Source organism: Rhodoferax sp., assembly GCF_011391645.1.
Classification (GTDB): domain Bacteria; phylum Pseudomonadota; class Gammaproteobacteria; order Burkholderiales; family Burkholderiaceae_C; genus Rhodoferax.
On the sequence record NZ_JAABQC010000006.1, the window covers coordinates 1 to 47,634 of the forward strand.

Here is a 47,634-nt window from a genome sequence, read left to right on the forward strand (position 1 = left end):
ACAACCACAAAGCTGTGTTCAATACGAACCACTTCGGCAGTGATTACTTCGCCCGTGCGCATCTCAGTGCGTTGCAGGGACTCTTCAAACAGGTCGGCAAAAGATTCAGACATTTTCGGTGCGGTAATGAAAACCGCGGGGTTAAGTTTTTTGAACCTCATTCGCAGTGCGCCAATGCAGCGCGAGGGGGCAAATGAGGACCTGTGCATTGGCCTGAGCCTTTGCGTTTTCGCCCTTGAGAAAGATCAGAAGGGCTGCTTGCCTTGCCACCAGTTCAACACCAGAAGAACCGATTCTTCAATCGATAAACCTGAGTTGTCGAGCAGCTTGGCATTCGTTGCCGGCTTGAGTGGCGCGACGCTTCGGGACGAATCCCGCGCGTCACGCGCATCCAGGTCAGCGCGAAGAGCGTCGAGTGTAGTTGATTTCTCTTTTGAAATCAACTGTTTAAACCGCCGTTGCGCGCGTTGTTCGGCGCTGGCGGTTAAAAATACCTTGAGCGGCGCCTCGGGAAAGATCACGGTGCCCATGTCGCGGCCATCGGCCACCAGGCCTGGCAGGCGGCGAAAACCGTGCTGCAAATCGACCAGCGCGGCGCGCACCTTGGGCAGGGCGGAGACTTTGGATGCACTCATGCCGGCGGCTTCGGTGCGAATGGCCTCACAAACGTCCTCGCCATTGAGCAGTACCTGGTCACCCTTGAATTCAATGCACAGACCTTGGGCCAACTCGGCAATGGCTGCTTCGCCGGAGGCATCCAGCGGCAGACCGGCCCGCGTGGCAGCCAGCGCGGAGATGCGGTAGAGCGCGCCCGAATCCAGCAGGTGGTAACCCAACTGGCCGGCCAGATGTGCTGCCAGTGTGCCTTTGCCCGACGCGGTGGGGCCATCGACGCAAATGACGGGAATTTTGGCCGGGTCGGCCTGCACCAGCGAGAAAAGCGCCTCAAAAAAGTCGGGGAAGGTCTTGGCAACACACTTTGGGTCTTCAATGCGCACTGGCAGGCCTGCCGGGTTGAAAGCGGCCAGCGCAAAACACATGGCCACGCGATGGTCGTCGTAAGTGTGGATGCTGGCGGCCTTCCAGTCGGCCGGGCTGGCAGGTGGCGTGACCTGGATAAAGTCAGCCCCCTCAACCACGGTGGCGCCGAGCTTGCGCAGTTCACACGCCATGGCGGCAATGCGGTCGGTTTCCTTGACGCGCCAACTGGCAATATTGCGCAGTGTGGTGGTGCCCTGCGCATACAAGGCCATCACGGCCAGGGTCATGGCGGCGTCGGGAATATGGTTGCAGTCGAGCTCAATGGCGGTGAGCGGCCAGGCGCCGCGCGACACTTCCAGCCAGTTGGGGCCGCTCAGCACCCGGGCGCCCATCATTTGGGCGGCCTCGATGAAGCGGATGTCGCCCTGAATCGAATCGGCGCCCAACCCTTCGATGCGGATGCCGCTGTGACCCTTGTCTGCGGGCGCGATGGCACCCAGGGCGATGAAATAACTGGCAGACGACGCATCGGCTTCGACAAACAGGGTGCCTGGCGACTGGTACCGGCTACCTGCCGGAATGGTGAAACGCTGCCAGCCGTCGCGGCGCACCTGAATGCCAAAGCGCGCCAGCAGGTTCAGCGTGATCTCGATGTAAGGCCGGGAGATCAGTTCACCCACGACGTCGATCACGATGTCTTGTCGGGCCACCAGCGGCAACGCCATCAGCAGGGCAGTCAGGAACTGGCTGGAGACGTCGCCGCGCACCCGGATTGGAGCGCCGAGCTTTAAATCAGGCTGGCCAATGTGCAGCGGCGGGAAGCCGTCGTGGCCGGTGTAGTCGATCTGGCAACCGAGTAGGCGCAGCGCATCCACCAGGTCGCCAATCGGGCGCTCGTGCATGCGTGGCACACCGCTCAGGTGGTAGCTGCCACCCATCAGGGCCAGCGCCGCGGTAAGCGGCCGGATGGCGGTGCCGGCGTTGCCCATGAACAGCTTGGCTTGACTGAGTTTGGGTGTTCCGGCCAGTCCGTCAATGACCACGGTGTTGCCGCTCTGCTCGATGTCGCAGCCCAGCGCGCGCAGGGCTGCCAGCATGATCCGGGTGTCGTCGGAATCCAGCACGTCATGCAAGGTGGTGCGACCCTGGGTCAGGGCGGCCAGCAGCAACACCCGGTTCGAAATACTCTTGGAACCTGGCAAGGTGATGGTGCCGCCAGCGGATTGCAGGGGCGGCAGGTCGATGAAGGCGGTGTTCAGCATGCTTGCCTGGGGTTGTGATGTTGCTTGAGATGCCATTGGCTGCGCGCCGCGCTGGCCTGTTCGATCAGGGCCTGCAGCGCCGCACCATCACCTTCCTGCATCAGGCGCTCGAAAGCCTGCAATTGCGCCTGAAAGTATTGGCTTTGGGCCAGCAACTGCTGCCGGTTGGTCAGCAGGATGTCGCGCCAGACCTTGGGGTCGCTGGCGGCAATGCGGGTGAAGTCGCGAAAGCCGGGACCGGCCAGCGACAAAAATTCTTCCCCCTGCGGCTGACCGGTGACGGCGTTCATCATCGCAAATGCCAGCAGGTGCGGCAAGTGGCTGACTGCTGCAAAAGCGGCGTCATGGGCCTCTGGCGCCATGTTCACGACCTTGCAATCCAGCGCTTGCCAAAGATCCTGCGCTTGCTGGCGCTGCTTGTCCAAGGTCTCGGTCGTGGGCGTCAGAATCACCTGACAGCCCTGGTACAGCCTGGCGTCGGCGTGCTCCACACCCGCCTTTTCTTTCCCGGCAATCGGGTGGGTCGGCACAAATGAGCCGATCTGTCCACCCAGCGCGCGCCGGGCAGCCGCCAGCACATCACTTTTGGTGGAGCCCACATCCATGATCAGCATCTGCGGCGTGACCGCGGGCTGAATCGCCTGCAGGGTGGCCTCGGTGGCGGAAACCGGCACGGCCACCAGCACGATGTCGGCACCGGTGGCTGCCTGCCCGGGCGAGGCGGCCGCCTCGTCGATGACGCCGAGTTGCAGGGCTTTCTGCAGGGTCGTGGTCGACGGACTGAACCCGACCACGCGTTGCACCAGCCCGGCATCTTTAAGCGCCAGCGCAAATGAGCCGCCCATCAGGCCGCAGCCGATCAAGCCGAGTCGTTCAAACATGCTCAGTCTGCCACCGGGTAAGTGCCCAGCACTTTGTAGAACGCGCACAGTCCGCGCAATTCTTCCAGCGCGGCGGCCACATGGGGCTGGCTGGGGTGGCCTTGCAGGTCGATGTAAAAGTAGTATTCCCACTGGCCCGAGCGCGCTGGCCGTGACTCGAACCGGGTCATGGACACGCCGTGTTTCTTCAGCGGCACCAGCAGGTCATGCACGGCCCCGGGCCGGTTGGTGACCGAGACGATCAGGCTGACGCAGTCATTGCCGGTGGCCTGCGGCGCGGCCAGCGTCTGCGGCAGGCAGATGATGGCAAATCGGGTGCGGTTGAAGGCGTCGTCCTGGATCGCATAAGAGGCAATGTGCAGGCCAAATTCACTGCCGGCGCGTTCGCTGGCAATGGCCGCCCAGGCCGGGTTGGTGGCGGCGATGCGGGCACCCTCGGCGTTGCTGGCGGCAGCGCGCCGCTCGGCGTGGGGCAGGTGGGTGGTGAGCCAGTCCTGGCACTGCGCCAGCGCCTGCGGGTGGGCATAAACGGCCTCGATGTCGTGCAGCGAGGGCTCCAGGCGCAGCAGATTGTGGCGCACCAGAAAGCTGGTTTCTCCAATGATGTGCAAGGGCGAGTTGAGCAGCAAATCGAGTGAACGCGAGATCACGCCCTCCGATGAGTTTTCAATCGGCACCACGCCAAATTCGGCGCTGCCGGCGGCTGTGGCGCGAAACACCTCGTCGATGCTGACGCACAACACGCGTGACATGCTGCCGCCAAAGAACTGGATCGCCGCCTGCTCGCTGAAGGTGCCCGCCGGCCCCAGGTAGGCCACCCGCTGCGGCGCTTCCAAGGCGCGGCAAGCCGACATGATTTCCCGCCAGATCAGGCTCAGGCTGTGGTCCTTGAGCGGTCCGCCGTTGTGCGCCTGCAAATTGGCGATGACCTGGGCCTCGCGGTCCGGGCGGAACACCGCCGAGCCGTCCAGGCGCTTGATTTCGCCCACCTCATGGGCCAGGCCAGCGCGCTGGTTGAGCAGGCGTAGCAACTCCTGGTCAAGGGCATCAATCTGGGTGCGCAGTTCTGGAAGGGTTTTTGCCATGGACCGGTTCAAGTAAAAGAGTAAGTGTCTTTGCGCGTGCAATGTGGCAAGCGGGGGTTTTAGCCGCGCCGGGCTTCAAAGTCCCGCATATAAGCCACCAGTGCCTGCACGCCTGCGAGCGGCATGGCGTTGTAAATGCTGGCACGCATGCCGCCCACCGATTTGTGGCCCTTGAGTTGCAGCAGGCCACACTCGCGAGCGCCGCTGAGAAAGGCGTCGTTGAGGCTTTCATCGCGCAGGTAAAACGGCACGTTCATGCGTGAGCGGCAGTCACGGGCCACCCGGTTTTGATACAGCCCGGAGCTGTCAATGGCGTGGTAAAGCAGTTCGGCCTTGGCAATATTGCGGGCTTCAACGGCCGCAATGCCGCCCTGGCGCTTGAGCCACTGGAACACCAACCCGGCCATGTAGATCGAATAGGTTGGCGGGGTGTTGTACATCGAATCGTTGTCGGCCACGGTGCGGTAGTTGAAGGCGCTGGGGCAAATCGGCAGGGCGCGGTCAAGCAGGTCTTCGCGCACCACCACCAGTGTCAGGCCGGCGGGCCCCAGGTTTTTCTGGGCACCGCCAAAGGCCAGCCCGACGCGCGACCAGTCCACCGTGCGCGAGGCCACGTGCGACGAGAAGTCCAGCACCAGCGGCGCCTCGCAGCCCAGGGCCTTCAGATCGGGCAGGGCGTGGTATTCGACACCGTTGATGGTCTCGTTGCTGCAGATGTGCACATAAGCCGGTTTGTCGCTGAGCTGCCAACTGGCAGGATCGGCCAGCGAGGTGTGGCCATTGCCCCGGGTGTGGGCCGCCTCATGGGCAGTGCAGTATTTGGCGGCTTCAGCAAGTGACTTCTGGCTCCAGCTGCCGGTCACCACAAAGTCGGCCGTCTGGCCTTTTGACAGGTTGAGCGGCACGATGGCGTTTTCAGCCAGACCACCGCCCTGCATGAAAAGCAGTTTGAAATGCGCGGGCACCGCCAGCAATTCACGCAGATCAGCCAGGGCCTGTTCATGGATGGCGCCAAATTCCTTGCCCCGGTGGCTCATTTCCATCACGCCCATGCCGCTGCCGTGCCAGTCGAGCATCTCGGCGGCAGCCTGACTCAGCACCTCATCGGGCATGACGGCCGGGCCGGCAGAAAAGTTATACGGGCGCATCGGTGTCGTCATCGGTGGCCTCGTCTGCTGGTGGGATGGCATCGTTTTCCACAATGCGCTGCAGGCCGCTCAACTGCGAGCCGTCATCCAGCCCAATCAGCGTCACGCCCTGGGTGGCGCGACCCAGTTCGCGGATTTCAGAGACGCGGGTGCGCACCAGCACGCCCCGGTCGGTGATCAGCATGATTTCGTCGTCAGCATGCACCAGCGTGGCAGCCACCACCTTGCCGTTGCGTTCACTCTGTTGGATGGCAATCATGCCCTTGGTGCCGCGCCCGTGGCGGGTGTATTCTGCAATGCTGGTGCGCTTGCCATAGCCGTTCTGGGTGGCGGTCAGCACGCTTTGCGTTTCGTCTTCGGCCACCAGCATGGCGATCACGCTCTGGCCTTCTTCGAGCATCATGCCGCGCACACCGCGCGCCTGGCGGCCCATCGGGCGCACATCGTTTTCATCAAAGCGCACGGCTTTGCCGCCATCACTGAACAGCATCACGTCGTGCTGGCCGTCGGTCAGCGCGGCCCCAATCAGATAGTCGCCCTCGTCCAGATCGACGGCAATGATGCCGGCCTTGCGCGGGTTGGAAAACTCAACCAGTGCAGTCTTCTTGACCGTGCCCATGCTGGTGGCCATGAAAACATAATGGTCGGCTGGGAATGTGCGTTTTTCGCCGGTCAGCGGCAGTACCACGGTGACTTTTTCGCCGTCCTGCAGCGGGAACATGTTGACAATCGGGCGACCGCGTGAGCCGCGCGAGCCCTGCGGCACTTCCCACACCTTGAGCCAGTACATGCGGCCGCGGTTGCTGAAGCACAGGATGTAGTCGTGCGTGTTGGCAATAAAAAGCTGGTCCACCCAGTCGTCTTCTTTTGTGGCGGTGGCCTGCTTGCCACGGCCGCCCCGCTTCTGTGCCCGGTACTCGCTTAACGGCTGGCTCTTGATGTAGCCGCTGTGGCTCAGCGTGACCACCATGTCGGTTGGCGTGATCAGGTCTTCGGTCGACAGGTCAAACGAGCTATGCTCCACCAGGCTGCGACGCGCCCCCAACTTGGTCTGGCCAAATTCGGTTTTGATGGCGGTGAGTTCGTCGCTGATGATGATCGACACGCGCTCGGGACGGGCCAGAATGTCGAGCAGGTCATCAATCTCGGCCATCACTTCTTTGTACTCGGCCACGATCTTGTCCTGCTCCAGGCCGGTCAGGCGTTGCAGGCGCATCTGCAGGATTTCCTGCGCCTGCGTTTCTGACAGGCGGTACAGGCCATCGTTGCCCATGCCGTATTGCGGCTCCAGCCCGTCCGGACGGTAGCTATCGGCATTGATGACGCCACCGTCGGCGCGCGTGCGGGTGAGCATCTCGCGCACCAATTTGCTGTCCCAGGGGCGGCTCATCAACTCAAGCTTGGCCACAGGAGGCGTGGGCGACTCGCGGATGATCCGGATGAAGTCGTCAATATTGGCCAAAGCCACGGCCAGGCCTTCCAGCACATGACCGCGTTCGCGCGCCTTGCGCAGCGTGAACACGGTGCGGCGCGTCACCACTTCGCGGCGGTGCTGCAAAAAGACCTCGATCAGGTCCTTCAGGTTGCACAACTTGGGTTGACCGTTGATCAGCGCCACCATGTTCATGCCAAAGGTGTCCTGCAACTGGGTTTGTTTGTACAGGTTGTTCAGCACCACCTCAGGCACTTCACCGCGCTTGAGTTCAATCACCAGGCGCATGCCCGACTTGTCGGACTCGTCCTGAATGTGGCTGATACCCTCGATTTTTTTCTCATGCACCAGTTCGGCCATGCGCTCCTGTAGCGTCTTTTTATTGACCTGGTAGGGCAGCTCGTCGACGATGATGGACTGGCGCTGGCCTTTGTCGATGTCTTCAAAGTGGCACTTGGCGCGCATCACCACACGGCCACGGCCGGTGCGGTAACCGTCCTTGACCCCGTTGATGCCATAAATAATGCCGGCGGTGGGGAAGTCGGGCGCCGGGATGATTTCCATCAGCTCGTCAATCGAGGCTTGCGGGTTGCGCAGCAGGTGCAGGCAGGCGTCCACCACTTCGTTCAGGTTGTGTGGCGGAATATTGGTGGCCATGCCCACGGCAATACCGCCCGAGCCATTCACCAGCAAATTGGGCAGGCGCGTGGGTAGCACCAGCGGCTCTTTTTCAGAGCCATCGTAGTTGGGACCGAAGTCAACGGTTTCCTTGTCCAGATCTGCCAACAGTTCATGAGCGATTTTGGCCAGACGGATTTCGGTGTAACGCATGGCAGCCGCGTTGTCGCCGTCGACCGAACCGAAATTGCCCTGCCCGTCGACCAGCATATGGCGCATGGAGAAGTCTTGCGCCATGCGAACAATGGTGTCGTACACCGACTGGTCACCATGCGGGTGGTACTTACCAATGACATCACCAACGATACGAGCAGACTTCTTATAGGCCTTGTTCCAGTCGTTGTTGAGCTCGTGCATGGCAAACAACACGCGCCGGTGTACCGGCTTGAGACCGTCACGCGCATCAGGCAGGGCCCGCCCGACGATCACGCTCATGGCGTAATCCAGGTAGCTGCGACGCATCTCGTCGGCAAGACTGGTGGGCAGGGTTTCTTTGGCGAACTGGGTCATGGGAAAGGCTTGAGGCGAAGCAAGATCTGAGTTAGCTCGCGATTTTAAGCTGCGAAAATGTGGCTCCGGCGCAACGAACCATTTGAAAAATTTAGTTCAACAGCCTTTGTCATGCGCTCTGTGCGCCAGCACACCAACGCCCCAATTCGTTGTGGCACAATTGATTCAACGTTTGAAGTGATAGGCATTTTGAGCGTCTTATTTACTTAACGCAGCGCGGCTGTGATCTTTCCCTTAGGAGAACCATGATGAAATTTAACAATATTGCAGTGCTGTTCGCAGCAGTAGCTTTTGCCCTGCCCATGGCTTCGAGTGCTCAAAACACGCAGCCGTTTCCGGCCAAGCCTATCGCCAGCCCCACCGCTGATGACTTCAAGTACGCAACCGGCGAAAACCAGTGGCGCTCAGCTGACGGCAAACCCGTCATGAACGGTACCAACGAACTCTGCTGGCGCAATGCGTTCTGGACACCAGCCACCGCCTACCCAGGCTGCGACGGTTCCATCCTCAAACCCCTGCCTGTCGTTGCTCCGGCACCCGCTCGAGCACCGGTTGCTGTCGCACCCGCTCCAGCACCTGCGCCAGCACCCGCGCCAGCTCCAATGGCACCCGCCAAGGTGACTTACGCCGCTGACGCGTTCTTTGACTTCGACAAGTCTGTGCTCAAGCCCGAAGGCAAAGCCAAGCTGGACGAACTGGTTGCCAAAACCAAGGACATCAACCTTGAAGTCGTGATTGCAGTTGGTCACACTGATGCTGTCGGTTCCGACGGTTACAACCAAAAGCTGTCAGTGCGCCGTTCAGAAGCCGTCAAGGCATACCTTGAGTCCAAGGGCATCGAAAAGAACCGCATTTACACCGAAGGCAAAGGCGAAGCGCAGCCAGTGGCTGACAACAAGACCAGCGATGGTCGCGCCAAGAACCGCCGCGTTGAAATTGAAGTCGTGGGTACTCGTGCCAAGTAATTGGTTCATGTCCTAGCGTTTCAATCGCAATAAAAAGACCCGCTTCGGCGGGTTTTTTTATTGCTGCTCGCAACAGGCAGCCCCATGCCAGTGCGTGAAGTCGGTGAAGCTGTCCAAAATATTCACGCAAGCCATCCTGCTCTGTGCGTCGCCCACAACGGCTCAACCGCATCGGGGCTCGTCGGTCTCCTGTTTCATACTGGGTAACCGCCTCCCTGCCGCATTACGGCAACAGCGCAATGAAGTTTTAAGCCTGCCATCCAAGTTTGAGCTATAGGGTTTACCCTAAAATACAGGGTTGGCATCGACCTAATTTTTTTCTTGAACCTGGATCACTATGAATTTGTCTCTGGATAACGAGTTGATTGAAAACTACACCTTCTCCGAGATCAAACTCGGGCAAAGTGCCCGCCTGCTGCGCACTTTGACTCTAGAAGATATCCACGCATTCGCCGCCGTGTCAGGTGACACCAATCCGGCTCACATGGACTCCGTCTATGCCAGCGAAAGCCTGTTTCACGGTGTGATTGCCCACGGCATGTGGAGTGGGGCGCTGATTTCAGCCTTGTTGGGAACCCAGTTTCCTGGTCCTGGCACCATTTACCAGGACCAGGCGCTGCACTTTGTCAAGCCGGTCCGAGTGGGTGACACGCTGACCGTGACCGTGACCGTGACCGCGTTAAATTCAGAAAACAAGAGTGTGGAGCTTGATTGCCGGGTTTTCAACCAGCGCGGTGAAATGGTGCTGAATGGTCTTGCCAAAGTGTTGGCACCCACCACCAAAGTGCGACTGCCACGCGTGATGGCGCCACAGATTCAATTGTTTGATCCACAGTCGCGCTTCAACCAGTTGCTGGCGCTCGGCGAAAAGCTCGAAGCGGTGCGTTGCGCTGTGGTGCACCCGTGCGACGCAGGGTCTCTCAGCGGGGCGATGGATTCAGCCCGCTATGGCTTGATCGTGCCAGTGCTGATCGGCCCCGAGGTGCGTATCCGCCACGTGGCCGAAGAGGCGGGCATCGATTTGACCGGCGTTGAAATCCTGTCTGTGCCGCACAGCCATGCGGCAGCCGAAAAAGCGGCTGAAATGGCAGCCGCCTGGGATGTGGAGATGCTTATGAAGGGCAGTCTGCACACCGACGAGCTGATTCACGCGGTGCTGGCCAGGCCGCAACTGCGGACCGGTCGGCGCATGTCGCATGTGTTCCGCTTCGATGTGCCGCTCTACCACAAGCCTTTGCTCATCACCGATGCTGCGCTCAACATTCACCCCACCCTGAAAGAGAAGGTGGACATCATTCAGAACGCCATCGACTTCGCCCGTGTTTTGGGGGTGGCAGAACCCAAGGTTGCCATTTTGTCCGCGGTGGAAATGGTCAACTCCAATATTCCCTCCACGCTGGATGCCGCAGCCCTTTGCAAAATGGCCGAGCGCGGGCAGATCACCGGCGGCGTGCTCGACGGGCCGCTGGCCTTTGACAATGCCATCTCGATGCAGGCAGCGCAAATCAAGAACATTGAATCGGTGGTTGCCGGCCATGCCGACATCCTTGCCGTGCCTGATCTGGAAAGTGGCAACATGCTGGCCAAGCAGCTGGAATACCTGGCGGGCGCCAGCGGTTCCGGCATCGTGCTGGGCGCCCGGGTGCCCATTGCCCTGACCAGCCGCGCCGATGGTCCCTCGAACCGGGTGGCTTCGGCACTGCTCGCCCTGCTGGTCGCGCACAATTCGCGCCGCGACCACCCGCGTCCGGTCTGGTAAGGAACGCAGCCATGGCAATCTTGTCAGTCAACGCGGGCTCGTCAACCCTTAAATTCTCCCTCTACCCACTGGCGCAGCAGCAGGTTCAGCCGCAGATGCTCAACGGCAGCATCGACGGCCTTGAGCCCGGCGGTTTGCCTGAAATGCGCTGGACTTTCCAGGGTCAGAGTCACAGCCGCAAGCTCGACCTGGGAGACGACCAGATCTTTGCCCGAGCCCTGTTGAGCCTGCACGAACTGCTTGCTGCAACGCCGGGCATGCCCGTCATGCAGGCTGTGGTGCACCGGGTGGTGCATGGCGGCGCGCGCTACCGCGCCAGCGTGGTGGTCACCGACGCCGTGCTGGCGGACCTGACGCAACTCATTTCGCTGGCGCCCTTGCACCAACCCGCCAATCTGGAAGGCATACGCGCCTTTTCGCAGGCTTTTGCCGGCTTGCCGCAAGTGGCATGTTTTGACACTGCTTTCCATGCCACTTTGCCCGAGGTTGATTACCGCTTTGCCTTGCCGGAAGCGCTGCACCAGCAGGGCCTGCGCCGTTACGGTTTTCATGGGTTGTCATACCAGTATGTGATGGGTGTGCTGCAGCAAGGCAGTGCCAACGGCAACGGCCGGGTACTGATGGCGCACCTTGGCAATGGTGCCAGTCTCTGCGCGGCCCAGGCCGGCCAGAGTTGCGCGACCAGCATGGGTTTCTCGGCGCTTGACGGCCTGATGATGGGTACCCGTCCGGGGTCGCTGGACTCAGGCGTCCTGCTGTATCTGGTTGAGCAGGGCTGGGACCACGACCGTCTGGTAAAGCTGCTGTACAAGCAAAGCGGTCTGCTCGGTGTGTCGGGGGTGTCGGCTGACATGCGGCGCCTGAGGGCAGACACTTCGCCTGCTGCCAAATTGGCGGTGGACATGTTTACCTACCGGGTGGCGCGTGAAAGCGGGGCGCTTGTCGCCTGCCTGCAAGGGCTTGATGTGCTTGCCTTCAGCGGCGGCATTGGCGAGCATGACGTGGCCCTGCGTGCCGAACTTGGGCAGCGCATGGCGTGGCTTGGGGTGCAGATCGACCCGCTGCGCAATGCCCACGCCACCGCCGACCAGGTGATGTCGATCCACGCGCCAGGCAGTGCCGTCGAAGTCTGGGTGGTTCCCACCGATGAAGGTGTTGTGGCGGCGCGTGAAGCGGCGCGACTACTGCGCGCTTGAGGCCTGGCCTGCGCTGCCGAACACCGGGCGCAGCGGCGCGCCGTACTTTGCGATACTCGGCGCATGCAGCTTCAAGATATTCTTTATTCCCAGGGCTTTGGCACCCGGCGCGTCTGCGCAGGGCTGATCCAGCAGGGGCTCGTCCAGGTTTATGAACCGGGTGAGCCGCCGACTTTAGCCAGATGTGTTCAGTCGACGGCTGAATTCGAGGCAAAAGGTCTGCGCTTTCAGGTGCAGGGGGCAGACTGGCCCTACGCCGAAAGGGCTTACATCATGCTCCACAAACCGGCTGCCACCGAATGCTCGCAAAAGCCGTCCACTTACCCCAGTATCTACACCCTGCTGCCATCGCCCTTGCGTTTGCGGCCGCAAAAAGGCGCTGTGCAGGGCGTGCAGGCGGTGGGCCGGCTTGACCAGGACACCACCGGCTTGCTGCTGCTCACCGACGACGGCAAGTTCATCCACCGCATGAGTTCGCCGCGCCACCATGTGCCCAAGGTCTATGAGGTCACAGTCAAACACCCGCTCGATACGCGCCAGGTCAGCCAGTTGCTGGCCGGTGTGGTGCTCGACGACGACCCCAAGCCGGTGCGCGCCGCAGCCTGCGAGGCCGTATCTGAATTCCATCTGCGCCTGACGCTCACCGAGGGCAAATACCACCAGGTCAAACGCATGGTGGCCGCGGTGAGTAATCGTGTCGAGGCCCTGCATCGCTCCCAGATCGGCGGGCTGCGTTTGCCTGACGACCTGGCGCCCGGCCAATGGCGCTGGCTCGGTCAGGCGGACCTCGCCAGCATCGCGGGCGAGCCCGCTGAGGTATGCTCAGACCAATGAGGCTCCTGTTTGATTCCTTCTGGCGTGCAGTGGCTTACGGCCTGAAGCCCCGGGTCGTGGCGCTGTCGTTTTTACCGCTGCTTCTCATCACCGGCCTTGCCATGGGCCTGGGTTACTTTTACTGGGACGGGGTGCTGACGTCGGTGCGGCTGTGGCTGGAAACGTCGACGCTGGTGACCAGCATTTCTGGCTGGTTGCAAAGCTTTGGCATGGGTAACCTGAAAGTGGTGCTGGCACCCCTGATCGTGATTGTTGTGGTGACACCGGTGATTGTGGTGTTTTCGCTGCTGGTGGTCGCGCTCATGATGACCCCGGCACTCACCGCTCTGGTGGCCAAAAACCGGTTTCCTGCACTCGAACGCAAACGCGGCGGCTCGCTGCTCGCCAGCCTTGGCTGGTCGCTGGTGTCCACCCTGCTGGCGCTGCTGGCGCTGGTGGTGTCGGTGCCGCTGTGGCTGATTCCACCCCTGATCCTGATCTTGCCGCCACTCATCTGGGGCTGGCTCACCTACCGGGTCATGGCTTTCGACGCGCTGGCCGAACATGCCAGCAGTGAGGAGCGGCGTGAGATTTTTCGCCGCCACCGGCTCAGCCTGCTCGGTATCGGCCTGTTTTGCGGCTACCTGGGTGCAGCCCCGAGCCTGATCTGGGCATCGGGCGTGCTGTTTGTTGCCGCCTTTGTGGTGCTGGTACCGGTTGCCATCTGGCTTTACACGATGGTGTTTGCACTGGCCTCGTTGTGGTTTGCGCACTATTGCCTGGCTGCCTTGCAGGCGCTACGAAACGAACGCGCAGTTGCCGCTGCTGCGCCAGTGCCACCCGACGCCATGACGTTTGATCCTTTAACCCCTATCCTGAGTCATGAACCCGACCCCATCGATCCATCCCAACCTGTCCGGAAGTGACCCGGCGCCAGACTTTGGCCTGATCATCATCGGCGACGAAATTCTGTCGGGCAAGCGTGTCGACAAGCATTTGCCCAAGGTGATCGAGTTGCTCAAGGCGCGCAGCCTGCCCCTGGCCTGGGCGGAGTATGTGGGTGACGACCCGGAGCGCATCACCGCCGCCTTACAGCGCGCTTTTGCGTCGGGTGACGTGGTCTTTTCCACCGGCGGAATTGGTGCCACGCCAGACGACCATACCCGCCAGTGCGCCGCGCGCGCGTTGGGCGTGGAACTGGCGCTGCACACGCAGGCCAAGGCACTGATCGAACAACGCATGCAAGACACGGCGCTGGAGCAAGGCAAACCGTATGACCCCAGCCAGGCTGACAATTTGCACCGCCTCAACATGGGTGTTTTTCCGCAGGGCGCGCAGATCATTCCCAACCCGTACAACAAGATTCCCGGTTTCAGTTGTGGCAACGTTCACTTCGTCCCGGGGTTTCCCGTCATGGCCTGGCCCATGATTGCGTGGGTGCTTGACACCCATTACGCGGCGTTTTTGGGCAAAAATGGCTGGCTGGAGCGTTCGGTGATCGTTTTTGGTGCCATGGAAGCAACCTTGACGCCACTGATGGAATCCATTGAGCGCGACTTTGCCGGTATCAAGGTGTTCAGCCTTCCCAGTGTCGACCATCCGGACTATGGCCGCCACATTGAGCTTGGCGTCAAAGGAGTGCCCGATGACGTGACCCCTGCCTTTGCGGCATTGGTGGACGGGTTGGCACCCTTTGGGGTCAAGCTTGGCCCTGAAATGGTGCGCCGCTGACTTTTTGATCCTGATTGTTGTTTTTTGCACCCATTCAGTGCATTTGTGTTGAGTCGATGTGACATGTAAGGGTCTCAATTCGCATACCCTGGCGTCTGTCCCATTTGAAAGTGTCAAAACTCAAGGCAAAATATGCCTCATGACGGATCTGCTCGAAAAGCGACGGGTCTGGCACAGAACCTGCATTCCCAAGCTCAAACCCCTTTTTAACAACTATTCTTTTGGAGTAATCAATGGCAAAGACTGTCGCAGACGTGATGAAGATGGTGAAGGACAACGAAGTCAAGTTTGTTGACTTCCGTTTCACCGATACCCGTGGCAAAGAGCAGCACGTGACCGTGCCTGTGTCCCACTTTGACGAAGACAAGTTCAGCTCGGGTCACGCATTTGACGGTTCTTCCGTTGCCGGCTGGAAAGGCATTGAAGCGTCTGACATGCAACTCATGCCCGACCCCAACACAGCCAACATCGACCCGTTCTTCGAAGAAACCACGCTCTTTATGAGCTGTGACGTGATTGAACCCACTGACGGTAAAGGCTACGAACGTGATCCTCGCTCGGTGGCGCATCGCGCCGAGGCCTACCTCAAGGCATCCGGCATGGGTGACACCGCCTACTTCGGTCCCGAGCCAGAATTCTTCTTGTTTGACGACGTGCGCTGGAACACTGACATGTCCGGCACCTTTTTCAAGATTGACGACTACGAAGCACCCTGGAATTCCGGCAAAAAAATGGAAGGCGGCAACCGTGGCCACCGTCCCAGCACCAAAGGCGGCTACTTCCCGGTGCCCCCCGTGGACAGCACCCAGGACATGCGGTCTGAGATGTCCTTGATTCTTGAATCCTTGGGCATCCCGGTTGAAGTGCACCACCACGAAGTGGCAGCCCCTGGCCAATGCGAATTGGGCACCAAGTTCAGCACGCTGGTACAGCGCGCCGACTGGACCCAGGTCTTGAAGTACGTGGTGCAAAACGTGGCCAACGCCTACGGCAAAACCGCCACCTTCATGCCCAAGCCCATCGTTGGCGACAACGGCAGCGGCATGCATGTGCACCAGTCGATCTGGAAAGACGGCAAAAACCTGTTTGCTGGCGACGGTTATGCAGGTTTGAGCGACTTCGCCCTGTACTACATCGGCGGCATCATCAAGCACGCTCGCGCCCTGAACGCCATCACCAACCCCGGCACCAACAGCTACAAGCGCCTGGTGCCTGGTTTTGAGGCACCCGTCAAGTTGGCTTACTCCGCCAAGAACCGCTCGGCTTCGATCCGCATTCCCTATGTGGCCAACCCCAAGGGCCGTCGCATTGAGGCGCGTTTCCCTGATCCGCTGATGAACCCCTACCTGGGCTTCTCGGCCCTGATGATGGCGGGTCTGGATGGCATTGAAAACAAAATCCACCCGGGCGAAGCGGCCACCAAGGACCTGTACCACCTGCCTCCGGAAGAAAACGCACTGATTCCGACCGTCTGCCACAGCCTGGACCAGGCGCTGGAATGCCTGGATGCAGACCGTGGCTTCCTGACCAAGGGCGGTGTCTTTACCGACGGTTTGCTCGATGCCTACATCGAACTCAAAATGGGCGAAGTCACGCGCTTGCGCATGGCCACCCACCCAATTGAATTTGACATGTACTATTCGCTGTAGTCGGCTGCCAAGGTCAAAGAAAAGGACGGCCTCGGCCGTCCTTTTCTTATTGTGGGAAACTCAACACCCGCCAAGCCTGCATTTGCGATCAAAGGATGCCGTGCTTCTGACAGTTAGAAAAGGGTTTGAATTTTTATGACAAGAATCACCTCGACAGGTTTGTTGCTTTTGGTGCTGTCAACGAGCGCGCAGGCGCAGGCGACAGATCGCATCTACCGTTGCGGAAACGCCTACACCAATACGGTCACACAAGAGGAGGCCAAAAAATGCAAGCTGATTGAAGGCGGCAACCTCACCGTGGTGCAGGGCACCCTCCCGGCCAAAGCGTCCTCGCAACCCAGTGCTGGCAGCACCGCCAGTACTCCCAGTTCCGGGCCACGCGTGAATAGCGTTGAACAAAAATCGCGCGACTCCGATGCGCGTCTGATCTTGCAGGCAGAGCTTAAAAATGCCGAGGAGCGCCATGCGGAACTGCTCAAGGAATACAACAACGGCACGCCCGACCGGCGCAACGACGAGGGCCCCGATTCCCAGCGCTACCGAGATCGTGTGGCCGATCTCAAAGCCAAGCTGCTGCGCAACGAGAGCGATATCGCCGGCATTCGCCGCGAGTTGGAGCGCCTGCCCGCCAGCACAGCAGCGCGCTAGGTCATTTCAGCACCGATGAACTTGAAGCTGCCTTTCCCCAAATTTCGGCCAGTCGCGGCCAGCATGCCAAGTCAGCGCTTTGGGGCATTTGACTTGCTGGCCACGCTGGTGGCGGTGGTGCAAAGCGACGGCACGGTGGTGTTCGCCAACGCGGCGCTGGAGGACGCGCTGGGCCTGTCGCGGCGCACCATCGTGGGTTCATATTTGCCAGACTCCTTTACCGAGCCCGCCCATTTGCAAACCGCCCTTCAGGCTGCTGGCAGCAATGAATTTGCCGCCCTGCGCTACGATGCCAAGCTGCTGCGCCTGGGGCGCGAATTGTTGCCGGTGCACGTGATCGTGACACAAACCGAAAGCGCCGACATCATCGTGGAACTGCTGCCGCTGGAGCAGCAGGCACGTCAGGACCGGGAGGAGCGGCTGGCCGAACAGGCACAAGCCAACAAGGAGCTGATTCGCAACCTGGCCCATGAAATCAAAAACCCGCTGGGCGGTATTCGTGGCGCGGCGCAGTTGTTGGAGCTGGAGCTGGCCCAGCCCGAGCTCTCGGAATACACCCAGGTCATCATCCACGAAGCGGATCGGCTGCAGTCGCTGGTGGACCGCCTGCTGGCACCGCACCGCCGGCCGCATGTGGTGGGCGATGTGAACATTCACGAAGTCTGCGAACGGGTGCGCTCGCTGATTCTGGCAGAGTTCCCCAGGGGGCTCAAGGTGGTGCAGGACTACGACACCTCGATCCCGGAGTTCCGTGGCGACCGTGAGCAGCTCATTCAGGCCCTCATCAACATCGCCCACAACGCGGCTCAAGCGTTGAGTGAGCGCATCAGTCAAGGCGATGGACAGATTATTTTTCGTACCCGGGTGGCGCGACAAACCACTTTCGGCAAACAACGCTACCGGTTGGCATTGGAATTGCATGTGATTGACAACGGGCCTGGCGTGCCAGACTCGATCAAAGGCCGAATTTTCTACCCGCTGGTGTCGGGGCGCGAGGGTGGCTCGGGGCTGGGTTTGACATTGGCGCAAACCTTCGTCCAGCAGCACCATGGACTGATCGAGTGTGACAGTGTGCCGGGCGCCACGGATTTCAAAATTCTGATTCCTCTGCCCTGATCGCGAGGGGGTTGCAGCGCATCGCAAGGTGACTGCAAGTGATTGCGGTGAGGGTACAACCTAAGGTAAGACAAAACAATGAAGCCCATTTGGATCGTAGATGATGACCAGTCCATTCGCTTCGTTTTGGAAAAGGCGCTTTTGCGCGAGCAACTGCCAAGCCGCAGTTTTACCAATGCGCGCGATGTCCTCGCCGCCCTCGACGAAGACAAGGCGCCGCAGGTGCTGGTCAGCGACATTCGCATGCCGGGCGGGTCGGGGCTGGACTTGCTTGACAAGGTAAAAGCCAAGTTTCCGGGCCTACCGGTCATCATCATGACCGCCTACTCTGACCTCGACAGCGCGGTGTCATCCTTTCAGGGCGGTGCCTTCGAGTACCTGCCCAAGCCTTTTGACCTGACCAAGGCTGTCGAGCTGATCCGCCGCGCCGTCGAGGAAAGCCAGCGCGAGGAGGTGGTCGACGAAGGCATGGCCGACACGCCCGAAATGCTGGGCCAGGCGCCTGCCATGCAGGACGTTTTTCGGGCCATCGGCCGCCTGAGCCAAAGCAACGTCACGGTCATGATCACGGGTGAGTCGGGCTCGGGCAAAGAGCTGGTGGCGCGCGCGCTGCACAAGCATTCGCCGCGGGCCAATGGCCCGTTTGTGGCCATCAACACTGCTGCCATTCCCAAAGACCTGCTTGAGTCGGAGCTTTTCGGTCACGAGCGCGGCGCATTTACCGGCGCGCAAACCATGCGCCGGGGTCGCTTTGAGCAGGCCGATGGCGGCACACTGTTTCTGGATGAGATCGGCGACATGCCGTTTGACCTGCAGACCCGGTTGTTGAGGGTGTTGTCAGACGGCCATTTTTACCGCGTGGGCGGCCACAGTGCGGTCAAAACCAACGTGCGCGTGATTGCCGCCACCCACCAGAACCTGGAGCAACGCGTCAAGGAAGGCGTGTTTCGCGAAGACCTGTTTCACCGCCTGAACGTCATCCGCCTGCGGTTGCCGGCACTGCGTGAGCGGCTTGAAGACATCCCCATGCTGACGCGTCATTTTTTACAGCAAAGTGCGCGCCAGCTGGGTGTTGAACCCAAGCGTATTTCAGAAGCCGCGCTGGCCTGGATCGGGAACTTTGCTTTTCCGGGCAATGTGCGCCAGCTGGAAAACATGTGCCACTGGCTCACCGTCATGGCACCCGCGCAGGTGATCGAGCCCAAAGACCTGCCACCTGAAGTCGCGGTCATGCAGGCGCCACCTGTGCCGCCCGTCGTGATTGGAGCCACCGCTGCGGCGGAACCACCGGCGGTGGTGCAAGTACAAACCGACAAGCCTGATTTGCATAAATCGCCTGATGTGCCAGCGGCGCCCGCAGCCTCGGAGAGTGGCTGGGAGCAGGGCCTGGATGCCGAGGCCAGTGCCCTGCTTGCGACCGATCGCACCGACGTGTGGGACACCCTGACCGCCCGCTTCGAGTCGCGCCTGATTCAGGCGGCCCTGGCCGCCACCCGCGGCCGGCGCATCGATGCCGCGCAAAAGCTCGGCATTGGGCGCAACACCATCACCCGCAAAATACAGGAACTTGGTCTGGAATAAGCCCTTGGCTCAGGCAAGTTCGACCACCACGGGAGCGTGGTCGCTGGGGCGCTCGTTCTTGCGCGGGGTCTTGTCGATCCGGCAGGCCGTCACCCTGGGCCTGAGCGCGCCGCTCACCAGAATGTGGTCAATGCGCATGCCGTGATTGCGCCTGAAGCCAAAGTCCCGGTAGTCCCACCATGAATAACTCTTGGCGGGTTGTGGAAACAGCCGGTGCGCATCATGCAGGCCTAGCGCGATCAGGGCGTTCAACTCATAGCGCTCTTCGTCAGTGCAATGGATCTGGTCACGCATGCCCTCGGGATCCCACACATCGGCATCGTCAAAGGTGATGTTGAAGTCGCCCATCAGGACCAGCTTTGGGTGCACCAGCAGTTCGGTGCGAAGCCAACTGCGCAGACCCTTGAGCCAGGCCAGTTTGTACTCGAACTTGTCGCTGCCGGGCTCCTGGCCATTGGGAAAGTAGGCGCCCACCACGCGAATGCCGTTTGGCAGGTTGTCGGCTGCATCGGGCGCAGCGCCAAAGGCGAATGTGGCGCTGATCACGCGCGCCATATCGTCACCAAAGCCGGGAATATTACGCACCACATTGTCGGCGGGCGTCTTGCTGAGCAGCGCCACACCGTTGTAGGTCTTCTGGCCAAAACAGCTGGCGTGGTAGCCCGCTGCCGCAAAGGCGGCATGCGGGAACTTGTCGTCGCTCATCTTGAGCTCCTGCAGCGCCAGCACATCAACCGGGTTGGCGCCAAGCCAGTCCAGCACCTGGGGCAGGCGCACCGTGAGCGAGTTGATGTTCCAGGTGGCAAGTTTCATGGCCTCACTCCTTTTGGTAGGTGACAAAGCTGAACGCCAGACCGCTGCTGCCAAGGTGCGATTCCCGGGCCACCTCGCGCCACTCGGGCCCCAGGGGGGGGGCAAAGGCGTCGCCGGCAAAGTCGGCGTCGATCTCGGTCACAACGGCGGTGCTGGCCAGTGCCAATGCATGGGCGTAAAGCTCGGCGCCGCCAATGATCCAGGCCGTGCTGTCGGGGGGGCAGGCGGCACAGGCGGCTGGGAGTGAACTTGCCACCACGGCACCGTCAGCCGTCCAGTCGGTTTGCCGCGTGACCACCACATTGAGGCGGCCGGGCAGGGGGCGAAATTTTGGCGGCAACGAGTCCCAGGTTTTGCGGCCCATGATCACCGGGCAGCCCAGCGTGCTGCGTTTGAAATGTGCCATGTCCTCGGGCAGGTGCCAGGGCAGGGCGTTGTTGTTGCCAATGACACCATTGCGGGCACGGGCGTAGATCAGGTTGAGTTTCATGGGATTTTGGCAGGGGTTCGGGGTGGCAACAGCACGGCGGCAATCGCAACCATCACGCACAGCACCGCCACAAGGTCTGGCCAGCCGGGCACTTCGTTGACGATCAGGGTGGCGCTCAAGGTGCCAACCAGCGGCACTGCCATGACGCTCATGGCGCTGGTGGATGGCGGCAGATGGCGCGCCATGCCAAACCAGATGACCTGGGCAAAACCGTAGTTGATGAGCGCCCCATAGGCAAGACTGCCCCACACCGGAGCAGAGAACTGCCAGCTGGGCCAGGGTTCCAGCGCGGCCGCAAAAACCCACAGGCAGACGCTGGCCAGCACCAGCATCCAGACGGTGAGCGTCTCCATCGGAATTGTCAGGTGCATCCGGCGCATCATCAGGGTGCCCGCCGCCCAGCACAGGGCGGCCAGCTCCATCCAGACAATGCCCAGCGGTTTGCCGCTCAAGGCGGTGAGTTCGTTGAAGGTGAGCAAGCCAATGGTCAACGCCACGGCCACCATGGCAAAGACAAGGCGTTGGGTAAGCTTTTCCTTGAACAGCAACACGCCCAGCAGCACGGTCCAGATCGGCATGGTGAAGCCCAGAATGGCGGCACGTCCGCTGGCAAGCTCCTTCACACCCAGAATCGACAGCGTGTGCCAGCCCAGCATATTGGGCAGCCCCAGGATCATGATGCTGCGCCACTCGGCAGGCTGCGGCCACATGCGCACGCCCTTCAAGCGGTAGTAGCTGAACAGCCACAGCGCGCCAAAGCTCATGGTCAGCGCCCGAAAATACAGCGGTGAAATCTCGCGCAGGCTGTATTTCATCATTGGCCAGTTGATGCCCCACATCAGCGTGAGGGCCACCAAGCCCCAAATCTGGCGGCGACTGATCACACCGCCACCGGGGCCTTGATGGCGGGGTGGCATTGGTAGCCGTTCACCGCAAAATCTTCATAGGCGTAGTCAAAGATCGAGTCGGGCCGGCGTTTGATCTCCAGCGTGGGGTAGGCAAACGGCGTGCGGCTCAGTTGCAGCGCCACTTGCTCGGCGTGGTTGCTGTAGATGTGGCAGTCGCCACCGGTCCAGATGAAGTCGCCCACGTCAAGGTCACACTGCTGCGCCACCATGTGCGTCAGCAGCGCGTAACTGGCAATGTTGAACGGCACGCCCAGGAAGATGTCGGCGCTGCGCTGGTACAACTGGCAGCTCAATTTGCCCTTGCCGCCCGGCTCGCTTGCCGGCGCCACGTAAAACTGGAAAAAGGCATGGCAGGGCATGAGCGCCATCTTGCCGAGTTCGGCCACGTTCCAGGCGCTCACCAGCATGCGGCGCGAATCCGGGTTGCTCTTGAGGGTGGTGATGACTTGGCTGATCTGGTCAATGTGACCGCCGCCCGGCGTTGGCCAACTGCGCCATTGCACGCCATAAACCGGGCCGAGGTCGCCAGTAACGGGATTGGCCCATTCGTCCCAGATCGTGCAACCGTTGTCCTGCAACCATTTCACGTTACTGTCGCCGCGCAAAAACCAGAGCAACTCGACGATGATGGCTTTTAAAAAAACTTTTTTGGTGGTGACCAGAGGAAAGCCCTGCGCCAGGTCAAAGCGCATCTGGTGACCAAACACACTTTTGGTGCCGGTGCCGGTGCGGTCGGCCTTGAAAACACCCTGGGTGTCGACTTGGCGCAGCAAATTTTCGTATTGGGAGCTGGGTGATTGAGGCATGACAAAAATGAAAAACGCTCTTTTGAGATTGGTCCGTCATGTTAACGGAGAAGCCCGGCTTCCTTGCCTGACAGCCGGCGCTGGGGCGGGTAAACCGAATGGCGAAGTCTTGGGTCAGGTCACGGGCTCCGGTGGCCCGCCGTGCCAGCGCCAGCAGCCTGCGCGCGCTTATCGGCCTATGTCGTTGAGCGACCAGTCGTAGTCGAGAAAGCTCACGCTCAGCGTCTTGCCTTTCAGCGCGGCCTGCTCGGCGGGCAAGTCGCTCAGCAAATCGGCGTATTTTGCAAACACGTCTTCCACCTGCTTGAAGCCGCCGTGACCTCTTTCAAAGTCTTCCTTGAACCATTTGAAGATGCTGCTCACCTCCACCTTGTCCCCCGTCACCCGGTTGCGCGTGCGGTCGGCCATGAAGCGGCGCATGCCGTCCTCCAACTGCGCTTCCAGTTTGTCGGCGGTAAAGGCCTCGTCGCGCAGCGCCGGGCAGCCGATGCTGGCGCAGTTGACGGCGGCATGGATGCGCGGCTCGTTGTAGCGCGGACGCAGTTGCTCGTGCTCGATCCAGTCCAGGTGGCGCCCTTCGCCCAGCAGGGTGAAGAATTTCTTTTTCCAGGCCGACTGCACAAAGGAACCCAACTCCTTGATGGACTTGAGATCCGGGTATTTCGTCAGGATCAGCTCGACTGTGAAGGCGTTGTAGGCGTTGATCAAAAATGCCATTTGCTGCGGTCGGCTCCAGCCATCAAACATGGTCTTGGGCACTGCGCTCAAGGCTTCGAGCACCGCTTTCAACGCGGCGCGATCGGCCTGCAAGCCTTTGTAGTCGGTGCGCGTTTGTTGGCCATCGGGCAGCCAGCGCACGTGTTTTTTCAGCAACGTGTTCCATGCGGCGTGGCGGTGGTCAAAGGGGGTTTGGGCCGGCGCGGGCAGCGGCAGCAGGGCGCAGGCAGCCAGCAGGGCAAGGGTTTGGCGGCGCGTGTTCATGGTGGGTGGCGTGTTTGGGTGCATCAACAGTTCAACCGCGTTTCCAGTCGTGAAACTTCTTCACCCAGACCAGCAACTGGCGTGGCTGGTGTGCGCGCTTCCATTCGCCGGCGGCGTATTTGTTGGCTTCGGCCAGCGTGGGGTAAGTGTGGATGGTGCCCAGGATCTTGTTCAGGCCCAGGCCGTGTTTCATGGCCAGCACGTACTCGGCCAGCAGGTCGCCCGCGTGCGTGCCAACGATGGTGACGCCCAAAATCTTGTCCTTGCCCGGCACGGTCAGCACCTTCACGAAGCCGTTGGCCTCGCTGTCGGCAATCGCGCGGTCCAGGTCGTCGATGCCGTACTTGGTCACTTCGTAGGGGATGTTCTTTTCCTTCGCTTCCTGCTCGTTCAGGCCAACGCGCGCCACCTCGGGGTCGATGAAGGTGGCCCAGGGGATCACCGAATAGTCAACCTTGAACTTCTTGAAGTCGCCGAAAAGCGCGTTCACCGCCGCGTACCAGGCCTGGTGCGCCGCCACGTGGGTGAACTGGTAGGGCCCGGCCACGTCGCCGGCGGCGTAGATGTTGGGGTAGATGGTCTGCAGGTACTCGTTGGTTTCCACCGTGCGGTTGGTGGGAATGCCCAGATCTTCCAGCCCGTAGCCCGTGAGCCGGGCCACGCGGCCCACAGCGCAGAGCAGTTGGTCAAACGGAATGCGCTTTTCCGCGCCCGCATGTTCCACCACCAGCGTCTTCTCGCCGTCCACCACTTCGCAGCGCAGCGCCTTGTGCCCGGTCAGCATCGCCACGCCATCGGCCTCCAGCGACGCTTTGGCCAGCGCGCTCACCTCTTCGTCCTCGCGCACCATGATGCGCGCGCCCATCTCCACCTGCGTCACCTGCGATCCCAAGCGGGCAAAGCTCTGCGCCAGTTCCGAGCCGATCGGGCCGCCGCCCAGCACCACCAGGCGCTTGGGCACCTCGTCGAGCTTGGCGAATTCGTCCCACAGCGTGTCGCTGGTCACGTAGCCGACCTCGTAGAGGCCAGGCAACGGTGGCACGAATGGCCGGGCGCCCGCGGCAATCACGATGCTGCGTGCGGTGAGTGTTTGCGTGCCGCCACCGTTCAACGCGATCTCCACCGTCCACGGGTTCACCAGCTTGGCGTAGCCCTGCAGCACCTCCACACCCAGAGCGGTGTAGCGCTCCACACTGTCGTGCGGCTCGATGGCTTTGATGACATCGTGGATGCGCTGCATCACCGCCCTGAAGCTGAAGCTTGGCGTGGAGTCCGAGAGGCCGTAGTTCGCGCCGTGGCGCATCTGGTGTGCCAACTTGGCGCTCTTGATGAGCGCCTTGCTCGGCACACAGCCGTAGTTAAGGCAGTCGCCACCCATCTTGTGCGCTTCGATCAGCGTCACCTTGGCCTTGATGGCGGCAGCGATGTAGGCCGAGACCAGGCCGCCCGCGCCCGCGCCGATCACGATCAGGTTGCGGTCGAACCTGGTCGGGCGCACGCTGGCCCACTTGGCGTAGACCTTGCGCTTTTGCACCGCCTCGACGATCTTGCGCGCGATCAGCGGGAACAGACCCAGCAACACAAAGCTGCCCAGCAGTGCCGGGCTCAGAATGCCCTGCAGCGAGTCCAGTTTGCCCAACTGCGTGCCCGCGTTCACATATACCGCCGTGCCGGCCAGCATGCCCACCTGGCTGACCCAATAAAAGGTGCGCGCCCTCATGGTCGTCAGGCCCATGAGCAGGTTGATGAGGAAGAAGGGCACCACCGGAATCAGCCGCAGCGTGAAGAGGTAAAACGCACCGTCTTTCTGAATGCCCTTGTTCACATCGGCCAAACGCTGGCCAAACTTGGCCTGAACCGATTCACGCAACAGAAAACGCGCCGTGAGGAAGGCCAGCGTGGCACCGATGCTGGACGCAAACGACACCAGCAGCAGGCCCCAGCCCAGGCCGAAAATGGCGCCGCCCGCCAGCGTGACGATGGTGGCACCCGGCAGCGACAGCGCAGTGACCGCCACATAAACCAGGAAGAAGCCCAGCGCCAGTTGCAGCGGCTGCTGCTCGCGCAGGGTGGCAAAGCCGGCCTGGCTTTCTTTCAAAAACGCGAGGCTGAAATAGCGGTCCAGTCCAAAAGCGAAAAAGGCCACGATGCCCAGCAGTACGGCGATGAGGAGTAAGACTTTGCGAAGATTCACGACCAATCCTTGACACTTGTGTTGTGAGTAAGTCGCAACAAGCGACCCATTCTTACACTCCGTTCTTACACCTCGACCCCTCAGGCACCCAGCGCAACCCCGATGAATCCTGCAAACCCCTCAACCCGGGCAGAAAAACCGCTTGACCCCGCGCCCCAGCGACGGCCGGAACTGTGCAGCGCCTTGCACGCGGCGCTGGTCGAGGCGCAACACCCTGCTGCGCAGCAGCCGCTCGAGTTCCTGCGCGACAAAGGCCTGGCGCACGACCATGTGCGCCTGGTCGGCACCGGCCTGCTGGCGCGCGTGCCGAAGCAGAGTCAGTTGAACCTGGCGGCACAGGACAACCTGGACTACCAGCGCACCTGCTTTGAGCGCGCGGCGGCCAGCGGGCACACACCGCCCTTGCAAGGCGTGCTGCCGCCCTCGAGGCACCTGCCGCGCGGGGCGCTGCTGGTCCAGGAAATCCCGGGCCGCCCGGCCAGCCTGCCGCGCGACTTGCCCGCCCTGGCCGGCGCGCTCGCGGCGTTGCACGCGCTGCCGCTGCCGGGGGCGTTGGCGCGTTCACCGCTGCTGAATGCGCCCGATCCGTTGCAATCTTTGTTGGAGGAGATCGACGCCCAGGCCGGCTACCTCGGCGCGGCCGGGCTGTCGGCCACGGTGGTGGCCGTCATAGGCCGCGAGCGGCAGCGGCTGCTGCAATGCGCGCGCAGGCCTGAACGCCCCGAGCGCTGCCTCATCAGCTTTGACGCCCACCCGGGCAACTTCATGGTGCAGCCCGACGGCCGCGCCGTGCTGGTCGATCTGGAGAAGTGTCGCTACGCCTACCCGGGGTTGGACCTTGCGCACGCCACGCTCTACACCTCCACCACTTGGGACGTGGACACCCACGCGGTGCTCACGGTAGAGCAGGTGCAGGCCTTTTACGCGGCCTGGACGCTGGCGGTGGGGCCGCTGGCCGCAGGCGCTTGGGCGTGGCATGTGCCGCTGCGTCGCGCCATGTGGCTCTGGTCTGTCACCTGGTGCGCCAAATGGCGTGCGCTCTCGGGCGCTCATCGCCAGGCGCTGGCAGATGGTGAAGACTGGTCGGGCGAGCGCAGCGAAGCGGCCTTGGTGAACCACGTGCGGGGTCGGGTTGACCACTACCTCAGCCCGGCGGTAGTGAGTGAGGTGATGGACGGCTTTGATCAGCTTGGCCGGGGGTTGCGGGCGTGAGGCTGGCCATCGTCGTGCCGGTACTCAACGAGGCGGCCACCCTGGCCGGGCGGTTGCGGGCGCTCGCGCCCCTTCGTGCCCGTGGCGTCGAGGTGCTGGTGGTGGACGGCGGCAGCACTGACGCCACGGCGGACATGGCGCACCACCATGCCGACCGTGTGCTGCACGCCCCGCGCGGGCGCGCATCGCAACTCAACGCCGGGGCCGCTGCCGCACGGGCCGACGTGCTGCTGTTCCTGCACGCCGACACCCGGCTGCCCGCGGATGCCGACCACCTGGTCAGGCAAGCCCTGACCGCAGGTTACCGCTGGGGCCGGTTCGATGTGCGCATTGACGGCGGGCATGTGCTGCTGCCCATGGTGGCGGGGCTCATGAATTTTCGCTCGCGCAGCACCGGCATGGCCACCGGCGACCAGGCCATGTTTGTGCAGCGGCGTCTGTTTGAGCTGGTGGGCGGCTTCGCTCCCATGCCGCTGATGGAAGACCTTGATCTGAGCCAGCGCCTGAAGGCGATCGAGGCGCCCGCCTGCATTCGCGCGCGCGTGGTCACCTCGGGCCGGCGCTGGGACCAGCACGGTTTTTGGCGCACGGTGCTGCTCATGTGGCGCCTGCGCGCAGCCCACGCACTGGGCACTGATGCGCATTTGCTGGCCCTGCGTTACGGCTACCGGCCGCGCGCGCCGGCTGCGCTGGCCATACTGGCCAAGGCGCCGGTGCCTGGGCTGGCCAAAACCCGGCTGATGCCGTTGCTCGGCGCTGCGGGCGCCGCGCGAGCACAGCGCGGCTTTGCCCTGCAAACCCTGGCAACGGCGCGGGCCGCCAGCACCGGTTCCGTCACGCTGTGGTGCGCGCCCGATGCCTCGCACCGCTTTTTTCGAACGCTGCAACAGCGGCATGGCGTGACGATCTTGACGCAGCCCGCGGGCGACCTTGGTCACCGCATGGCAATCGCCGCGAGCCATCACTTTTCTCGAGCGCCACACGCGCCTCTGCTCATCATCGGCACCGACTGTCCGGTGCTCACGCCCGCGCACCTGCAGCAAGCGGCCGACACGCTGCAAACTTGTGATGTGGTGCTGATTCCGGCTGAGGACGGCGGCTACGTGCTGATCGGCCTGCGACGACTGCTGCCCGGCGTCTTCAACGAGGTCGAATGGAGCACACCGCAGGTGCTGCGCCAGACCCGCGAGCGGCTGAAAGCGGCCGGTGCAAGCTGGCGCGAGCTGCCGCCCTTGTGGGACGTCGATGAGCCCGCAGACTGGTTGCGGTGGCAGAGCCTCCAGCCATCTGGCAACCGCCGGCAGGCCGGCCCTAGCCGGCAGGGTTTAGCGCAATCAGGTGGTTAGGGTCTGCCACGTCGGCAGCGTCGTGCGTGACCAGCACCGCTGGTATCTGGCGGGCGCGAACATGCTCGAAGACAAAGGTGCGGAACTGATCGCGCAGCGTGGCGTCAAGCTTGGAGAAGGGTTCATCAAGCAGCAAGGCACGGGGCCGGGCCAGCAAGGCGCGCATCAGCGCCACCCGGGCACGCTGGCCGCCCGAGAGTGTGGCCGGGTCGCGCTCGCCATAGCCTTGCAGACCGGCTTCGGTCAGCGCTTGCTGCACCTGGGCCATGCGTTGGGCGCGCGGGCCGGGCGGCACGGCAAACAGCAGGTTTTCTGCCACCGTCATGTGGGCGAACAGCAGGGCGTCCTGAAACAGCAGGCCCACGCCGCGCTGCGCGGTGGGCCGCTGGCTGACGTCTTCGCCGTTGAGCCGCACGCTGGCCTGGGCATGCAGCGCCTGGGCGCCCTCGGCCACGCTGCCCAGGGTGCCGGCAATGGCCGCCAGCACCGAGCTTTTGCCGCTGCCGCTGGGGCCCATGAGCGTGAGGATGTGACCTGGTGGCACCTCAAAGCGCAGGTCATGCAACAGCACGCGCTGCGCGCTGCCGAGTTGGGTGATGTGAACCTGAAGCGTCATGTGTGTGCGGGTTTGAAACGGCGGGGCGCGCCAAGCCAGGCGGCCAGCGCAAACGCCAACACGGGCAGCACAAACTGCAGCCCCGCGTAGGCGCCGGTGAGTGAGCGCTGCCCGCCAGCCGCCAGGTTAACGGCTTCGGTGGTGACGCTGCTGAAACGCCCGGCCCCGATGTAGAGGGTGGGCAGGTACTGTGCCACGCTGACGGCAAAGCCCACCGCAGCGCTGGCGGCCAGCGAGCGGCGCAGCAGCGGCCATTTGATGCGCCACAAAAAATGCCAGGGGCCGTGGCCCAGGCTGGCGCTGAGCTGGGCGTAGCGCGCGTCAAAACCCAGGTAGGCCGGGCTGAGCGCCAGCAGCACATAGGGCAGCACCATGAAGGTGTGCGCCAGCAGCAAGCCAAGCCACTGGCCCTCCAGGCGCCACTGCAGCGCCAGGCTGTACAAGCCCACCACCCACAGCACGGCGGGCAGCACCAGCGGCAGATACAGCACCGGGCGCAGGGCGTTGTCCCAGCGGCGCGGTGCCAGCTCCAGCCAGGCCACGCTCCAGGCCAGCGCCAGCGCGGCTGAAGCCAGCGCCAGGCCCAGCGTGGTGACCACCGTGCCGCGGCTGTCCCACACGCGGTGCCAGGCTTGCCAGGTGACGGTTTCGGGCCAGGCGCGGGGAAACGGCCACACGCCGGCGATGCTGCCCACGGCCAGCGCCAGCAGCACGGCGCCGTACAGGCCAGCCAGAAGCAGGAAGCTCGCGGGCAGCGCCCCGGGCTGGTCCGCGCGGGTTGCCTGTGAGGCAGCACCGCGCCGGCCGTTCAGCCGCCGGCCGCCGCGCAGGTGCAGATGCTGAATGCCCAGCCACAGCAGCGCCGCCCACAGCAGGGTCAGCGCCAGCACGCCGCCTGCTGCCGCGCCTTGCGCGTTCACCGCCAGGTCGGCGTCTTGCAGCCACTGCCAGGCCAGCACCGCCAGCGTGGGCGGCGAGGCCGGGCCGATGACCAGCGCCATGTCCACCACCGTGAGGCCATAGGCCAGCACCGCCAGCAACGGCCAGAACAGCCGCGCGCCCAGTTGCGGCCACACCACGCGCCAAAACGCACGCTGCGGGCTGTAGCCCAGCGTCTGGGCCAGCGCGTGTTCGCTGCGCCAGCGCTGGCGCAGGTCGTCGCGCTGCAGCTGGGTGGCGGCGGTCCAGAGCAAAAATGGAATCTCTTTGGCGGTGAGCGCGGCAATCAGCCCCAGGCCCCAAGGGTCTTGCGTGGTGGGCCAGGGCGGGGGAAATTCAAAACCCGTGAGCCAGGGCGACAGCGCCCGCAGCAGCCAGCCGCTGGGCGCCAGCAAAAACACCAGCCCTATGGCAAACGCTGCATGCGGCGTGGCCAGCATGACCGGCAGACCGCGCAGCAGCCGCCCCAGCGACTGGCGCACAAAGCCTTGCGCCAGCAGCGCCGCCGACACCCACCAAGCCAGGGCGGTCGAGGCCAGCCCGGTCCACAGCGTGAGGCCCAGGGCGCGCAGCCATTGCGGCTCTTGCCAGAGCGCGCGCCAGGCCGCGGCATCGAACAGCGCGCCCAGCGCCAGCACTGCCGTGGCCAGCAGTGGCAGGCCCGCCAGCAGCAGCAGCGCGGTAGCGAAGGGCAAACGATAGGCCGTCACAGATACCTTTTGGTCCACTCCTTCTCAACCGGCTCGACCCAGGCAGCGTGCGGCTCGGGCAGCGTGGGCGCGCTGTTGGCCACCTGGCCCGGCAGCGGCTGGCTGGGGAACAGGGCGCGCTCGGCGGCGGGCAGTCGGGTCAGGTCAAGCACGGTCGGGTCGCCCCAGTGCTTGATGTCGGCCTTGCGCGCCTGGGCCTTTGCCGAGAGCAGAAAATTGGCCACCACTTGGGCGCCGGCGGCGGCTTTGGCGTTGTACGGTATGGCCACAAAGTGCGTGTTACCAATGGTGCCTTTGGCGAACTGCCAACTGATGACCGAGGCCGGCAGGCGCCGGGCGGCGATTTCGTTGGCCGGCTCATTGGGGTTGAAGGTGAGCGCCAGCAGCAGCTCACCGTCGGTCATCATCTGGCGGACGGCGGCAGGGTTTTGCGGAAACTGCTTGCCACCTCGCCACAGGTGCGGGTGCAGCGCGTCCAGAAACTGCCACAGCGGCGCGGTGACCTTTGCAAAGTCGGCGGCCACCGGTGGCTTGGTCAACACGCCAACATCGGCCACATGCTCCAGCAGCGCCTGCTTCACAAATGTGGTGCCGGTGAAGTCGGGCAGGCGCGGGTAGCTGATGCGCCCGGGCTGACGGCGCGCCAGCGCCAGCAACTCGGCCATGCTTTGCGGTGGCTGCGGCAGGCGCTTGCTGTCGGCAAATAGGGTGAACTGCGCCATGCCCCAAGGCGACTCCAGACCGTCGGTGGGCACCGAAAAGTCGTTGCGGGTGGTCGGCTTGCCCACCGTGTCCACGTATTTGAAGTTCGGCAGCGCCTCGGCCCAAGGGGCCAACAGCAGGTTGTCGCGCTTCATGGCGGCGAAGTTTTCACCGTTGATCCACACCAGGTCCACCGTGCCCTCGCCTGGCTGACGGCCGGCGGCTTTCTCGGCCCGCACACGCTTGACCACGTCGGCGGTGTCGGTGATTTTGACGTGCTCCAGTTTCACGCCGTGGGCGGTCAGCACTTCGGACGCCACCCACTGCAGGTAGGCGTTGGTGGGCTCGCTGCCGGCCCAGGCATTGAAATGCACGGTCTGGCCCCGGGCGGCTTTCTCCAGGGTGGCCCAGGCGGGCGGGGCAGGCTGGGCCATGGCGGACGGCAAGGCCACGGCGGCTGTGGCGGCGCCGGCGCCCAGCAGCCACTGGCGGCGGGTGAAGGGGTGCTGGATGGAGGGTTTGTTGAGCGGCAAGATTGAGTCTCCGGTTGAATGGGGTGAAGCTTAAGGCAAGGCGGAACAAATTTGGGCGGACTCCAGCGCGTTGTGCACACCGATCACCAGGCCATCGGTGACCGCGGCGTTGAGCCAGACCGAAAAATCGAACGCGTCTGCCCGGGGGTCCTGCGGTGGGCAGGCGGCGTTCAGTGCGTCAGGGAGTGGCGCACCGCGCTGCAGTTGCCGAATCAGCGCCAGCACTGCCGGTGTGACTGCCGCGATGCGCGGGCGCAGGCCCTGGCGCCAGATCAGGGCATGCTCGCCCACGCCGTGCCGCAGGCGCTGGGCGGACGCGCTTAGGTCTGGGGCCTGGCCTGGCGCCGCGTTCTGGTGGGCGGTGATCAGGTGCACCACCGGGAAGCGGCTGTCCGCGCAGGCGGTGCCGGGTGCGAGCGTGAGGGTGAGTTGCTCTGGCGGCTCGTGGGCCAGTCGGGCGAAGCTGGCCAGATCGGGTTGGGCGTCGGGCGCGCTGGCGGCGCGGTGCAGCGCCCATTCGGCCCGCGCCACGTCCGCCAGGTAGGGCGCTTCGGCCAGCGCATGACTGGCCTGTAGAAAATTCGGCAGGGCGTTGCCCCATTGCGCCAGGTCGCCACATGTGGGCGGGAAGTGGTGCCACAGTTGGCGCGCCAGCGGTGCGAAGTTGGCCGCACCCAGCAGGGCCGCCACCACCGGGTAGGCCGCCAGCAGGGCCGCTTCTGCGCTGGCGTGGCCGTTGGCCTGGTAGGCGCGCAGGCCGCGTTGTGACTGAGTGCGGGCCTTCGGGTTGCGGGCATTCAGCAGCGTGGCCAGCGCGACCTGTGCCACGTCAGCCGCCGCGCTGCCGGGTTGCGCAAACAGGGCTTGCAGCAGGGCCTGTTGCTGTTGGGCCAGCGGTGAGGGCGCGGTAAGGTTCATGCGGGCTGCCTGGCAAATTCGGCTTTGGGTGTGGCGGCGCGGCTCAGAGCGCGGCGGGACTGGGTGCGCGCGCGCCCGGCTTCGTCCAGCAGCACAGACAGGTCGGGCAGATCAGTGTCCCATTCAATCAGCGTGGGCAAGGCGCCAAATTGGCGCACAGCATGGCGGTAGAGCGCCCACACTTCGTCTTGCACGCGGCTGCCGTGGTCGTCAATCACGATGTCGCCGCAATCCGCGTGTCCCGCCAGATGCAGCTCGACGACGTGGGCCGGGTGAATGGCGTCGATCCAGTGCCGGCAGTCGGTTAGAGGATCCTGCGTGTCGCCGCGCAGCTGCGCATTGCGTGCGTTCACGTAGATGTTGTTCACATCCACCAGCAGTTGGCAGCCGGTGCGCCGAGCGAGCGTGTTGAGGAACGTCGGTTCGTCCATGTCGGCGTCGCGCCACTGGATGTAGGCCGAGAGGTTTTCCACTGCGAGGGGGCGACGCAGCCGATCTTGCACGTGCTGCACGTTGGCGCACAGCGTGTTCAGCGCTTCGTGGCTTTGTGGCACCGGCAGCAGGTCGGCTGCGTGCAGCGCAGCGCCGTTGCCAGCGGCTGGCAAGTTGCGCGCAAAACTGGCATGGTCGCTCACCCGCACGGGTTCAATCGCTTGCATCAGGCTGGCCAATTGGTCGAGGTGCCAAGAGTCGATGCCGCAAGCAGAGCCCAGTGACAGGCCCACGCCGTGCAGGCTGACGGGGAAGTGTTCGCGGCCCTCGCGCAGCACGGCCAGCGCGGCGCCGCCGGCGGCGAAGAAGTTTTCGGAATGGACTTCAATGAAATCAAGCGCGGGCCGGCGCTGCAGCAGTTCAGCGTAATGGGGATGACGCCAACCGATGCCCAACGGCGCTCCCGCGGGCGCGGCGGCAATCGGCAACGGCGTGGCGTGCGGCATGGCGGATCAGCTCTTTTTCATCATGTCGTCTTTTTTCATCATGTCGGCCTTGGCTTCGTCCATGGTCATGCCTTTCAGGGTAGCGCAGGTGCCTGCCGCGACATACTTCCACTCGCCCTTGTCGTTGTCCACCTTGGACTTTCCGGCGCAGGAGTGCGTGCCAGCAAGGTTGGCGCAATCGTTTTGGCCGGCTTTGGCAATGCCAAAGCACTTTTCCTTGGCGGTGCTTTGGGCCAGGGCGGGGGAGGAAAGCAAGGCCAGCGACATCAGTGAGGTGGCAGCGGCGGCGATCATTTGACGTTGGTTCATTTCGGGTGCTCCGGTAGGGGTGAGTGGGATAACCGGCACGCCTGTTTGCAAGATGGCCCACCGGTCGGAAGTAAGTCGGGGTGTCGTCCAGGTTCTTACACAGGGCCGGGAAAAAGTTTTTCCCGGACGCCTTCGTCGGTTAATCTGCTTGTTGTTCCCTCATTACACTTGGCGTCCATGACATCCTCTAATGCCTCCCCGTTTGAGCAACAGTTGGTCGAACAACGGTTGTACCTGCTCAAATTTGCGCGCCTGCAAATGCGCAACGATGCCTGGGCCGAGGATGCGGTGTCGGAAACCTTGCTGGCCGCCTTGTCGAAGCCGCAAAGCTTCGAGGCCCGCTCGCAACTGAAGACCTGGCTGGTGGGGATTTTGAAGCACAAAATCATCGATGCATTTCGCCATCATCAGCGCGAGGTATGCGTGTCACCGTTGTCCGACGACGACAGCAACGACCCGCTGGAGCATATGGCGTTCAAGAGCGATGGCCACTTTGCCGAGAAACCGGCTGACTGGGGCGACCCGGAGCAAGACCTGAACAGCCGCCAGTTTTTTGCCATTCTGGAGGCCTGCACTGACAAACTGCCAGCAGTGCAAGGCCGGTTGTTCCTGATGCGCGAGTGGCTGGAACTGTCCAGCGAAGAAATATGTAAGGAACTTGGGTTGACCCCGACCAACCTTTATGTTCAGTTGCACCGCGCACGTCTGCGCTTGCGTGAATGTCTGGAACTTAACTGGTTTGCCGCACGATGAACGCCTGGCTGAAAAAACTTCCCTTGATGCGCTCCTGCAAGGAGGTCGCAGCGCTTGTCATTGCCCGCGAGGACCGCGATTTGCCGGTTACCGAGCAATGGGCCTTGCGCGTGCACATGACCATCTGCCAAGCTTGCCCCACGTTTGAGCGCCAAGTGCTCGGCATGCGCAACGCCATGAAAAACTGGCGCAATTACGCCGACGACGAGCGCTGACCAGTCAGACGTTTTTGGTTCAGGCCAGTGGCGCCCGGGCCAATTGGCGAACGCCAAACGGGCCGAGACTTGAGGCTTTCTTTGGCATCGCGTGTAAGAGAACGCAACGCCCTTAGACCAATAGGCATGACAATTTCTCTGGCACTCTCCAAAAGCATTTTTCACATCCGCTGCGCTGCCCTGCTGGTGGTCGCCATGGGCTCATCCGCCCACGCCGCCGAGCCAGTCAGCACCGGCCTGCTCGGCCAAGTGGCCATTGGCGGTAAAGACACGGTTTCTTATTACTCGGCAGAAGCCAGGGCCAGCCACCAGACGGCTGAGGGCAGCAGCGCGTTCACGGTGCAGCACCTGGGGGCGTCGTGGCGGTTTGCCTCAAAAGCAAGCGCCGAAAAATTCGCCGCCAGCCCGGCAGCCTATGTGCCGCAGTACAACGGGCACTGCTCCAATGGTTTGTCGCTGGGTGAAGGCCTGATCAGCACCAACGGCTCTGTGTGGGAGTTTTTTGGCGACAGGCTGCATCTTTTTTATGCAGAGCGCGGGCGTCAGCGCTGGCTGACAGGCGACTGGCAAGCATACCGCCAACAGGCGGACAAGGCCTGGAAAGGCATACTGGCCGCCGAGTACTGACCGTGGGCCTTATGCCGCGCCCCGGTATAGCAAGCTAACGGCCGGTGAAGACCGGGCGAATTCACTGGAGAGCCACCGCCGTCAGGTGGCGTGACCCCTACGCGGCTAACAGTTACCGTTAGAGCAGGGCAGTGAAGAGGCCAAATGTGCGGAGGCCAAAACTCGTATGATGTTTCAGACCCTGCCGGCGCTCAATTACGCACTTGCCATGTCCGGCGTCCGCTTCCGCACCTATCTGCTCGGCACCTTGCTCGGGTTGCAGCTGCCGATCGTCTTGTATTACCTGTTTTTCGACACTCTGGCGCAACCGCTACATCTGGATTAGGTGGGCGCAATGATTATTAAGTTGTGAAGGTTTGAGACGATTGAAGCCAACCAGCAAAGTCGCTGGCTGGAATCGGTTTGCTGAACAGATAACCTTGAAGAAGATCGCAATCCAGTGCCGCGAGTTGCGCCTGTTGCTCCGGGATTTCAACGCCTTCGGCAACGACTTTAAGACTGAGCGCTTTGGCCAGCGACAGAATGAGATTCACAATGGCAGCATCTTCAGTTGAGCTGCCCATCGTCCGGATGAAAGCCTGGTCAATTTTTAGCGTGTCAATCGGAAAACGCTTGAGATAAGAAAGCGATGAATAGCCCGTGCCAAAATCATCAATCGCCAGCGAGACGCCAGTTTTCTTAAGTTCCTGCATGGTGGCAATGACACGTTCCGGATGGTCGGCTGCGACGGCTTCAGTGATTTCCAGTTCGATCATGCCTTGTGGAATGGCGTGATTTTGCAAAGTGGCGGCCACCAGGCTCGGGAAAGCTTCGTCCTGAAACTGTTGCGCCGAGATGTTGACGGCAATCGGCAAGGGCGGCAGGCCGGCATCGGCCCAAGCGCGCCACTGGCGGCAGGCTTCGTTGAGTACCCAGGTGCCGATCGGCACAATCAGGCCGCTGTCCTCGGCGACCGGAATGAAAGCAGCGGGGGAGACCAGTTTTCCTTCCTGACGCCAGCGGATCAATGCTTCAGAACCTTGCGTTCGTTTGCCGTCGGCAGCTTGCTTGGGTTGGTAGTGCAATTCAAATTCGGCCTTTTCCAGGGCAACCCGCAGCAAGCCTTCGGTGACCAGCCAGTTGGTTGACTCATCGGTCATCCGCTTGTCGAAGAAGCGGTAGTGAGCCCCGCTGGATTTGGCGTTAAGCGCTGCATCGGCATTGCGCACCAGACAGCTGACATTGCCGCCATCACCGGGAAATAGCGAAATGCCAATATCCAGTGCGATACGCAGGTCACGTTCCCCCAGAGAAAGCGATTGTTCGCTGATACTGGCCAGGTCCAGTGCCAGATATTCAGCCTCGACCTGCCCCGCGTTGCGCTTGGAAATAATGGCGAGACTGTCGGAATTCAAGCGATACAAACCACATCGGACCCCTTGCGAGTCCAGGTGAGCCTGCAGCCAGTTGGCGGTGGACTTGATCAACTGATCTGCTGTTTCGTGGCCATAAGTGCTGGCGACGATTTTGAGCCGATCAATGCGCAATATCTGCAGGAAACCGGCATTTTTTTGTTCGAGTTTGTTGCGCAGTTCTTCTTCTAATAGCCAACGATTGGGCAAGCCGGTGACACCATCAAAATAAGCTCGCCGATAGAGCTCGTCCTGATCCTTGAGGCGAGCATAAAGTGCAATCAGCACAAAAGCGGACACCAGCAACACTGACACACTGAAACCCAATTGCAGATCGGTCAGCCGCGCCACCCCAATGAGGGCCGTTTCACCGTCTTTTTGTGCGGCGACGCTGAGCTCATCGCTCCACATCGTGAGCATGACAGCCATTTCGTCAATCACGCTTTGGGCACTGGCCAGATGTTCGCGCAGCGTATCCCAACTGCGACCTTCACCCTTGGCCATTTCCTGATCGAAACGGTGTGCATGCAAGTCAAACGCTTGAACCATGCCAAGAAATTGCAGGCGTTTCATTTCGCTCAGACTGAGTTGAGACAGCGCATCAACATGGGCGTGAACGCGTTCGGCATGCTCTTTGTATTTTTCCTGCCAGACCAGGCGCTCGCCCGTGGAGTAGCTGAGATAAAGCTGTTTCACACGAGCCGACATGGCGGCTTGTAACGCGCCGATTTCACGCAATTCCGGAATGCGCTCCTTGGCCAGGGTTTCGGCCTGCTGACTGACTACTCTCCCGGAGCTAATGCTCATCCAGGCAACCGTGATAACGGCGATCAGGACACCGACGAAGACAATCAGCAACCAGCGTGCACGGCGCTTGGGATCAGCGGGTTTGGTCATATCTGCTGTTTTTAGTAAAGAAGTTCGGCGAGTTGTATGTTCAGGATCGTTGACAGCTGTTCTATATGGTGGAGCCGAGCAAAATGTAAGGTTCAGGTGATTCGTCGGCTGACCGACAAATACCTTACAAAATATGATTGAGAGGCTTTACGCGATGGAAAAAAATTCCGCTGGATGGCCGATTGGTTAAGGCCGTCTGATCAAGGTGCGTATTGAACAAGCGAACCATACGCGGGCTTCGCTTAGGGCTAAAAATGCTTGCCAATCGGTGTTTTCGGCATAAATGCGATCACCTTTGCTGAATTCAGAGCGCAAACACGATCATGCATTGGTGCCCATTTCGACCGTTGGTGGAGCAGAACCCCATTGGCCGGATTGGCCGAGGTTACGTGCTCCAGTCAGCCTCCACGAACGGCAGGTGTACGGCGCGAAGCAGGCATTCAGTCGGCGCACGTCATTAGTTTTTACAATTGCCTGCCAGTTTGAAGTATTGGGCGACGGATTGTCGGCCTGACCGGTCCGTGGAGGATTGCTAGTCGGGCGGCAGCTCGTCTTCACATTGCAGCCGTTTGACCATCGCCGACGAAAAATCAGCGGCGACAAATCGGAGCGGCTGCTTACCAAAAATCGCTACTCACCCTATCGACCCGGAAGCGACGGTCGGCCGTCGGCGTCATAGATGACAGGTTCCAGGGAGTAAGCCGCCGTTCAATATTTGAGGTGGGTGCCTGGGCGTCGGCCACGGCGGACTTGCCATTCTCGGGAAACCGGATGCTCAGAAAGTAGCGGTGAGTGTGTCGGAGAGCGTCGCGCGGATCGGAATTGCAAGCGCAGATTGCAGTCCTGTATTCTCGACTGCCGGGTTAGCCGGCATTTCATTTACCACTTTGTGGAAGCTGAAGTATGCGTAGGTGCGGCCCAGTATTGCCATCCTGCCAATAGGCTTCAAGTTCAGAGAAAAGAGCGATAAGTTGCCCAACAACCTGATCCGGTGCGTATCGGTGACAGCAACGGAGCGGTAGGCAGACATGACTGTCAGGTTTGGAGAAATTTGTGGACCAGCTACGCAGCGGGAGCGGTCTACAGAAGTTCAACTTGCCCGCCCGACAGCGGACACCGGCACCAATTTGCTCGATGTCGATTGCGGATACGCGAATTCAACAAAACGGGAACCCGGAGTCCCCAGTAGCGTGTGCTCACGGGTATCAGCTTTTGACCAGCAGAAAGGTCCACACATTTAAGTTTCCATAAAGCTAGCGTTAAAAAATGCGCCAAACAGGAACAAAGGGAACAATCCTACGTAAGTTGGCTAAGGGTTTCTACCAATAGCATTTTTTTATCGTTAAATTAACGTATACGCTAATGCATTCAATCGCAAAATCAATACAGTCAGATTTAGATCGCTCGCTTGAAAGCGTCCGAACCTTAGGTCACGGCTTGGCTCGTCCCGAATGTGTACTAGCCACAGCAACTGGCGATTTCTACTCAGCCGATTGGCGCGGTGGGGTAGCCCACTTGCATCCAGACGGTGCGCAATCACTCTACGCTGGCATTGCTCCCGATGGCATCACCCTCAAACCCAACGGAATCGCCTTGCTGCGCAACGGCGACTTCTTAGTCACCCACCTTGGCGATGAAGAAGGTGGCGTGTACAGGCTTCAGCGCTCTGGGCAAGTGAGCCCATGGCTGATGTCGGTTGACGGGCTTGCTTTGCCACCGACAAACTTTGTTGTCGAGGATGGCCAAGGGCGGTTCTGGATTACGGTCAGTACGCGTTTGTTGCCTCGCTCGCTGGGTTATCGGAGCACGTGCAATGATGGATTTATCGTCATGGTCGACAAGCATGGTGCTCGGATCGTTGCCGACGGTCTGGGTTACACCAACGAAGTCGCGCTGCACCCCAATGGTCGTTGGTTGTATGTCAATGAGACATTTGCAAGACGCCTGTCACGTTTTGCGCTGCACCCGGACGGAATGCTTGGTCCCAAAGAGGTCGTGGTCGAATTTGGTGCGGGAACATTTCCGGATGGATTGGCATTCGATGAAGAAGGTGGTGTCTGGATTGTCAGCATCATCAGCAATCGCTTGATTCACGTTGCCCCCGACGGCAAACCTGCGGTATGGATGGAAGACTCTGATGCAGAGCATTTAGTCTGGGTGGAGGCCGCTTACAAAGCTGCGGCATTGGCGCGACCACATCTCGATGGCATCAAAAGTCGCTTATTGCGCAACATTTCAAGCATTGCGTTTTGTGGACCAGGACGGCGCAACGCTGTGCTTGGATGCCTACTCGCGGATCATCTGTTTACGCTTCCCATGCCTATCGCGGGCGTTGCCCCAACCCACTGGAACTATCCACTCGCATGAGTAATCCGCCAATCAAAAAAAAGAACTCAATGGTCGACGCGGCCTACGTACAAATACGGCGGCGAATCCTTGACGTCGTTTGGTCTCCAGGCTACCAAGTGCTGGAGCAGGATGTCGCCATTGAGTTGAATATGAGCCGCACCCCGGTGCGCGAGGCGATGATACGGCTGCAACGAGAAGGTTTGCTCGAGGTCATTCCACGCCACGGCATGCGCGTGTTACCCGTCTCTCCGAGTGACATGCGGGAGCTTTATCAGGTACTTACCGCCCTTGAATGCATGGCCGCTGAACTACTGGCATCACGCAAACCCAGCGACACGGATTTAATGCCGTTGATCGCCGCAACAACCGCCATGGATGAGGCGCTCAAGGTAGACGATCTTGACGCCTGGGCGATGGCCGACGAACGTTTTCACGCCATGTTGGTGGATCTTTCAGGAAACCGGCAACTCAAGGAAACGGTTCTGAATTATTGGGACAGAGCACACCGTGCCCGCATGTTCACGCTCAGGCTGCGACCCAAACCGGTGAACTCCACAAAGGAGCACATGCGCATGGTCGAATGTTTTCTGGCGGGCGATGTAAAGGGCGCAGCAGAAATAACCCGATCCCATCGGGAGCGTGCAAATCGCGAATTGGTGGCGATATTTGAGCGTTACAAGTTGGCGCAAATGTAAAAAAAGTGGAATGAAATGACGCAAAAATATTATTCGATCGCAGTACTCCCAGGGGATGGAATCGGCCCGGAGGTGATGTCAGCGGCAACTGAGGTCTTGAACGGCTTGCAAAGCCGCATTGGCCGGCGGTTTGAATTCAACGTGTATCCAGCGGGTGCCCAGCACTACCTTGACAGTGGCGATGCTCTACCCGAGGCTACGCTCGATGCATGCAAGGCTGCAGATGCCATTCTCTTTGGCTCGATGGGCCTGCCACACGTACGTGCCAAAGACGGTACCGAGATCATTCCGCAACTCGACATCCGGTTCGCGCTGGATTTGTATGCAGGCGTGCGCCCCATCCGAAGTTTTGCTGGACTCAAAGGCCCACTGGCTGATCCTCGCGCTGCGCAGATTGATTTGGTGCTGGTGCGCGAAAACACTGAGGGCCTGTTTTTTGCCAGAAACCGAGGCCACATGGAGGGTCATGGTGATGCAGAAGCGGCGATTGATCCCATGAAAATCACACGTGGCGGCACCGCCAGGATTTGTGACTTCGCGCTAAATCTTGCCCGTCAGCGAAAAGCCAGAGGAAAACCTGGTCACGTCACCAGCGTTGATAAGGCCAACGTCTTTCTTTCGATGGCCTTTTGGCGCAAAGTGTTTGAGGAGCGAGCCAGCGCATTTCCCGACTTGAGCAAAGACAGTGCGTATGTGGACGCAGTGGCATTGAATTTGGTAATGAGGCCCTGGACTTTTGACGTCCTGGTCACCGAAAACATGTTTGGCGACATTCTCTCTGACCTCATTGCGGCCTTTGCCGGCGGAATGGGAATGGCACCTTCGGCAGACATTGGTGACAAGTACGCGCTATTTCAACCCGCTCATGGCACGGCACCAGACATCGCAGGCAAGGGCATCGCAAATCCCAGCGCCATGATTCTGTCGGCTGTGATGATGCTTGACTGGCTTGCCGAAAAGCACAGTGATACTGCGTTGGCCGATGGCGCCCGCGCCATCGAAACTTCGATGGAACGTGTGTTCGCTCAGGGCGTGGTTCGTCCTCACGAGTTTGGCGGCAACTCCGGGACGGCTGAGATCATGCGTGCAGTTGCGGAGGGCCTCTGAAATGAATATGCACATAAAGAACGAGCGCGTTGTCATGATCGGGGCGGGATATTGGGCACAGTTTCAGGTCGAGGGCTGGCGAGATGCAGGCAGCCCATTGGTGGCCATTGCGAACCGGAATCCGGCACACGCCGAAGCTCTTGCACAACGTTATGGTGTGCCCAAGTGCTACGCTGATGTCGCAACGATGCTGGATGTTGAACAACCGACGTTGGTAGATATTGTGCTTCCACCTGTGGCTCAGGAATCAGCAGTCCGCGCCGCCATTGAGCGTGGTCTTCCGGTAATCTGTCAAAAGCCGTTTGGCATTGACTTAAAGCAGGCAGAAGCCTTGACAGCCCTGGCAGAGGATGCTGGTGTGCCACTTGTTATCCACGAAAACTTCCGTTTTGCGCCGTGGTTTCGCGAATTGCGCCGACTTATAGACGATGGGTTCTTCGGTCGTGTCCACGGTGTGTCTTTTCGGCTGCGTCCGGGCGATGGCCAGGGACCCGATGCCTATCTGGACAGGCAGCCCTATTTTCAGACCATGCCCGAGTTTTTGGTTCGTGAAACTGCAGTGCATTTCATTGACACCTTTCGCTTTCTGATGGGTGAAGTGCTAGCGGTCACAGCAAGGCTGCGCCGACTTAACCCTGTGATTCTGGGCGAGGATGCCGGGCTTTTGATCTTCGAGTTTTCAGATGAAAGCGTCGGCCTGTTCGACGGCAACCGCCTGAACGAACATCCGGCGAAGAATTTGCGCCGCACGATGGGCGAAATGTGGCTCGAAGGCGAGCGCGGTGTGATGCGTCTGGACGGTGATGCCCGCCTGTGGTGGTTGCCTCATCAAGGCGTCGAAGTCGAGCACCGGTATGACGACGGCGCCGGACGGGGTGCCTTTGGTGGCGCCAGCACCGCGTTGCAGGCACATGTGTTGTCGCACTTGAATCAAGACACGCCACTGCAGAACAGTGCGCGTAGTTACCTGAGAAATCTGTATGTGCAAGCGGCCATCTACCACTCGCATGCCAGTGGCCGTCGTGTACCGATGGCCGGTTTCAATCCCCACCAAACTCAATGAAGGAGACTCGTATGAAGAAGCTATTTTCGATCACCGCTTTGGCCGCTGCTTTTACCTTGACGTTGCCGGTAAGCGCACAGACCATGCTCAAGTTCAGTCACACCGACCAGCAACAGGGCGCGCGCCAAGCGGGTGCGCAGCTTTTTGCGAAGAAGGTCGAGGAGTACACCCAGGGGCGTTACAAGGTGCAGGTGTTCTGTTGCAGCCAGTTGGGAAACGATCCCAAGAACATTGAACAGTTGGCGCTCGGTGGTATTGACTTCACGGTGTCCGCGACCGGTTCTTACGCCGGTCAGTTGCCCGCGCTAAACCTGACCATGATGCCTTTCATCATCGACAGTTACGCACAGGGCTGGAAGTTTTACGACGAATCCAAATGGCTGAAGGCACAGTTTGACAAGGCCCCCGCCAAGGGCTTTCGCTTTCTCGCTACCTGGGAAGCCGGCTTTCGCAATATGACGACCCGTGACCCGTTGAACGGACCCGAGGACGCCAAAGGCAAGAAGTTGCGCACTTTCCCCAACGAGATGATGCGCTGGCAGTTGGAAGCCATGGGCTTTGGCATTCAGATCATGCCGCTGCCGGAAGTTTATCTTGCGATCCAGCAAGGCGCTGTATCGGGTCAGGAGAACCCGATCGACACCATAGCTTCCAACAAGTTTTATGAAGTGGCGCCACACGTCACGCTGACCAACCACGTGTACAGCCCTATTCCGATGGCAATTTCCGAAAAGACTTGGCAAAAACTCTCCCCCACGGATCAGCAGGCGGTAATGCGTGCCGCACAGGAGGTTGCGCCGTTTCAACGCAACATGATCAAGGGCAACGACGAAAAGTTGCTGGCGGACATGGCTGCCAAGGGAGCCAAGATCAACCGTACGCCCAATACCGCAGCCTTCCGCAAGGCGGTGGAGCCGGTGTATGCCAAGGCACGTGAGAAGTACGGTGCTGATGTCGATGCCGTGCTGGCTGAGACCGCAGCCGTTCGCCAGGCCGTCAGGTAAAGCCAAACAGAGTTGATCGTCATGCGTGCAACAACACATCCAATCCCGCCGCTGATTCGGTGGCTAGGCAAACTGATCGACTGGTCGGTCATTGGCTTGGGCGGCACCCTGGCCGTGATGATTTTCATCAATGTGGTGATGCATGCTGCGGGCAAAGACCTGGCCTGGTTGACCGAACTGGGTGAGTTTTTGATGGTGTGGGTCACCTTTCTGGGGGGCGCGGCCGCAGCCCAGCGGGGGGCTCACATGTCGATCAACGAGTTTTTGGACAAGCTCGGGCCCGCTGGGCGCAAATGGGCTGACGCAGCGGTACAAACATTCACCTTGTTTGTTGTGGGTGTTGTGCTGTTCTTTGGGGTGCGCATTGTGCAAGGTAGCTGGGGCACTGTGCTCACTACATTGGAGTGGCCCATGGCATGGCAGTACATGCCCTTGCCACTGGGCATGGGACTGGTGAGTGTTTTCGTTGCTTGGGACTTGGTTCAAATTCTGCGCGATGTGCCCCGTGAACAACGTTACCCCGCTGACTGAGCACAGGAATTCAAGATGCTTTCATTGGTTATTTTTGGTTCTTTTTTTGCCCTGGCACTGATGGGGGTGCCGCTGATGGTGGCGCTGTTGGCCACCACGGCGGGTATCGTCACCCTGTATGGCATGCAATATCCGCTGGAGAGCGTTTTTCTCTCATTCATTGGTGGGGTCGAACCCTTCATACTGATTGCTGTACCGCTTTTTGTGTTTACAGGCGAACTGCTGGCGCAAGGCGGTGTTGGCAAGCGCATCGTTGAGTTTGCCAACGTGTTGTTTGGATGGCTTCCCGGTGGATTGGGTGTGGTTACCGTCATCTCTTGCCTGCTGTTTGGTGGCGTGTCGGGATCGGCCATTGCGGACACGGCAGCCATTGGCTCGCTGGTGATACCGGCCATGTTGGCGCGCGGATACGCCCGCGGTTTTGCAGCGGCGCTCGTCGCGGTTGCCGGAACCCTGGCGCTGTTGATGCCGCTTTCGATTCCCTTTCTTGTGTACGCGTTCGTGTCGGGTGTGTCAATGCGCACCCTGTCGATGGCAGGCTTGGTTCCTGCTTTGTTGTCAGGCGCGGCGCTGATTGGTGTCTGTATGTGGCACGGCAAAAAGACCGGCGTGGACCCCGGTGGCAAACCCGCCTCATGGGGTGCAATCGCCAAAGCCGGTTACAGCGCCGGCCCCGCACTGCTGATGCCGGTGTTCATTGTGGGCGGAATATGGTCGGGTTACTTCACGCCAACAGAAGCAGCAGCCGTCGCCGTGGCCTATGGTCTTGTGATATCCATCTTTTTTTACAAGGATATGTCGTTCAAGGACATCCCGCATCTGTTGCTCAAGGCGTTCATGACCAGCGCTACCGTGATGCTGGTGATTGGTGCAACCGGTGCACTAGCCTGGCTCATCACGGCAGAAGGCGTTGCGCAGCAGCTGGCGGACTGGGTCGGTTCGGTGGCCCACGTCAAATGGGTGTTTTTGATCATGCTGAATGTGGCATTGGTGCTCTTGGGTATCTTCATTGAGCCGCTGCCAGCCCTGCTGATGGCTGCGCCCCTGTTTCTGCCATTGGCCATGGCCTTTCAGATGGACTTGGTGCATATGGGCGTCATCATGACGGCCAACCTGGCCATTGCGTTGTACACGCCGCCCGTGGGTGGCACACTGTTTGTGGCAGCCAAACTGGCCAATGCCACGATTGGTGAAATCACGCGGCACCTGTGGGTCATGATGGCGGCCACGTTCAGCGTTGTCATGTTGATCACCTATGTGCCGACTCTGACCAGCTGGTTGCCACGCTTGATAGCATCGATGAGGTAGCGCCATGTTCGTGGTTACGGTTTTGTTCACCATTCATGCGGCGCATTGGGATTCCTTTATAAAGGCCATCCACCTCAATGCACAGACCTCACTTGCGATTGAGGCGGGCTGCCGTCAGTTTGATGTCTGTGTCGGGGAGCCGGAGCAATGCCGTGTATTTTTGTACGAGGTGTACGACAGCCAGGCTGACTTCGCGGCGCACCTGGCAGCACCGCATTTTTTGCAGTTCAACACCCAAACCATGCCCTGGGTGATGGACAAGCAGGTTTACACCTTCACTCGTATGACACCAACCTAGCGTCTTCAAAACATCGACTCACGGGCAGCGACAACAACAAAGGGAATGCATCGCCCATCCAGTCGAGCTGTATTGCTGAGGACTTCACTGGGGTCACCTAACCTGCAACAGCCTGTTACGCGCTGGCGTTTCAATAGTTGGGGCGTCGGAAACTGGCACGTTGAAATCTGCCGCGAAAAGAATTCTGACAAGCAATGAATTGGGCAACCCGCTAGCTGCCTTTCGTGGTCGACAGCAAGGGGTCTTCTGGAGCCTGTCAACCTTCTCGGATGCTGACCGTCAAAATTGAACGGCTGCAATGGTGAAAATCGTAAACCCGCATCGCAGCGGGAGCGGTCGCCCAATTTGAGTCAGGAGTTTCCGTCGAGTTATCCAGACCGGGCATTCCCAATGCTGATCCAGATTTGGCGTTTTCGGGTCCACGAAACCTGAAAGCTGTCGTCCACTTGAGAAAGCCGATATTTTTGATCGAAGGGTCGTTATCAGCGTCAAGAGTCGTGGGGTTTTGATCCTGAATGGTTCGTGAAAGCTGACAAAAAAAACACTAAGAATTGTTCCCTGGCAGGCTGGTCTCGACTCAATTTTGATGGTCGGTTTGAGAGAGTTGCAAGGACCGTTGTCAGATTCGACGTGTCATCCAGCCTGCGCGCTAAGGTTGCCAGTTGTCGTTTAAGTAACCCTCATACAGCCAGCACATAGCCAACACCTTGAACGGTGAGAATGATGCGCGGGTCGTTAGGCACCAATTCAATTTTTCGACGCAACCGACCAATCAGCACATCAATCGTGCGGTCGCTGGGCGCACGATCCCGGCCACTAACGTGGTCAATAAGGCTGTCCCTGCTCAACACACGACCGGGATTCTTGCTTAAGGTAACGAGCAGTTCAAATTCAAATCGGGTTAGTCGCACATCCTCTCCGTTTGGCGAGGTCAGCGTCCGAGACGGGATGCTGAGCGACCAGCCGGCAAAACGCTTGACCGGCTCGTCCTTGACAACCAGACGTGCCGACATGGTGCGACGCAGCAGATTCTTGGTGCGGGCAAACAATTCACGAATGTTGAAGGGCTTGACCACATAGTCATCAGCCCCCAACTCAAGAGCAACAATCCGGTCAATATCTTCGGCCTTGCCTGTCACCATGATTACCCCCACCTCAGACTGGCGGCGGATCTCTTTTAACAGTGAAAACCCATCCTCATCGGGCAGATTGATGTCAAGCAGGATCAGGTCCACATCACCTTTTGCAAAAATGTCACGCATGGATTGACCGTCAGGCGCAGTACTGACCCGGTAACCTTCCTTGCTGATATACGCCGCCAAGGTGGTACTTGCGACCAGATCATCCTCAACAATCAGTATGTGGTTATTTGCAAGCATGAATGGGCATTATTTCGGTGGTGATTTTGCTCATCATAGCCTTTGTTTACGGTCTGTTCACATGTTTGGAAGTGGCGTTCATGCTACGCGCTCACGGCGTTCACATCACATCCCTAAGCTATCCATTCAGTGGCGAAGTGCTCGTCACCCAATGCTGAATGAAGGAG

Annotated in this window: 44 protein-coding genes; 24 read left to right on the forward strand and 20 right to left on the reverse strand. The window is 60.7% G+C overall.

The window, feature by feature from the left end:
* Positions 1–245: 245 nt before the first annotated feature.
* From GPS82_RS01620 to gyrA, 5 genes are read right to left on the reverse strand one after another with little or no spacing between them, the layout of a single operon-like run.
* A complete protein-coding gene (locus tag GPS82_RS01620; protein ID WP_296490388.1) occupies positions 246–2,243 on the reverse strand; it encodes a bifunctional 3-phosphoshikimate 1-carboxyvinyltransferase/cytidylate kinase in 1,998 nt (665 codons plus the stop codon).
* A complete protein-coding gene (locus GPS82_RS01625) occupies positions 2,237–3,124 on the reverse strand; it encodes a prephenate dehydrogenase/arogenate dehydrogenase family protein (RefSeq protein ID WP_296490390.1) in 888 nt (295 codons plus the stop codon). The genes GPS82_RS01620 and GPS82_RS01625 overlap by 7 nt, the downstream gene beginning before the upstream one ends.
* 2 nt (positions 3,125–3,126) lie before the next feature.
* On the reverse strand, positions 3,127–4,209 hold the full coding sequence (gene pheA / locus GPS82_RS01630; protein ID WP_296490393.1) for a prephenate dehydratase: 1,083 nt from the start codon (positions 4,207–4,209) through the stop codon (positions 3,127–3,129).
* A 59-nt stretch (positions 4,210–4,268) separates the two neighbouring features.
* Positions 4,269–5,369, reverse strand: coding sequence for a 3-phosphoserine/phosphohydroxythreonine transaminase (serC, locus tag GPS82_RS01635; protein ID WP_296490395.1), 1,101 nt, complete (start codon positions 5,367–5,369; stop codon positions 4,269–4,271).
* A complete protein-coding gene (gyrA, locus tag GPS82_RS01640) occupies positions 5,344–7,977 on the reverse strand; it encodes a DNA gyrase subunit A (RefSeq protein WP_296490397.1) in 2,634 nt (877 codons plus the stop codon). The genes serC and gyrA overlap by 26 nt, the downstream gene beginning before the upstream one ends.
* A gap of 245 nt (positions 7,978–8,222) precedes the next feature.
* Here gyrA and ompA point away from each other — a divergent pair, with 245 nt between their 5' ends.
* From ompA to ntrC, 10 genes are all read left to right on the forward strand, one after another.
* Complete coding sequence (ompA, locus tag GPS82_RS01645; protein ID WP_296490398.1) at positions 8,223–8,942, forward strand: outer membrane protein OmpA; 720 nt, start codon at positions 8,223–8,225, stop codon at positions 8,940–8,942.
* A gap of 337 nt (positions 8,943–9,279) precedes the next feature.
* Entirely contained in the window at positions 9,280–10,701 is a 1,422-nt protein-coding gene (locus GPS82_RS01650) for a bifunctional enoyl-CoA hydratase/phosphate acetyltransferase (protein WP_296490400.1), read from the forward strand.
* Positions 10,702–10,712: 11 nt separating this feature from the next.
* The gene (locus GPS82_RS01655; protein WP_296490401.1) at positions 10,713–11,897 is read left to right on the forward strand and encodes an acetate/propionate family kinase; all 1,185 of its coding nucleotides are present in this window, start codon (positions 10,713–10,715) and stop codon (positions 11,895–11,897) included.
* 63 nt (positions 11,898–11,960) lie between these two features.
* Positions 11,961–12,731 (forward strand): 16S rRNA pseudouridine(516) synthase, encoded by a 771-nt coding sequence (locus GPS82_RS01660; RefSeq protein WP_296490403.1) that lies wholly within the window; start codon positions 11,961–11,963, stop codon positions 12,729–12,731.
* On the forward strand, positions 12,728–13,636 hold the full coding sequence (locus tag GPS82_RS01665) for an EI24 domain-containing protein (protein WP_296490405.1): 909 nt from the start codon (positions 12,728–12,730) through the stop codon (positions 13,634–13,636). Before GPS82_RS01660 ends, GPS82_RS01665 begins: the two co-directional genes overlap by 4 nt.
* Positions 13,593–14,441 (forward strand): molybdopterin-binding protein, encoded by an 849-nt coding sequence (locus GPS82_RS01670; RefSeq protein ID WP_296490406.1) that lies wholly within the window; start codon positions 13,593–13,595, stop codon positions 14,439–14,441. Before GPS82_RS01665 ends, GPS82_RS01670 begins: the two co-directional genes overlap by 44 nt.
* A gap of 233 nt (positions 14,442–14,674) precedes the next feature.
* Positions 14,675–16,090: a type I glutamate--ammonia ligase gene (gene glnA / locus GPS82_RS01675; protein ID WP_296490408.1), complete on the forward strand. Its 1,416-nt coding sequence runs from the start codon at positions 14,675–14,677 to the stop codon at positions 16,088–16,090.
* Between the two features lie 135 nt (positions 16,091–16,225).
* The gene (locus GPS82_RS01680; protein ID WP_296490411.1) at positions 16,226–16,738 is read left to right on the forward strand and encodes a hypothetical protein; all 513 of its coding nucleotides are present in this window, start codon (positions 16,226–16,228) and stop codon (positions 16,736–16,738) included.
* A 63-nt stretch (positions 16,739–16,801) separates the two neighbouring features.
* The gene (gene glnL / locus GPS82_RS01685; protein ID WP_296490412.1) at positions 16,802–17,854 is read left to right on the forward strand and encodes a nitrogen regulation protein NR(II); all 1,053 of its coding nucleotides are present in this window, start codon (positions 16,802–16,804) and stop codon (positions 17,852–17,854) included.
* Between the two features lie 78 nt (positions 17,855–17,932).
* The gene (ntrC, locus tag GPS82_RS01690) at positions 17,933–19,435 is read left to right on the forward strand and encodes a nitrogen regulation protein NR(I) (RefSeq protein ID WP_296490414.1); all 1,503 of its coding nucleotides are present in this window, start codon (positions 17,933–17,935) and stop codon (positions 19,433–19,435) included.
* Between the two features lie 9 nt (positions 19,436–19,444).
* Here the strand turns inward: ntrC and xth are convergent, their stop codons facing one another.
* The 6 genes from xth to GPS82_RS01720 all read right to left on the reverse strand — a co-directional run bounded on the left by xth (position 19,445) and on the right by GPS82_RS01720 (position 25,627).
* Positions 19,445–20,248, reverse strand: a complete 804-nt coding sequence (xth, locus tag GPS82_RS01695; protein WP_296490416.1) for an exodeoxyribonuclease III — start codon at positions 20,246–20,248, stop codon at positions 19,445–19,447.
* A 4-nt stretch (positions 20,249–20,252) separates the two neighbouring features.
* Positions 20,253–20,738 carry a dihydrofolate reductase gene (locus GPS82_RS01700; protein ID WP_296490418.1) on the reverse strand — a complete coding sequence of 162 codons (486 nt, stop codon included), beginning with the start codon at positions 20,736–20,738 and terminating at the stop codon, positions 20,253–20,255.
* Complete coding sequence (locus GPS82_RS01705; protein WP_296490419.1) at positions 20,735–21,655, reverse strand: DMT family transporter; 921 nt, start codon at positions 21,653–21,655, stop codon at positions 20,735–20,737. Before GPS82_RS01705 ends, GPS82_RS01700 begins: the two co-directional genes overlap by 4 nt.
* The gene (locus GPS82_RS01710) at positions 21,619–22,452 is read right to left on the reverse strand and encodes a thymidylate synthase (protein WP_296490421.1); all 834 of its coding nucleotides are present in this window, start codon (positions 22,450–22,452) and stop codon (positions 21,619–21,621) included. Before GPS82_RS01710 ends, GPS82_RS01705 begins: the two co-directional genes overlap by 37 nt.
* 168 nt (positions 22,453–22,620) lie before the next feature.
* A complete protein-coding gene (locus GPS82_RS01715; RefSeq protein WP_296490423.1) occupies positions 22,621–23,433 on the reverse strand; it encodes a DUF547 domain-containing protein in 813 nt (270 codons plus the stop codon).
* 31 nt (positions 23,434–23,464) lie between these two features.
* Positions 23,465–25,627: a bifunctional TVP38/TMEM64 family protein/FAD-dependent oxidoreductase gene (locus GPS82_RS01720; protein ID WP_296490424.1), complete on the reverse strand. Its 2,163-nt coding sequence runs from the start codon at positions 25,625–25,627 to the stop codon at positions 23,465–23,467.
* A 102-nt stretch (positions 25,628–25,729) separates the two neighbouring features.
* Between GPS82_RS01720 and GPS82_RS01725 the strand changes: the two genes are divergently transcribed.
* On the forward strand, positions 25,730–26,839 hold the full coding sequence (locus GPS82_RS01725) for a phosphotransferase (RefSeq protein ID WP_296490425.1): 1,110 nt from the start codon (positions 25,730–25,732) through the stop codon (positions 26,837–26,839).
* Positions 26,836–28,185, forward strand: a complete 1,350-nt coding sequence (locus tag GPS82_RS01730) for a TIGR04283 family arsenosugar biosynthesis glycosyltransferase (RefSeq protein ID WP_296490427.1) — start codon at positions 26,836–26,838, stop codon at positions 28,183–28,185. Before GPS82_RS01725 ends, GPS82_RS01730 begins: the two co-directional genes overlap by 4 nt.
* Here the strand turns inward: GPS82_RS01730 and GPS82_RS01735 are convergent.
* Genes GPS82_RS01735 through GPS82_RS01760 form a run of 6 tightly spaced genes read right to left on the reverse strand, consistent with a single transcriptional unit; the run spans position 28,151 to position 33,850 of the window.
* A complete protein-coding gene (locus GPS82_RS01735) occupies positions 28,151–28,801 on the reverse strand; it encodes an ATP-binding cassette domain-containing protein (RefSeq protein WP_296490429.1) in 651 nt (216 codons plus the stop codon). The genes GPS82_RS01730 and GPS82_RS01735 overlap by 35 nt on opposite strands.
* Positions 28,798–30,450, reverse strand: a complete 1,653-nt coding sequence (locus GPS82_RS01740; RefSeq protein WP_296490431.1) for an ABC transporter permease subunit — start codon at positions 30,448–30,450, stop codon at positions 28,798–28,800. Before GPS82_RS01740 ends, GPS82_RS01735 begins: the two co-directional genes overlap by 4 nt.
* Positions 30,447–31,685, reverse strand: a complete 1,239-nt coding sequence (locus tag GPS82_RS01745) for an ABC transporter substrate-binding protein (protein WP_296490433.1) — start codon at positions 31,683–31,685, stop codon at positions 30,447–30,449. Before GPS82_RS01745 ends, GPS82_RS01740 begins: the two co-directional genes overlap by 4 nt.
* A gap of 30 nt (positions 31,686–31,715) precedes the next feature.
* Positions 31,716–32,603, reverse strand: a complete 888-nt coding sequence (locus tag GPS82_RS01750; protein WP_296490435.1) for a putative DNA-binding domain-containing protein — start codon at positions 32,601–32,603, stop codon at positions 31,716–31,718.
* Positions 32,600–33,541: a DUF692 domain-containing protein gene (locus GPS82_RS01755; RefSeq protein WP_296490436.1), complete on the reverse strand. Its 942-nt coding sequence runs from the start codon at positions 33,539–33,541 to the stop codon at positions 32,600–32,602. The genes GPS82_RS01750 and GPS82_RS01755 overlap by 4 nt, the downstream gene beginning before the upstream one ends.
* 6 nt (positions 33,542–33,547) lie before the next feature.
* Positions 33,548–33,850 carry a DUF2282 domain-containing protein gene (locus GPS82_RS01760; RefSeq protein ID WP_296490438.1) on the reverse strand — a complete coding sequence of 101 codons (303 nt, stop codon included), beginning with the start codon at positions 33,848–33,850 and terminating at the stop codon, positions 33,548–33,550.
* A 177-nt stretch (positions 33,851–34,027) separates the two neighbouring features.
* Here GPS82_RS01760 and GPS82_RS01765 point away from each other — a divergent pair, with 177 nt between their 5' ends.
* From GPS82_RS01765 to GPS82_RS01780, 4 genes are all read left to right on the forward strand, one after another.
* Positions 34,028–34,603 carry a sigma-70 family RNA polymerase sigma factor gene (locus GPS82_RS01765; protein ID WP_296490440.1) on the forward strand — a complete coding sequence of 192 codons (576 nt, stop codon included), beginning with the start codon at positions 34,028–34,030 and terminating at the stop codon, positions 34,601–34,603.
* Positions 34,600–34,818: a zf-HC2 domain-containing protein gene (locus GPS82_RS01770; protein ID WP_296490442.1), complete on the forward strand. Its 219-nt coding sequence runs from the start codon at positions 34,600–34,602 to the stop codon at positions 34,816–34,818. Before GPS82_RS01765 ends, GPS82_RS01770 begins: the two co-directional genes overlap by 4 nt.
* Positions 34,819–34,944: 126 nt before the next feature.
* Positions 34,945–35,445 carry a YHS domain-containing (seleno)protein gene (locus GPS82_RS01775; RefSeq protein WP_296490444.1) on the forward strand — a complete coding sequence of 167 codons (501 nt, stop codon included), beginning with the start codon at positions 34,945–34,947 and terminating at the stop codon, positions 35,443–35,445.
* Between the two features lie 166 nt (positions 35,446–35,611).
* On the forward strand, positions 35,612–35,770 hold the full coding sequence (locus GPS82_RS01780; protein ID WP_296490445.1) for a hypothetical protein: 159 nt from the start codon (positions 35,612–35,614) through the stop codon (positions 35,768–35,770).
* 16 nt (positions 35,771–35,786) lie between these two features.
* Here GPS82_RS01780 and GPS82_RS01785 read toward each other — a convergent pair whose 3' ends face one another.
* Both GPS82_RS01785 and GPS82_RS01790 read right to left on the reverse strand, forming a co-directional pair.
* Positions 35,787–37,733, reverse strand: a complete 1,947-nt coding sequence (locus GPS82_RS01785; protein WP_296490447.1) for a bifunctional diguanylate cyclase/phosphodiesterase — start codon at positions 37,731–37,733, stop codon at positions 35,787–35,789.
* Positions 37,734–38,508: 775 nt separating this feature from the next.
* Complete coding sequence (locus GPS82_RS01790) at positions 38,509–38,763, reverse strand: hypothetical protein (protein ID WP_296490448.1); 255 nt, start codon at positions 38,761–38,763, stop codon at positions 38,509–38,511.
* Positions 38,764–39,170: 407 nt separating this feature from the next.
* Between GPS82_RS01790 and GPS82_RS01795 the strand changes: the two genes are divergently transcribed.
* Genes GPS82_RS01795 through GPS82_RS01830 form a run of 8 tightly spaced genes read left to right on the forward strand, consistent with a single transcriptional unit; the run spans position 39,171 to position 46,088 of the window.
* Positions 39,171–40,100, forward strand: coding sequence for an SMP-30/gluconolactonase/LRE family protein (locus GPS82_RS01795; RefSeq protein ID WP_296490449.1), 930 nt, complete (start codon positions 39,171–39,173; stop codon positions 40,098–40,100).
* Positions 40,097–40,777 carry a GntR family transcriptional regulator gene (locus GPS82_RS01800; protein ID WP_296490451.1) on the forward strand — a complete coding sequence of 227 codons (681 nt, stop codon included), beginning with the start codon at positions 40,097–40,099 and terminating at the stop codon, positions 40,775–40,777. Before GPS82_RS01795 ends, GPS82_RS01800 begins: the two co-directional genes overlap by 4 nt.
* A gap of 15 nt (positions 40,778–40,792) precedes the next feature.
* Positions 40,793–41,884, forward strand: coding sequence for an isocitrate/isopropylmalate dehydrogenase family protein (locus GPS82_RS01805; protein WP_296490453.1), 1,092 nt, complete (start codon positions 40,793–40,795; stop codon positions 41,882–41,884).
* A gap of 1 nt (position 41,885) precedes the next feature.
* Positions 41,886–42,947, forward strand: coding sequence for a Gfo/Idh/MocA family oxidoreductase (locus GPS82_RS01810; RefSeq protein WP_296490454.1), 1,062 nt, complete (start codon positions 41,886–41,888; stop codon positions 42,945–42,947).
* 11 nt (positions 42,948–42,958) lie between these two features.
* Entirely contained in the window at positions 42,959–43,951 is a 993-nt protein-coding gene (locus GPS82_RS01815) for a TRAP transporter substrate-binding protein (RefSeq protein WP_296490455.1), read from the forward strand.
* Between the two features lie 21 nt (positions 43,952–43,972).
* Positions 43,973–44,482 carry a TRAP transporter small permease subunit gene (locus tag GPS82_RS01820; protein WP_296490457.1) on the forward strand — a complete coding sequence of 170 codons (510 nt, stop codon included), beginning with the start codon at positions 43,973–43,975 and terminating at the stop codon, positions 44,480–44,482.
* Between the two features lie 15 nt (positions 44,483–44,497).
* Positions 44,498–45,790, forward strand: coding sequence for a TRAP transporter large permease (locus tag GPS82_RS01825; protein ID WP_296490459.1), 1,293 nt, complete (start codon positions 44,498–44,500; stop codon positions 45,788–45,790).
* Positions 45,791–45,794: 4 nt separating this feature from the next.
* Positions 45,795–46,088 carry a putative quinol monooxygenase gene (locus GPS82_RS01830; RefSeq protein ID WP_296490461.1) on the forward strand — a complete coding sequence of 98 codons (294 nt, stop codon included), beginning with the start codon at positions 45,795–45,797 and terminating at the stop codon, positions 46,086–46,088.
* Positions 46,089–46,768: 680 nt separating this feature from the next.
* Here GPS82_RS01830 and GPS82_RS01835 read toward each other — a convergent pair.
* Positions 46,769–47,467, reverse strand: a complete 699-nt coding sequence (locus tag GPS82_RS01835) for a response regulator (protein ID WP_296490463.1) — start codon at positions 47,465–47,467, stop codon at positions 46,769–46,771.
* Between the last annotated feature and the right edge of the window lie 167 nt (positions 47,468–47,634).

Bases quoted from the DNA above. Each gene is read 5' to 3' on its own strand.
- GPS82_RS01620 (WP_296490388.1), bottom strand. From the start codon at position 2,243: ATGCTGAACACCGCCTTCATCGACCTGCCGCCCCTGCAATCCGCTGGC.
- GPS82_RS01625 (WP_296490390.1), bottom strand. From the start codon at position 3,124: ATGTTTGAACGACTCGGCTTGATCGGCTGCGGCCTGATGGGCGGCTCA.
- pheA (WP_296490393.1), bottom strand. From the start codon at position 4,209: ATGGCAAAAACCCTTCCAGAACTGCGCACCCAGATTGATGCCCTTGAC.
- serC (WP_296490395.1), bottom strand. From the start codon at position 5,369: ATGACGACACCGATGCGCCCGTATAACTTTTCTGCCGGCCCGGCCGTC.
- gyrA (WP_296490397.1), bottom strand. From the start codon at position 7,977: ATGACCCAGTTCGCCAAAGAAACCCTGCCCACCAGTCTTGCCGACGAG.
- ompA (WP_296490398.1), top strand. From the start codon at position 8,223: ATGATGAAATTTAACAATATTGCAGTGCTGTTCGCAGCAGTAGCTTTT.
- GPS82_RS01650 (WP_296490400.1), top strand. From the start codon at position 9,280: ATGAATTTGTCTCTGGATAACGAGTTGATTGAAAACTACACCTTCTCC.
- GPS82_RS01655 (WP_296490401.1), top strand. From the start codon at position 10,713: ATGGCAATCTTGTCAGTCAACGCGGGCTCGTCAACCCTTAAATTCTCC.
- GPS82_RS01660 (WP_296490403.1), top strand. From the start codon at position 11,961: ATGCAGCTTCAAGATATTCTTTATTCCCAGGGCTTTGGCACCCGGCGC.
- GPS82_RS01665 (WP_296490405.1), top strand. From the start codon at position 12,728: ATGAGGCTCCTGTTTGATTCCTTCTGGCGTGCAGTGGCTTACGGCCTG.
- GPS82_RS01670 (WP_296490406.1), top strand. From the start codon at position 13,593: ATGAACCCGACCCCATCGATCCATCCCAACCTGTCCGGAAGTGACCCG.
- glnA (WP_296490408.1), top strand. From the start codon at position 14,675: ATGGCAAAGACTGTCGCAGACGTGATGAAGATGGTGAAGGACAACGAA.
- GPS82_RS01680 (WP_296490411.1), top strand. From the start codon at position 16,226: ATGACAAGAATCACCTCGACAGGTTTGTTGCTTTTGGTGCTGTCAACG.
- glnL (WP_296490412.1), top strand. From the start codon at position 16,802: ATGCCAAGTCAGCGCTTTGGGGCATTTGACTTGCTGGCCACGCTGGTG.
- ntrC (WP_296490414.1), top strand. From the start codon at position 17,933: ATGAAGCCCATTTGGATCGTAGATGATGACCAGTCCATTCGCTTCGTT.
- xth (WP_296490416.1), bottom strand. From the start codon at position 20,248: ATGAAACTTGCCACCTGGAACATCAACTCGCTCACGGTGCGCCTGCCC.
- GPS82_RS01700 (WP_296490418.1), bottom strand. From the start codon at position 20,738: ATGAAACTCAACCTGATCTACGCCCGTGCCCGCAATGGTGTCATTGGC.
- GPS82_RS01705 (WP_296490419.1), bottom strand. From the start codon at position 21,655: ATGCCACCCCGCCATCAAGGCCCCGGTGGCGGTGTGATCAGTCGCCGC.
- GPS82_RS01710 (WP_296490421.1), bottom strand. From the start codon at position 22,452: ATGCCTCAATCACCCAGCTCCCAATACGAAAATTTGCTGCGCCAAGTC.
- GPS82_RS01715 (WP_296490423.1), bottom strand. From the start codon at position 23,433: ATGAACACGCGCCGCCAAACCCTTGCCCTGCTGGCTGCCTGCGCCCTG.
- GPS82_RS01725 (WP_296490425.1), top strand. From the start codon at position 25,730: ATGAATCCTGCAAACCCCTCAACCCGGGCAGAAAAACCGCTTGACCCC.
- GPS82_RS01735 (WP_296490429.1), bottom strand. From the start codon at position 28,801: ATGACGCTTCAGGTTCACATCACCCAACTCGGCAGCGCGCAGCGCGTG.
- GPS82_RS01750 (WP_296490435.1), bottom strand. From the start codon at position 32,603: ATGAACCTTACCGCGCCCTCACCGCTGGCCCAACAGCAACAGGCCCTG.
- GPS82_RS01755 (WP_296490436.1), bottom strand. From the start codon at position 33,541: ATGCCGCACGCCACGCCGTTGCCGATTGCCGCCGCGCCCGCGGGAGCG.
- GPS82_RS01760 (WP_296490438.1), bottom strand. From the start codon at position 33,850: ATGAACCAACGTCAAATGATCGCCGCCGCTGCCACCTCACTGATGTCG.
- GPS82_RS01765 (WP_296490440.1), top strand. From the start codon at position 34,028: ATGACATCCTCTAATGCCTCCCCGTTTGAGCAACAGTTGGTCGAACAA.
- GPS82_RS01770 (WP_296490442.1), top strand. From the start codon at position 34,600: ATGAACGCCTGGCTGAAAAAACTTCCCTTGATGCGCTCCTGCAAGGAG.
- GPS82_RS01775 (WP_296490444.1), top strand. From the start codon at position 34,945: ATGACAATTTCTCTGGCACTCTCCAAAAGCATTTTTCACATCCGCTGC.
- GPS82_RS01780 (WP_296490445.1), top strand. From the start codon at position 35,612: ATGATGTTTCAGACCCTGCCGGCGCTCAATTACGCACTTGCCATGTCC.
- GPS82_RS01785 (WP_296490447.1), bottom strand. From the start codon at position 37,733: ATGACCAAACCCGCTGATCCCAAGCGCCGTGCACGCTGGTTGCTGATT.
- GPS82_RS01790 (WP_296490448.1), bottom strand. From the start codon at position 38,763: ATGTCTGCCTACCGCTCCGTTGCTGTCACCGATACGCACCGGATCAGG.
- GPS82_RS01800 (WP_296490451.1), top strand. From the start codon at position 40,097: ATGAGTAATCCGCCAATCAAAAAAAAGAACTCAATGGTCGACGCGGCC.
- GPS82_RS01805 (WP_296490453.1), top strand. From the start codon at position 40,793: ATGACGCAAAAATATTATTCGATCGCAGTACTCCCAGGGGATGGAATC.
- GPS82_RS01810 (WP_296490454.1), top strand. From the start codon at position 41,886: ATGAATATGCACATAAAGAACGAGCGCGTTGTCATGATCGGGGCGGGA.
- GPS82_RS01815 (WP_296490455.1), top strand. From the start codon at position 42,959: ATGAAGAAGCTATTTTCGATCACCGCTTTGGCCGCTGCTTTTACCTTG.
- GPS82_RS01820 (WP_296490457.1), top strand. From the start codon at position 43,973: ATGCGTGCAACAACACATCCAATCCCGCCGCTGATTCGGTGGCTAGGC.
- GPS82_RS01825 (WP_296490459.1), top strand. From the start codon at position 44,498: ATGCTTTCATTGGTTATTTTTGGTTCTTTTTTTGCCCTGGCACTGATG.
- GPS82_RS01830 (WP_296490461.1), top strand. From the start codon at position 45,795: ATGTTCGTGGTTACGGTTTTGTTCACCATTCATGCGGCGCATTGGGAT.
- GPS82_RS01835 (WP_296490463.1), bottom strand. From the start codon at position 47,467: ATGCTTGCAAATAACCACATACTGATTGTTGAGGATGATCTGGTCGCA.